Here is a 43,840-nt window from a genome sequence, read left to right as displayed (position 1 = left end):
AAATGTATGCACCTCAAATATACAACATTTTGTGCTTCGAGCACGGCAATAGACGATCAATCAAGTACGTAGGGCTTGATTTTTTATTGCACCGGCATAAAAAACGAAGATTTTTATGTAAGTTTGTTAAAAACCGTTTTTGTTATAATTAATAATCATTACCATGGAAGAATTTGCATTTCTGCAACCATTGCTGCTCACTATCGCAGGACTTGTAATAGGAGCGTTACTAAAATCTTTACTCAAACACAGCCGTTTCCCCTACACGGTAGGATTGTTCGCCATCGGACTTCTGGTAGGAATACTGAACCGTGCGGGAATATTTCATTCAATGCCCCAGATTACGGAAGCCGTAGATAGTGTGGCCAATATAAATCCCGACCTTATACTGTATCTTTTCCTCCCCATACTTATATTCGATGCGGCATACGAGCTGAATATGCATATCTTCAAAAAAACACTGGCAAACGCCACTCTGCTTGCCGCACCGGGACTTGTCATCTGCATGATACTGACCGGAGTGCTGATGGTAGGCATAGGACTGACCATCCCCGGATATGAAAACTGGACATGGGCATTCGCCCTGATGTTCGGAGCACTGATCAGTGCCACCGACCCTGTGGCTGTAGTCGCCCTGCTTCATGAGCTGAAGACCAGTAAACGGTTCTCCACACTGGTAGATGCCGAGTCACTGCTTAACGACGGTACGGGTATCGTCTGCTTCATGCTCTTCTTCGGGGTATATGCCGCTACAGGCGGATCGGACAGCTCTCCCGTTATGGAATTCATAAAGGTAATAAGCATCAGTACCATACTGGGATACTTCCTTGCACGACTTGTGATATGGTTCATCACACGTATCAACTCCGAAGAGATGATACAGAACAGCGTAATCATTGTATCAGCATACGTCACTTTCATCATATCCCAATTCTATCTTGGTGTATCGGGAGTGATTGCCCTTGTGGCATTCGGCCTTACGGTGACATACGTGGGCAAGCCTCGCCTGAAACCGCAGGTAAACAAATTCATGGAACATTTCTGGGAACTCGCCACTTATATAGCAAACACGCTTATCTTCATCATAGTAGGTATAGTGATATCCGAGAAAGTAACCTTCTCATGGAGCGCGTTCGGAGTGCTCATACTGATATACGTATTCCTAAATCTCTTCCGTTATGCCATGATTTCGATGCTCTATCCGGTGATGAAACGTATGGGCTACGGACTGACTAAACGTGAATCTGTGATACTGACATGGGGAGGATTGCGCGGCGCGCTTGCCATGACACTTGCGCTTATGGTGTCATATACCGAAACCATTCCCGAAGACATCCGAAACCAGATACTGTTCTTCACAGCAGGCATAGTAACCCTTACACTGTGTATAAATGCCACAACAATGCGCTGGCTGCTCAACAAACTGGGACTGATAAGTGTCCCTTCGGCAAGAGTAAAACTGGAATACAACATCCACAAGCATATCAGGGAGAATTCCGAGAAATATCTGGAAAGGCTGAAAGCCAGAGACCATCTGACAGGAGCAAACTGGAGAAAGGTGGAACACTATATGGCATCTTCGCCTGTGGCACCAATAGTAGAGACAAAAGACAAGGATGTAATCTCCGAAATCCGCCTGAAAGTCCTCGATCGCGAGAAAGCCACCTGCAAAGCCATATACGAAGAAGGTATCATATCGGAAACAGCTTTCCGCCGGTTAATGAACTCGCTGGACGAGCTTTACGACCACGACGGCAAATATACCCTCGACTTCAGAAACTCAATCTTCAAGTTCTGCGAACGCAGCAGCACAATCAACGCATTGAGGAAGACACCGGTCATACACGACTGGATAAGCTTCTATTTCCGCGAACGCATCACTGTAGTCTATGATTTGGGACGAGGTTTCATCATCCTTCAGAAAGAAGACCTGAAGCTGATAGACGAGCTGAAAGCGTCAAATCTTCTGGATGACGAGCAGAAAGCTGTCCTGCCGACACTGAAATCGGAAATTGAGCATAACATAGAGCGAATGGATGCCGTAATAAGCGCCATAGCCGACGAGTTCCCGAAAGCCTACGGACACGCGCTTACCCTTAAATCCATCCGTATGCTCCTCAGCAACGAGAAGCGAACCGTCCGCCAGATGATAAACAACGGAATCATAAGCGAGAAAGATGCCGAGCCTCTGTTAGAGAACATAGAGGAACGTGCGGACGAAGTAAACTCGTTCAGTCACACCATTCCGGCGTCAATGCTCCGCTGGATGTTTTTCGTAAAGAAGAGAGAGGATTGGAAGAAATGACAAAACATATAATGCCAAACATCCGGGACATTGATTGATATTGATGTTCCGGATGTTTGGCATTATAATCTTTAGATGAAATTTAAAAACAGAGATGATTAAAACTTATTTTCCGTTCTTTCTTCAATCAGAAATAGATTTATACTATAAATTACGTAAATTTTCAATTATCCGGGAAATATCGCCGACGGCAGGCAGGTTGTTGTCAGTGAAGACGCTCCTCACAACCAGCCCGCTATCGGCAATATATACTCTTGGAATTCCAGACATGGCAAACAGCTCGTAAACCTGACGCCCGTCTTGTGCTGAAAACGGTATGCTATAATTGTTTTTTTCCCAGTAACCGGAAACAGATTCGTAATCCTGTTCCCTGCTCACAGCCAATATGACTATATCTCCGGCATCCGAATACATCTCATAAAGTATCTGTATCTCCGGCATTAACTGACGGCAATCAGGACAATCCGTGTTGAAGAACACTATTACGGAAATCTTTCCGGACAAGTCCGATGTGGAAATCTGCCGGCCGTCATTTACAGAGACTTCGAATTCCGGCAGGTAATCGCCCACAGAAATCCTGTCCTCTCCCAATACAAGTTTCTCGCGAATACAAGAACTGGCAAGAGACAATATCAAGAACAGACAAGCCGTAAACCTAAGATACCGGGAAAAATACATCATAACAAACGGTCTATAAATTATCAATGAAACAACATTTCAGGCGTAATCTTCTTGAATGATTCTTCGTCAGACTTTCTGATATTGATGCTTCCGTCATTCCAGTGTGTAGGATAACCTCCGTAAGAGTTACCAAGGAACACCACCTTGAACTCGTGAAGTCCGGCAGAAAGGGCAACCGATTTGTCAGTAGGACAGAAATGCTTAACCAGTCCACCATTGTCAATAAGTTTCTTGCCGTCAATCCAGACTTCTTCCAGATCCGACGAGAAGAAATAAACACCGTCGGCAGGTATATCAACATATCCTGTTGCGATAGCAGAATATTGCTTGAAGCCTCTCATTGTTTCCTCAGAGAACTTTCTGTAAGTAGTAAGTTCGCGTGTATCCTTAATGACTTTCTTGTCTGTAACTTTCATTCCAGATTTCTCCAGTTCTGCCATATTCAGATATGTACCGTCGATAACTTCCATGTTAAGTCCCGGAGCCTTCTTTTCTACTTTGGCTGCAGGTGAAAGTTCCTGTTTCTCCACTGTTACTGTGCGAACCCGGCTCATCTTGCCCGAAGGAAGAACAGAAGCAATCTTTACAGTTGCATTTTCAGTAAAGTTGAAAGGAGCTTCATAAACAGCCGAATTTACTGTAGGTTCGGTTCCATCAAGAGTATAAACCATTTTTACAGGTCTTGTAGTCTTGAATGTCAGTGAAGCATTGTCAGTGAAAGCAACAAAGTCACTTGATCCGTTAGGCTGTTCCGGCATTGGGATATAATAGTTTATGCCATGTCCGTCCAGGCGTACGCAAGCATTGTCGATACGTCTGATAAAATCATTATAATCTTTCAGTTCTGTAGCTGTCCAACCTGTTTCTGCAATAGCTATCGCACGAGGGAAAGTACGGTATTCCCTTATATCATTTGTATAAAGATATTCACTCCATACATTACCCTGCAGACCTTTGATGAAGTTTTCCTTACCCATGGCAACAAGTGTATCAGGCACAGGATTATAGCTATATGTCTTTTCCAGTGGAGAGAAACCGCCGATTGCAACAGGACCTATTTTACAGTCTCCCTGATAATAGTCAAGATACAGGCCATTTGAGCCAGGAGTCATAATTACATCATGATTTGTCAAAGCTGCAGCAATACCACCTTCTTCGCCACGCCATGACATGACAGTTGCAGTTGGTGACAGACCTCCTTCAAGAATTTCGTCCCATCCGATAATCTTCTTTCCATATTTGGTCGCTACTTTTTCCATACGCTGTACAAAATAGCTCTGCAGACGTTCTTCTGCTGTATGGTTCTTGTCGGCAAACAGTTTTTCTTCACGTATTCTCTTCTGACACAACGGACATGTTTTCCAACTCGTCTTAGGACATTCATCACCACCGATATGAAGATATTCGCCAGGGAACAGAGGAGCGACTTCAGCGATAACATCCTCCAGGAACTGGAAAGGCAGTTCCTTTCCGGCACACATCACCACATGTTCTACTCCCCAAACTGTACGTGGAGTGATAGGCTGGCCTTTGCACGACAGTTCAGGATAAGCGGCAATAGCAGCCAATTCATGTCCCGGCAATTCTATTTCAGGAACGACAGTAATAAATCTGTCCGAAGCATATTTCACTATTTCCTTTACTTCTTCCTGAGTATAGTAGCCTCCGTATTCAGTTCCGTCAGCCTCGATTCTTTTCGAAGCCACTTCAGCCAGTTTAGGATATTTCTTTATCTCGATTCTCCAACCCTGGTCTTCTGTGAGATGCCAATGCATACGGTTCATTTTGAAGAGCGCCATTACGTCCAACTGTTTCTTTATCTCATCAACAGTCATGAAATGACGGCATGGATCAATCATCAGACCTCTGTATTCGAATTTAGGTTCGTCAGTGATATTCACTGCCTGTGCCACCCAAGGAACGTTCTTCACTACTGCAGGACTTTCAATTTCTGCCGGAAGCAGCTGCATGAACGACTGCATACCGTAGAAAAGCCCGTGGGCTGTCTTAGCCTTTACTACTACCGATTCCGGAGTAACATTAAGTGTATAACCCTCATTGTCCATAGTGGCAGAAGGATCCAACTCCAGACGGATACATCCGTTTTCCTTAACCTGAATGTCAAAACCTGTAGCACGGTTTATTTTTGAGATGAAATATTCGGCTACAGTCTTTTCCTCCTGACCTGCGGCATGAACGGACATACCGTCTTTCAGTTTGAAACTGCCATTTCCGACTTCCAGAGAAAGAGGCTTTGGTATAATATTAATACCTTCATTATAAGATTTGATTTCTGTGGCAGAATTTCCGCACGACGCCATAACACCCGCAGTAAATACAGCACAAATTACTTTCAGATAATTTTTTCTCATAAAGTATCCACTTTTTTAAGGTTTAAACAATTATTAAAATTCTCTGCTGCAAAGTTATACTATTATTTTATTCTTTCAGCATACCTCCATCTTAACACTTCTTAAAAATCACAATCATACACATTTTTCCCACTCCAGAAGCTTCTTTTTCTTTTCAATTCCCCAATAATAACCACCAATTCCACCATCAGTACGCAACACTCTATGACAAGGAACAAGTATAGCCACAGGATTTCTTCCTATGGCAGTTCCTACCGCACGCAACGCTCCTGGGTTATTTATAGCTTTTGCTATCTCACTGTAAGTAGAGGTTTTTCCAAACGGGATTTCAAGTAAGACTCTCCATACATCTATCTGAAAGTCCGTGCCATAAAGATGTAAAACTGTTTCCTCGGAAGATTGTCTTTCATTTTTACAGAAAAAGCGTAAAGCCAAGTCATGATATTCCGTATGACACATCCTTTGAAAAGATTTTGCAAATCTCTTGCAAAGCAGTTGCAAAGCTTCATCACGGTTGTCGGCCAGTTCAATACAGCAAATTCCACGTGAAGTAGATGCCACGAGAATTTCTCCTACCGGTGTGCTGTAAAATCCGTAATCAATTTTCAGATTCCGGTATTCACTTTCAGCCATTCTTTCTATTCTGAACTTCATTTCTTAACCTTGATTTATATTACATCACAAAATAAATGAAATCCGCCGCATAAAACAAACAGACTTTCAAATCTTTATTATCTTCGCAGGCAAAACAAAAACAGGAATCATGGAACCACAGGAATGGTATAACAACAATCTATCTGAAACTAAACAGAACCTGAACAAGGTAAACAGAACAATATTATATATAAGTATTATAAGAATACTGCTCTTCGTGGGCTGTATATCGACAGTCATCGCCTTATGGAGCTATAGCATGCAGACTATCATTTTCGGAGCCTGCTGCACACTCATCCCTTTCCTCATAATGATAAAGGTACACAGCCGTTTCTTCTTGCGCAGACAATGGCTGGAAGTTAAGGCTGATATCCTTGGCAAGGAACTAAAGGGGCTGAACAACGACTTTTCGGAGTTCGACGAAGGCAAGGAATTTGCAGATGCAGAACATCTTTATTCATTCGACCTCGATATTTTCGGTCGCAAATCACTATTCCAGGCTATCAACCGTACATGTACACACATAGGAAAAACTACTTTGGCAGATTGGATGAAAAACCATTTGCGCAAAAAGGAAGATATAGAGGAAAGACAGGAGTGTATTAAGGATTTGGCAGAAAGAAACGACTTCAGACTGAAATTTGCCATCACGGGACTTATAAACAGAAGTGAAAACAGCGATGACAGTGATATCCGCAAATGGGCTGAAACAGAAAGTTCTCTCACCCGATCCATCTGGGCGAAAGCCTTGATATGGCTGATTCCTTCTGTAAATATAATACTGCTCGCATGCGGACTGGCAGACATAATTTCCATGTCATGGTTCGGACTTGCTTTCTCGGTTTTCGTAATATTGAGCTTCAGTGTTATAAAGCGTGCCACAGCACTTCAGGAAGAGTATGGCAAAAAACTTAAGACTCTAAGCACATACGCCCGCCTGATAACATTGGCACAAAACGAGGAATGGAATGCCAAAGGAATAATGGATATCACAAAGAGACTTGAGATAGACGGCAAATCGCCTGCCGAAGCTCTTAACGCACTGACAAAAGAACTGGACAGGCTCGACTTGCGCAATAATCAGATTCTGTATGTAATACTTGAAGGAAGTATGTTCTTCCAGTTGCGTCAGATGATACGTATCGAAGCTTGGAAAGACCGGTACGGGAAATACCTCTCAGGATGGCTTGAGGCAGTTGGCGAACTGGACGCTATCTGTTCGCTCGGAACATTTGCCTACAATCATCCCGGCTACCGATATGCCGAAATCACAGATACTCCATTCTGCTACGAAGCAGAAGAGTTGGGACATCCGCTTATGCCTGAAGAACAATGTGTAAAGAATGATGCACTCATTCCGTCAAGACCGTATTTCCTTATTATCACAGGTGCCAACATGGCGGGAAAAAGTACATACCTGAGAACTATAGGCGTGAACTATCTGCTGGCATGTATCGGTGCACCATCGTGCTGCAAAAGGATGAAAATCTATCCGGCACAGCTGATAACAAGTCTGCGTACATCGGACTCACTGAGCGATAACGAATCGTATTTCTTTGCTGAACTCAAACGTCTGAAAAGAATAATAGACATGCTCAACAGGGGCGACGAGTTGTTCATCATCCTCGATGAAATTCTCAAAGGAACAAACTCTACAGACAAGCAGAAAGGTTCGTTCAGCCTTATACGCCAGTTTATGACTCTAAAGGCAAACGGTATTATTGCCACTCATGACTTGCTGTTGGGAGAATTAGTCAACTATTTCCCAAATCAGATCAGGAACTACTGTTTCGAAGCGGATATAAAAAACAATGAGCTATACTTCAGTTACAAGATACGTGAAGGTATAGCCCAAAATATGAATGCATGCTTCCTGATGAAGAAGATGGGGATTGTGATAGAGGATAATTAACTATTCCACAAAGAATTTGCAAAGTTGACAGATGTTTTTTATTTTTGTCTTTATATATAAATAACATGCATATGTGGAAAGAGAAGTTAGGAGCCTATCTTATAGATGTCTCAAAATATGTGTTGACAGGTATAGTAATAGCATCTTTATTTAAAGATTTGGGCGAAAGCAAACTATTAATATATGTCTTAGGTTTATTAGTAGCTTGCTCCACACTCTTAGCCGGTTTAGTATTAAGTAATAAGAAGGAGGAAAAATAATGGAAGCAGTATTTGTTTTATCAGCAATAGGACTACCATGCGTAATATTCCTGATATGGTGTCTTACACCTCCAGGAAAGAAATGGTTAAAATCAAACCATATGATTTAAATAATGTATTGCGCAATCGTTCAGATTGCGCAAGTTCCCTTACCACCATAATCACAACTTACGTCGCCCTGATATTCCGGATGACGCTGAAGCCAGATTACTGCATAAGAGCATGTGGCAACAGGTTTCAGACATTTGCAGCGCGCATAATCGTATGCCGCCTTTACAAGGGCTGATGCTATTCCGCGTCCGCCTATTTCTTCAGGCACTATGGTATGGCGGATATCCAGACCGCCGTCTTCTGTAAGCTGATAAGCTACATGAGCGGTATAACCGTCCACTTCTACCTTGAACTGTTTCTTTGCTTCGTCATGTACAATTTCCATAAGATATAAATTTTAGTGTTAAAACAATCTTCCCGGATTCTTCTCTGCCCTCCACTGCTCTATAGGCATGCTGTAGAGCCATGAGGTCTTTTCTTCCTTACGCTCGACGAAATACACATACGAGATGTCGTTCTCTACGATATGTATATTATCATTTGGAGTAACCACAAGGAGCTGTAGATGGAGCTGTTTGCATAGGTCTATCAGATAGCGTGCCTTATCCTCGTCCTGTGCCTTGAAGGCTTCGTCTATGGCTATAAAACGGAAAGAATTGTCCTGCATTCCGCTCTTTGTCAGACCGAACTGATATGCTATGGCAGAACCGAGAATAGTATATGTAAGCTGAGCTTTCTCTCCTCCTGACAAGTGCCCCATGTTTTCGTATGTATTCTCCTTGTTTCCAGTATTGCGGTTGAATTCCTCAGCCTTATAAGTGAACCATGAACGCACATCCATCACCCTGTTTCTCCAGTCCTCATTTTCCAGACGTTCCATGAATGGCTGGATATGGTCGCGGAAATGAATCTTACGCCCGTCTATCGTAGAATTGATTTTCTGCACATTAGGCATAGCCTCATCCATCAGACGGCGGAACTCTCTGACCTCTTCATTTATCCTGGTCTGCATAACCAGCTGAATGTAAGTAGCAGGTTGTTTGCGGTAATCAATGCCATGGAGTGATTCGTTCAGCATACGGATATTGTCGTCTATCGCACTCTTCCAGTTGATGAAGAACATACGGAAGTCACCCACCTTGTCTGTAAGTGTTTTCTGCAGATAGTTGTCAAACTGCTTTTCGTATTTCGGTAGGTTTTCCTTCTGCAGACGGCGCAACATTTCCTGATACTCGTCTATAAGGTCGATATGGTCTGCATCAGGCAGGGCATTAACGTCCGAACGCCAGTCCTTGAACTTCTCGGTGATATATTCCGAAGGATATTTGAAATCACGGATATGGTTCTTCGCCTTGTCTTCCGCCTCACGCTTCTTATTAAACAGTTTATTACGTTCGCGGTCATTACGGCTGATGAATGACTTGTATTCCTTATCAAGATCTTCGTATGTACAGTTCTTCAGTTCTTCGTAAGCCTGCTCAAAGTCGGAAATAAGGATAGAACGCATTGATGAAATAGCCTTCTGACATTCTTCCATCTCATGTTTCGTTTCCTTTATCTTGGATTTGATATCCGAAATCTGGCTCACCTTGTCGCGTATCTCTTCCAGCGAAATCTTACGTATGGCCTGACGTACCTGTTCCAACTGTTTCTGCAGAGCCTGGATGGTATTATTGTTCTTTTCCAATTCAGCCTTGTCGGAAAGTTTCTCCTGCAGACGTGTGGCGTATTCTTTCCAGTTTACGGCATCGAAGTCCTTAAACATATCCACCAGTTTCTTGCTCATGTCGTAGTCATACTGGAGTTTCTGTTTCTCGGAATTTATATCATTCAGCTTGGCCATCAGCTCGATGTCTTTCTCCTGAAGTTCCTTTATCTCATGTTGAAGCAGGGCTATCTTGTCCTGATTATCCCATCCGAGGATATAATTTGCCTTGCTCACTACCTGAGGACGGTCGTCCTTCTCATGTCTGTCGTGCGAGAACTTAATAAGTCCCTCACGTGTAACAGCCTTTTCCTGATAGCGTTCGAACTCTTCAAGATTTTCTACGCACGCATAATTGTATTTCTGGAATATGGTATCGCGTATCCACTCCTCATATTCAGAGTCGGGACGTATTTCAATCTTGTCTAGCAGTCTGGCATCATCGGATGTGAATGTATCCATTCCTGCAAGCGAGTTGTAAGTACGATAGCGGTAATAAGTAATCCTACCCTTCAAGTCGTTAGAGTTAAGAAACTTATTTACCTCATGATAATACTGGTCAGGCACAAGCAGATGCAGTGCAAAGTTGTGAAGGATTTTCTCTATGGCACCCTCCCACTCCATTTCCGCAGGATTTACCCTTATCAGCTCACCGATGAAAGGTATCTCATCCTTTGTGGCTCCGGTATGTTCAAGAATCATTTCGCGTATCTCCGACTCACGTCCTGAAATATTGTTCTTGTTTTTCTTCAGAGAGTCAATAGTCTTGATATACTCATCTATTCTCTGACCAATATCTTTTCTTTCGTTTTCGAAAGTTATAGTCTCTCTGATTTTCTGCTCTATACCGGCATTCATGCCCTCCAGACGTCCGGCTACTGAGTCACGCTGACTTATGAAAGTATCCTTGTCGGGGTCAGTAGTGAGCGACAACACAGATGCCACCGAGTTATATTCATCCATACGAGACACGCGCTCGTCACGGAGTTCCTCCAGGCGCTTGATCTCCTGCTCCATTTCCTTTATCTTCCTGCCAACCTCATCATTCTCTATGGCAAGGGCTATGGAACGTTCGTCCTGACGCATTCTGTCCTCGTCGTCACGGAGTTTCTTTTCCTCTTTTTCAAGACGTTCCTGCTCCTGTTCCAAAGAATCCACACGTTCTTTACCCAGTTCGATAGTCTTGCGTGCAAACCAGTAATCAATGCTTTCCCTGTCCATGGAAAGCTGTTTGATTTTCTGGGCATATTCTTTTATCTCGTCTGCATATTCTGATATAGGTGTAAGCAACTCTATCTGCTTTCCTGCCTTTTCGATATTGGTCTTTGCCTCCATCAGAGTCTTGAAACTGTCTTTGAGCATTATGTACTGCGACTCTGCGTTCTGCTCTTCAAGCATATTGGTACGGATAAAGTCATCCAGGTCATCGAGCACCTTCACACCCACAATCTGATTGAACAGTGAAAGAGCCTTGACGGAACGCATACCGAAAAGCTGTGTGATGCGGTCGGCATAGCCTACAGGACCTTCAAAGAATTCCACCATAGTTCGGTTTCCTTTATGAGAGCTTTCCAGACGCCGGCGCCACATACCCTTTCCGTCGAACGGTTGGAAGTCAGTCTTTATATCCAGTTCGCAATGAGCCAGACCGAAGGTACGTCTTAACTCTCCGCCCGAAAACCAACGTACCTGAAACACAGTAACCACACGAGTATCGGTATTGGTAAAAGTGGCAAGAAGCACAGAGTATGCAGAATGATCGCGCAATGACTGTGTGCTGGCACCGCTTTCGCCATCGCGCTGTATGTTTCCGTAATTACCCAGAACGTATGTCTCCTCTGTTCGGTTACCTTTCTTCTCCACTCCCGACGACTGGTTATAGAACCTGTCCTTCTTGGCAGGTACCATCAGAGTGAGTAGAGCATCTATTATGGTACTCTTTCCCGAAGCGTTTGCTCCCGTAAGCAGGGCATTGTTTCCCTGGGGCTCCATACGGAAAATCCTTTCGTGGAATGTACCCCAGTTATATATCTCCATGTATTTCAGACGAAATCCCGACGTATCGGAACCGGTACTAAACAGACTCAACATATTCTTGCAGTTTATCCTTAAATTCTTGTAGTTTGTCCAATGTTACTTTCTCTTTAATTATTCTGTGAATCTGGTATGTATTCACATTGTCTCGCTTTATCAGTTTCAGATATCCCAGCGACACTATACGGTTGATATATGTGTCTATCTCGCTGAGTAACTTCACTCTGTTGAAACGCTCAGGAAGGAATATCTCTATTCGCTCCTTCAACTCGTCGGCACTGACAAAACGCTCTGTAGCATACAGCTCGTCCATATTGCTGTCGAACTCCTCAAGCATCTGTCTTAAGATTATCAGAATCACCGATATTTCGAAACCAAGCTGCTGGCGAGGAATAAGTCCTGTGGTCCTGTCCTCATCATCCACTATCTGTTTGATATATGCAAAACCTTCATCGCGCTTCACTATCAGCTCTATACCTATATTCATGAGATACTTGTTTATCTCCGACTGATAATTAAGGATATCCTCCCACGCGTTAGTATCTGTAGCCTCAACGGGACCTTTAAGCAGACGCACCACAGTACGTCCGTAAGGTGCTATTATAGAATCTATATTCATTTTAAGATAATAATTTCCGGTATTACTATTGATTTCTTCAGTTCACTGTTAAACGGTATGGTCTGTGTGCGTTCTGCATTGATGGTATGCCTGAATCCGCGTATCACACTGATATATCCGAACAGTTCTGCCAGTCCTTTCTCCAGACCTCCGCTCTCCTCTACCACGTCGGACAGAGAGACCTGCTTGCGTCGCTTCAACGAATCGTGTATTCTCTGTTTCAATATAGCGCGGTCAACACCATGACTTACAAACAGCTTATCGGCATGTTCTGCCTCGGAAATATCCGCACTTGCTATTTCTATCACATTGCTGTAGTCCACATCGTCAGTCTTTTCAAGTGTGAGCTTTCTCTCTATCGGCATGGATATTTCCGGCATAGTCTCCAGTTCGAGCGAAACATCAGGCTTGATGTTCCGGCTTGCCAACTGAAGTAGTACCGACTGAATATCCTGAATGACACGCTTCGATGCTGCAGACTGAGAGTTATTATTCTCGCAGATTATACGGCTCAGCTTCTCAGCCATCTTGTCGTTGGCCTGATATACTTTCTTTCCGCTGTTATAGAGATACTGCTTCATGTTCTTCAGGAACATATCTTCCTGACGGATCTGCGACGGATCGATGGAATGATACAAATCGTCAACCATATTATCCCATGCGTCCTGCATGGATGGTGTCATAAGGAAATCCCAAAAAGCATAGAAACTTTTTCCCTGCGAACTCTGCTGAAGCTTGTCAAGTGCATCGAACGTATATCCAAGAATATCACCTTTCGAAACGTCTCCCTCGGCGTGTTTCTGATATATGGATTTTGTAATGGACTTGAAATTATCTTCCACTTCCTTGAAATCGGAAAGAAGTTCCTTTGCCGTACGGGTAATGTCTCGGAAACGTGGAAGTACCTGATAGTCTTCATAGACCATTGCCGACTCGCCTGCTCTAAGGCTCTGGATCTGATGTTCTATCTCCAACTTTTTCTGCTCAAGCATTCGGATACGTTCTTCAGGGTCCTCGTTGGTAAACTCAACAAGTTCCTTTATCTGTCCGTAAAGGTTCATAAACTTCGACTCTGTTCCCACGAACTCATCCTTCTTCAGACTGAGAAGCCAGTCTATCACCTTGCTGGAATATGACGAAAGCTCGTAGAACACCTCGCCGCTTTCTTCCTGATAATTGCGGAGAAAACCTTTGTCCGTCCATTTCTGTATATACTTGTACGCCTTCTCGTCGTATGAGTCGAACACATTTATATCGTTCTCCTCATCCTTCTCCAGATTAATGGAAGAAAGATAATCTGAAAGTCGCATTTTCAGTGAATCATATGCCACAGGCTCTCTGTGCTTATAAAATGTTTCATACAGAAACAATACAATAATCTCCCTGTTTCGCAAACGCAAAAGTTCCGCGCATGGGGAATCGTTCAATATATCGGACAATAGCTGGGTTTCGGACATATTTTTTTATTCGAAATAAGTTATCATACAAAGTTAGCTATAAAATCCGACACTGCAATGAGAGAGGTATAAATAAAGGCATTCGCAAGCCTAAAATAAGATGTACTAACATTTAAAAAAAACGTGGGCAAACCTTGATTAAAATTTGCCCACATTTTAATATGAATTTGCCCACGTTTTTTTAAAAGGTTTCCTAAATGATTTATAACTCAATCAAAGTTATTTCACAACTTCACCTTTTTCATTGAACAACACTACTGATTCTTCACCTTCGGCATTAACCAGTGTTATCTGATAAACAGAAGTTCCGTCTTCAGCTGTTTCAACTGCAGCGGCTTTAATAGTAAAGTCCTTGTAACTATTTGCCAAAACATCCTGAACTGCTTTAGGCAAGTCTTTAACTTCAACAGGTGTAAAATCGTTTACATTTGTTACTGTTGTAACTTCAGTTGATGAAAGATTTGAAGCGAATGCAACTGTTGTTCCTAATCCCATTACCAATGCTAATGCAAAAAATACTCTTTTCATAATTCAATAGTTTTAAACGTTAAACAATTAATTTTGCCTTCGTAGAATTAAATGCAAAGTGCATGCCAAAGGCTCACACAATCATATTAAAAAGCTAATATTCAATCACTTAAAGCCAAACAGGAAATTTAAAGCATTGGAAATGGATAAATATATCTGGATAATTTTACACACAATATTGTGGAATGGGATTGTTTATGGGTAAAAATTACTCACAAGAACGGATATAAAAAAAGCCGCTTCAAAAGCGGCTTTTTTTATATTAAAATTTTAATCAGAATTCAGAAGTAAAGTGGAACTTGATGTGTTTGAAATCCATCTGTGCCATCTGCAGTACATATCCACTGTCTGCCAGGAACACGTCTCTTCCCTCGCGGTCCTTAGCCATATACTGGTATTTACGTTTCTTGAATGCTTCAAGTTCTTCAGGATCGTCACTTTCTATCCAGCATGCCTTGTAAAGACTTACAGGCTCCCAACGACACTTAGCATTATATTCATTTTCCAGACGGTACTGGATTACTTCAAACTGCAACTGACCTACAGTACCGATAATCTTGCGGCCATTGAACTGGTTGACAAAAAGCTGTGCCACACCTTCGTCCATAAGCTGGTCGATACCCTTGTTGAGCTGTTTTGTCTTCATCGGGTCGGCATTCTCGATATACTTGAACATCTCAGGCGAGAAGCTTGGAAGACCTTTGAAGTGAAGGTTTTCACCTTCAGTCAGTGTGTCACCAATCTTGAATGTTCCGTTGTCCGGCAAACCGATGATATCTCCTGCCCAAGCCTCATCCACTGTAGTCTTACGCTGTGCCATGAACTGTGTAGGCGAAGAGAAACGCATTGTCTTGTTGTGACGTACATGCAGATAAGGGGTGTTACGGGTGAACTTGCCTGAACATACCTTACAGAATGCCACACAAGAACGGTGGTTAGGGTCGATATTGGCCGTTATCTTGAAAATAAATCCTGTAAACTTAGGCTCATCCGGATTTACAGTACGTTCTACAGCTGTAACAGGACGAGGACTAGGAGCAATCTCTACGAAGCAGTCGAGCAATTCCTGAACACCGAAGTTGTTGAGTGCAGAACCGAAGAACACAGGAGCTACATCACCTTTAAGATATTCTTCTACATTGAATTCAGGATATACTCCATCAATCAGTTCAAGCTCGCCACGGAGTTTGTCTGCAAGATCATGACCTATATGATTGTCCAGTTCCTCTGTATTGATATCTACCTCTACCTTTTCTGTGACAACCTGCTTAGAAGGCTGGAAAAGATTCAGTTTCTGTTCATATATATTATATACACCGCGGAAACGTGGTCCACTCTCGATAGGCCATGTAAGAGGACGTACCTGAATAACAAGTTCTTCTTCAAGCTCGTCAAGCAAATCGAACGGGTCCTTGGCTTCGCGGTCCATCTTATTGACAAAGATGATAACCGGAGTGTTACGCATACGGCACACTTCCATCAGTTTTCTTGTCTGTGTTTCCACACCTTTCGCACCATCGACAACGATGATTACACTATCCACAGCAGTAAGTGTACGGTAAGTGTCTTCGGCAAAGTCCTGGTGACCTGGAGTATCAAGGATATTGACCTTATAGTCGTTATAGTCGAACTCCATCACGGATGTGGTAACGGAAATACCACGCTGCTTTTCGATGTCCATCCAGTCGGATGTCGCTGTTTTCTTGATTTTGTTTGATTTTACCGCACCGGCCACCTGAATCTGACCTCCGAAAAGCAACAGTTTTTCTGTCAACGATGTCTTTCCGGCATCAGGATGGGCGATAATGGCAAACGTACGTCTTCTTTCTATTTCCTGATTCATATATTTTATTTTATTTTTTTATTTCATCAATATCTCCATACACTCCTTAAGGCTGTCCATCCAGTATGGTATCTCTATTCCGTAGGTCTCCTTTATCTTAGTCTTATCAAGCACTGAATAATGAGGACGAGTAGCCTTTGTAGGATAATCCTCTGTATGCAGAGGTCTCACATTGCATCCCTGAATGCCTGCAATGGCATGGATAGCTTTGGTAAAATCGTACCATGAGCATACGCCTTCGTTGCTGAAATGATATACTCCCGGAACGATTCCCTTGTTTATGGCAGCGAATATTGCCACCGCAAGGTCGCGTGCGTATGTAGGAGTTCCTATCTGATCGAATATCACGCCCAAGGTATCTCTTTCTCTTCCCAGACGCATCATTGTCTTTACGAAATTATTGCCGAAAGAGGAATACAGCCATGCCGTTCTTATCACCATTGTTTCAGGACAATACTTGAATGCTTCCAGCTCTCCTCCTAATTTTGTCACACCATATACCGAATTAGGACATGTTTCAGCATCTTCACGGTATGGGATATGTGCGGTCCCATCGAATACATAATCTGTCGATACCTGAATCAAGTATCCGTTTCTTGCTTTAGCAGCCTTCGCCAGGAAGCCAGGAGCCTGCTGGTTAAGCATCTTGCAAAGTTCAACATTATCTTCTGCCTTATCGACTGCTGTATATGCCGCACAATTTACAATGATATCTATATCGTTGGACATTACAAAATCCATGACAGCCTTTTCATTGCAGATATCAAGTTCTGCCACATCAGTAAATAAGTATCTGTACTGCGGATATGACTCCGACAAAATACGCATTTCATTACCAAGCTGACCGTTGGCTCCTGTCACGAGTATATTTTTCATAACTCCAATTCTCCTTTCTTATCTTTTATATAATAGTCGGCAAGAATGGCCAGAAGGTCGCTTATCACCTTAATGGCCTTCTGTGTTTCCTCGCTTATCTCCTTTTTCTGAAGTTTCAGCATAAGTACGCCGTACATGGCATCAAAACATGTTTCCAGCTCCGGAACATCCTTATCCGCACCTTTTGCCCTGAGTTCAACTATAAAAGGAAGAGCCTTATAATACGCGGCACTATAATACGGATATTTTGGAGAACGGAGCAGCTGCAGATGAAGATCTGTAAGCCAGACTATTATATTCTTGTTTATCTGTACATGTCCTTTCTCCATAACACCCTCGTCGTGCATCATGTTTGCAAGGTCCTTATACCATTGGAACAGTGTTGCTTTCTGTTCATCCGTAACAGGATACGGGTCAACTATATCCTTTTTTATCCTGTCCAAGTCAAAATGATACGCACGAAGCAAATCTTCTATCTGCCACATATAAAGCAGATACTCAGCAATATTCTGCTGTTTTAACTGTTGAGAAATATACATATCAATATATTGAATTTCCTAATAACGCAAGTAATAAACCAATGATTGATGCCACTATGACTATAATGCCTATGACACGGTTAAGCACCCAAATGCCACGGACATTGAAATGATTGCGAACTTTATTGACAAAATATGTGATACTGAACCACCATGTCAGGGCACCTAAAATAATGGCAAGATATCCAACCAACTGAAAACCTACAGGACTTCCCGGCATGACAAAAGAAAATCGGGCGAAAAGACCTACAAAAAGAAAGATAATCAGAGGATTGGACAGAGTGACAAAAAATGCCGTAATGAAATTATGAAGGTATGAACCGCGTTTGCCGGACACCGGACGCAACGCTTTAACCGGATTACTACGGAATGTATATATACCGAAAGCCAGAAGCATTATACTACCTACTATCTGAAGAAAAGTCTGGTGTTTGATGATAAGCTCATCCATAAAGCTCATACCGTAACCGGTAATGAGTGAATATATTATATCGCTCAAAGCAGCTCCAAGACCGGTTACAAAACCGAACCAACGTCCCTTATTCAGTGTCCGCTGAATACAAAGCACGCCAACGGGTCCAAGCGGCGCAGAAACCACTATTCCGATGATAAAACCCTTAACTAATAAATCCAGTATAGTAACTTGCTCTAACCAATTCATAATGCAAAGATGATACTTTTTTGCGAAAGTACCTATAATTCATATAGATTTTCTTTCGTAAAAACGGGGTTTTATGTACCTTTGCAACATATTATATAATTACTTAATAAGTTTTTATTTGTTTTTAAAAGAAGGATATAACATATAAACATGTTATTCAAAACAATAGAACTTAAACACTCAAAAACAATATAATGTTATGATTCTATTTTTCAGAACACCAGGCAAAAGCGTGATTGCAACCGCATGCAGTCAGGAATTGAATGCTGAAGACATCAAGAAATTATGCTGGCTATACAGTGACGCCACTGTTGAATCAGAAGAAAATCTGAAAGGATGTTTCGTCGGTCCTCGTAGGGAGATGATTACTCCATGGAGTACCAATGCTGTAGAAATCACACAGAATATGGGTTTAAGCGGCATAAGACGTATTGAAGAGTATTTCCCTGTTAAAGATGAAAATGCTGAATACGACCCTATGCTGCAGCGTATGTATAAAGGTTTGAACCAGCAAATCTTTGATGTAAATATCAAGCCACAACCTATTATATATATTGAGAACCTGGAAGAATATAACGAGCAGGAAGGTCTGGCTCTTTCACGCGAAGAGATGGATTACCTCTTGAAAGTTGAAAAAGACCTGGGACGCAAGCTTACCGACTCAGAGGTGTTCGGTTTCGCACAGATTAACTCTGAACACTGCCGTCACAAAATATTCGGTGGAACTTTCATTATTGACGGACAGGAAATGGAATCATCATTGTTCCAGATGATAAAGAAAACTACAAACGAAAATCCTAACAAAATCATTTCAGCATACAAGGATAATGTAGCGTTTGCTGAAGGTCCTGTTGTAGAACAGTTCGCTCCGAAAGATCACTCTACTTCTGACTATTTCGTAATCAAAGATATAAAGACTGTTATCTCGCTTAAGGCTGAAACTCATAACTTCCCTACTACGGTAGAACCGTTCAACGGCGCATCAACCGGAACAGGTGGTGAAATCCGTGACCGTATGGGTGGTGGTAAAGGTTCATGGCCTATAGCGGGTACAGCCGTTTACATGACTTCCTATCCTCGTTCGGAAGAAGGACGTGAATGGGAAAACATTCTTCCTGTTCGTAAATGGTTGTATCAGACTCCTGAACAGATTCTTATCAAGGCTTCAAACGGTGCTTCCGACTTCGGTAACAAGTTCGGTCAGCCGCTTATCTGTGGTTCTGTTCTTACATTCGAACATCAGGAAAACAATGAGAAGTATGCCTACGACAAGGTTATAATGCTTGCCGGTGGTGTAGGTTACGGTACTCAGCGCGACTGTCTGAAAGGTAGTCCTGAAGCTGGTAACGAAGTAGTGGTTCTTGGTGGTGATAATTATCGTATCGGTCTTGGTGGTGGTTCTGTATCTTCTGTTGAAACAGGACGTTACTCTTCCGGTATCGAGCTTAACGCCGTACAGCGTGCAAACGCAGAAATGCAGAAACGCGCATACAATGTGGTTCGTTCACTTTGCGAAGAAGATGAAAACCCTATCGTTTCTATCCACGACCACGGTTCGGCAGGTCACGTAAACTGTCTTTCCGAACTTGTTGAAGAATGCGGTGGCCTTATCCACATGGACAAGCTTCCTATCGGTGACGAAACTCTTTCTGCCAAGGAAATCATCGCAAACGAATCGCAGGAACGTATGGGATTACTTATCGACGAAAAGGCAATAGAACATGTTAAAAAGATTGCAGAACGCGAACGCGCTCCTATGTATGTTGTAGGTGAAACTACAGGCGACCATCGTTTCGCATTCGAACAGGCTGACGGCGTCCGTCCATTCGACTTGGCTGTTGACCAGATGTTCGGTTCTTCACCTAAGACATATATGGTGGATAAGACAGTAGAACGTAAATATGAAAATGTAACATACGATGCGGCTAAACTGAACGAATACGTAAGAACTGTTCTTCAACTTGAAGCTGTAGCTTGTAAGGACTGGTTGACAAACAAGGTTGACCGTTCGGTAACAGGTAAGATTGCACGCCAGCAGTGTCAGGGTGAACTTCAGTTGCCTTTGAGCGACTGTGGTGTTGTCGCTCTCGACTATCGTGGAAATGCCGGTATCGCAACAGCTATCGGTCATGCTCCTCAGGCTGCTCTTGCCGATCCTGCCGCAGGTTCTGTTCTTGCAGTTTCTGAAGCTCTGACAAACCTTGTATGGGCTCCATTGGCAGACGGTATGGACAGCATTTCTCTTTCCGCTAACTGGATGTGGCCTTGCCGCTCACAGGAAGGTGAAGACGCAAGACTTTATACAGCAGTTAAGGCTTTGTCTGATTTCTGCTGCTCGCTTCAGATAAACGTTCCTACAGGTAAGGACTCTTTGTCAATGACTCAGAAATACCCTGACGGAGAAAAGATTATCAGCCCGGGAACAGTAATCGTTTCTGCCGGTGGCGAAGTAAGCGACGTGAAGAAAGTCGTTTCTCCGGTTATGGTCAACAAGGAAAAATCTACATTCTATCATATAGACTTCAGTTTCGATGAGTTGCGTCTTGGAGGTTCTGCTTTTGCTCAAAGCCTCAACAAGATTGGCAGCGACGTTCCTACTGTACAAAACCCTGAATACTTCCGCGACGCGTTCCTCGCTGTTCAGGAGCTTATCAATAAGGGTCTGATTCTTGCAGGTCACGATATTTCTGCAGGTGGTCTTATCACTACATTACTTGAAATGTGTTTCGCAAACACTGAAGGCGGTATGGAAATTGATCTTGACAAGATTAAGTCTGACGACATTGTTAAGATATTGTTTGCAGAAAACCCTGGTATCGTTATACAGGTTGCAGATAAGGACAAAGCTGAAGTCAAGAAGATTCTTGAAGATGCAGGCGTTGGCTTCGTGAAACTTGGTAAACCTTCAGAAGAACGTCATATCCTCGTTTCTAAGGATGGTGCTACTTACCAGTTCGGTATTGACTATCTGCGTGATGTATGGTATTCTACTTCATACCTGATGGACCGTCATCAGAGCATGAATGGATGTGCCAAGAAGCGTTTTGAGAACTACAAGCAGCAGCCTGTTGAATTTGCGTTCAATCCTTCATTCACAGGTAAGCTTTCTCAGTTCGGACTTAACCCTGACCGTCGTACTCCAAGCGGTATTAAGGCTGCAATCATACGTGAGAAAGGTACAAACGGCGAACGCGAAATGGCATATATGCTTTACCTGGCAGGATTCGATGTTAAGGACGTAACTATGACAGACCTCGTCAGCGGACGCGAAACATTGGAAGACATCAACATGATTGTGTTCTGCGGTGGTTTCTCTAACTCTGACGTTCTTGGTTCAGCAAAGGGATGGGCAGGAAGCTTCCTGTTCAATCCAAAAGCAAAAGCTGCTCTCGACAACTTCTATGCACGCCAGGATACATTGTCACTCGGTGTATGTAACGGTTGCCAGCTGATGATGGAACTCGGACTTATCACTCCAGAAGACAAGAAGAAAGGCAAGATGCTTCATAACGACTCACACAAGTTTGAATCCAACTTCCTCGGCGTTACAGTTCCTATGAACCGCAGCGTGATGTTCGGCTCATTGAGCGGTTCTAAGCTCGGTATCTGGGTAGCTCACGGAGAAGGCAAGTTCTCATTGCCTTACGATGAAGACCACTACAACGTAGTTCTGAAATATTCTTACGATGAATATCCCGGCAATCCTAACGGTTCGGACTACAGCGTAGCCGGTATCGCTTCACAGGACGGACGTCATCTTGCAATGATGCCACATCTTGAAAGAGCTTGCTTCCCATGGGAAAATGCTTATTATCCTGCAGAACGTCTTGGTGAAGACCAGATTACTCCGTGGATGGAGGCATTCGTAAATGCGCGCAAATGGGTTGAAGCAAACAAGAAATAACATTTAACATTTTGTTATTAATAATATCAAAAAGGTTTTTCCGGGTAAAATCGGGAAAACCTTTTTTTCGTTTTATTTTGTTTTCCAATCATTTTTAGCGACATTTGCAATGTATAACTTCATAATGCCATGCTTTATAGATTAATCCTTACATTTATCATACTTTTCTCATGTTTATCCGATTCATATTCCCAAATATACAAATATATTGATATGAAAGACGGCTTGAGCAGCCGCCGTGTACTGTCAATATGCCAGGGCAGTCAGGGATACATGTGGATTCTGACTCACAAAGGTATAGACAGATTTGACGGAAAAAATTTCAAGCACTATCAGCTTAAAAAAGATGGAAACATAGTGAATTTCTATCCGAATCTGAACATATTGTCAACAGACGGGAAAAACCGCCTTTGGGAAACCGGTAAAGACGGATATGTATTCAGGTATGACGGAATGAGGGATTCATTCAGTATGGTGTTCGATATGAAGAAGGCTTATCCGCAATACTCTGACCGGCCGGTATCAGCCGTCTGTATTGCGCACGATGAGATACTGATGGCTTGCGAAAATGACATAGTTATATATAACACGGAGAAGGATAGTGCGGCATGCATAAAACGTGTAATAGACGAAGACATTTCGTATATAACGGAGGCCGGGAATGACGGGGAATATTTTCTGGCATCGAAAAAGCAAATATATAAAATAAGTGTAGAAAACGACAGAACGACGGCGCAAAGGGCTGTGATAATTGACGGACTTGGACTGACAGACTACATATATTACCACAGAGACACAGAATATCTCGTTATAAACACCCTGACAGACGGTCTGTATGTGTACGACACCGCCGGGGAGGAACTCTTCAGTGTGGGAAAAATCCTGACTGACGTAAGCATAAACACTATCAAACCGTATGGAGGCTCGGGATGTGAGGTGCTGATAGCTACGGACGGTGACGGTGTCTACAGGCTGAACCTGAAGGACAGGACTTTCGGGAAGTTCCTGACAGAGGACTATTCTAGACTTAACAGAATGAACGGGAACATAATAAAGGACTTGTGTATTGACCATGACGGCAGAATATGGAATGTGATATATCCTACAGGTATCACTGTGTACACTGAGAAGTATCAGCCCTACGAATGGATAAGACATTCGAAGGATAACGGCAATTCGCTGGTGGACAACAGGATAAACGCTATAATAACAGACTCGGAAGGCGATGTGTGGTATGCTACAAGTAATGGTATAAGCCGGCATGACCGGTCGACCGGGAAATGGACGAACTATCTGTCTGCTTTCACTGAAGACTCTGAAAACGACAATCATATTTTCACTTCGCTGTGTGAATACAGGCCGGGGGAAATCCTGGCCGGGGGATATATGTCCGGAATTTACCGTATCAGCAAAAAAACAGGCAGAACGGAATATGCAATCAGGCTTGCAGCGGGGGACGGGGAGACTCCTGACAAATACGTGAGAAGCATAATCAGAGACTCGGACAATGTGGTGTGGGGAGGCGGGTTCCGCAGTCTGAGGGCGTACAGCGGGAAAAACAATCATACCAGGATCTATCCGTCGGCCTATCCCATAACGTGTATCAGAGAGAAGGACAGGACGTCTCTGTGGGTAGGCACGATAAACGGGCTGTACGTCTTCAACAAAAAAGATGAAAGGCTGGTGAAGTTTATGACTGAAAAAGAGACGGGCTGTATCAACTCTGTCTATACTACAGGCGACGGGAAATACACTCTGGCCGGAACCTACGGGAACGGACTGCTGATGATAGACAACGGGACGGGCAGCGTAAGACATTACACCACTACGAACTGCAGCCTGATAACGAACAACATCTACAACATAACGGAGAACAGGCATGGCGACATAATCCTGGGAACAGAGAACGGAATTTCGCTGTTCAATATGAAGGACAGCCTGTTCACGAACTGGACGGGCGAGCAGGGACTTGCGGCGTACAACTTCAATCAGGGGGCGGCGGTAAACACGGGGCGCGGGGAAATTATCCTGGGCAGCAACGAGGGTGCGATAGTGCTGGCAGACAGTATGCGCCTGCCGGGAAGGTTCTCGTCGCACATGGTACTGGACAACCTGAGCATTATGTACCGTCCGGTTTATCCCGGAGAAAAGGATTCGCCGCTGAGGAAGCATATAAACGAAACCTCTCTGCTGGAGCTGGACTACGACCAGAACACTTTCTCGATAAACGTATCATCTGTGAATTATGACAATCCGTCGAACATATACTACACGTGGAAACTGGAGGGTTTCTTCGACGAATGGAGCACACCAAGTGAGGACGGAATGATAAGATATACGAATATCTCTCCGGGCGAGTACAGACTGAGGATACGTGCCATTCTGCAGGAAAACAATCAGCTGCTGGAGGAAAGGAGCATAGGAATAGTGATTGACAGTCCGCTGTGGTCCACTCCATGGGCCATCATGCTGTATGTCGTATTCGTGGGCGGAGCGGCTTTCTCGCTCTACAGATACAAGATGATTAAAAAGGACAGACGCATTTCGCAGGAGAAGATAAACTTCTTCATACATACGGCCCACGACATACGTACTCCGCTTACGCTGATCAAGGCGCCTTTGGGGGAGATTCTTAAAAACGAGAAGCTTTCTAAAGAAGGTATGATGAACATAAACCTTGCGCTGCAGAACACGGAGAATCTGTCCGAACTGGCCGACAAACTGATGAACTTCCAGAAGGAAGAGCTCTACACCCAGCAGGCCAACGTAAGGAAATATGAACTGAACGCTTATCTGAAGGAGTATCTGGGACAGTTCGGCAACTATGCGCGGCAGCAGGGGGTAACGCTGGAGTATAAAAGCGGATTCGACTGTCTTGAGGTGTGGATAGACCGCAACAAGATGGACTCGATATTGAGGAACCTGATTTCGAACGCTCTGAAATATACTCCGAGGGGAGGAACGGTAAGCGTGAGTGCATCGCATAACCGGAAGAACTGGAACATCGACATATCGGACACGGGTATAGGCATTCCGAAGAAGGATCAGAAGAAACTGTTCAGATACATGTTCCGGGGCCGGAACGCCACCAACCAGCTTATCACAGGTTCGGGGATAGGTATGCTACTTACCTGGCGGCTGATACAAAATCATGAGGGACGCATCACATTCACCAGCGAGGAAAACACAGGAACAAGGTTTCATCTGTCGTTTCCGACGGACAGCAGGAAATATATCCATCACGACGATGACTACGTGACAGAGATTCAGGAGGTTCCCGCACAGGACGGATGGGCATATACCATAGCATCGCAGGACGAAGCCCTGAACGGCAATGTACGGGTTGCAGAAAAAAAAGCTCCTGAAAATGCTCCGCACGTGTTGATAGTGGAAGATAACGACGTATTAAGGAAATTCCTGGTACAGTCACTGGCTGATACATACCGCATATCGGAAGCCGAAAACGGAAAAGAGGCTTTGGACATTATAAGGAAGGTACAGCCTGACCTTATTATCTCAGACGTTATGATGCCTATAATGAACGGACACGAACTGTGCAGAGCAGTGAAAGGAAACATGGCAACAAGCCATATACCGTTCATCATGCTTACAGCTTTAGGAGAGAAAAAGGATATAATAGACGGATTGAAGACCAAAGCCGATCTGTATATAGTCAAACCTTTCGACATGACTCTACTGAAGGCTAACATCAGTAATGTACTTGAGAACAGAGACCTCGTAAGGAAAAGACTACAGGAACTGATAGTGTCATTACCTGTACGTAGTGAAGATATCCCGGAAAATGATAAATCTTCCGAAGATGAAGATATTCCGCAGATGGTTTCATCACTCGACGAGGAATTCATACGAAAAGTGACCGGCCTAATCAAGGATGGTCTGGGAACGGGATTGAACGTAGATACACTGTGCGCAGCTGTAAACATGAGCCGTACAAGCTTCTACAACAAGATTAAGGCACTGACCGGTGAGCCTCCTGCCGAGCTTATAAGGAACATACGTATGAAAGAGGCTGCCATACTGCTCAAGACACAGAAATACACAGTGTCCGAAGTATCGGATAAGCTAGGATTTGCCGATCCGAAATATTTTGCCGATACGTTCAAAAAGTATTATGGTGTTCCGCCACGCGACTATACGAAATCGATCAATAATTAAAAAACAAAAACATGCTATACCTTAAATATTTTATAATATTCTTCCGTATAGGATTATTCACAGTGGGAGGCGGATATGCCATGGTGCCTCTGATAGAAGCGGAGATAGTAGACAAACGAAAATGGATAAAAAAAGAAGAGTTCCTTGATCTTATGGCATTATCGCAAACCGTACCTGGCATCTTTGCCGTAAACATAGCTATCTTCATTGGCTATAAGTTGCGTAAGTTCTGGGGAGCTTTCTTCATGGCATTAGGAACAATCATGCCTTCGTTCCTGATTATTCTTGCCATCGCGCTTTTCTTCAGACAATTCCAACATCTGGAGCCAGTGGAACGTGTATTCAAGGGTATACGTCCGGGAGTAGTAGCTCTTATAGCCGCGCCAACCTTCAAAATGGCAAAAACCGCACGAATAAACAGATATAACATCTGGATTCCTGCGGTATCGGCATTGCTGATATGGCTTTTGGGATTTTCTCCAATCTACATTATAATACTTTCCGGTTTAGGAGGATACTTTTACGGACGCTATAAAAGAAAGACAGAAAGCCGGTCTACGCGAGAATAATCAGAGTTCTTGCCTTTCGGTTCTTGACATTAAATACTTAAACAACAATTAACGACATGATATTTCTACAACTTTTCTATACATTCTTCAAGATTGGTCTCTTCGGGTTCGGAGGAGGTTATGCCATGCTGTCGATGATACAAGGTGAAGTGGTGACACGCCATGACTGGCTCAGTTCATCCGAATTTACAGATATTGTAGCCATAAGCCAGATGACTCCCGGACCTATAGGTATAAACTCTGCCACATACGTGGGTTATACAGCCGTAGTCAATGCCGGTTACTCGCATGCAATAGGTATTCTCGGTTCGATAGTGGCAACCTGCTCGGTAGTTCTGCCATCGTTCATTCTGATGATTATCATAAGCAAATTCTTCCTTAAATATCAGAAGCATCCGGTAGTAGCTTCTGTGTTCGACGGTCTTCGTCCTGGAGTAGTAGGACTTCTTGCATCGGCAGCCCTGGTGCTTATGAACAGCGAGAACTTTGGTTCCGACACCTACAGCATAATAACCAGTGTAGCGATTTTCGCCTCAGTGTTTGTGGCTTCACATAAGTACAAGGTAAATCCCATACTTCTGATTGTTCTTTGCGGCATTGCCGGATTTATATTATACTAATCGTATTATGTTTGACACATGTCAAACGAATGGACGACAGGTGTCAGACAATCGTTTGACAAGTGTCAGTCGAGCGTTTGACACGTGTCAGACGAAACACAATCCTCAATATCATTTCATAATCCTACCAACAATCTATACTGAATTTATTATATCATCAGCCAGTTCGTTCTTCCAGTAAATATTCCTTTATAATGTTTAATCTACGAAAAACAGGTAAATAATTTCCAATTATAAGTTTTTTTCATACATTTGCGAAGACGTTTTGTTCCGATACGCCTATCCACAGGCTGAGGATGAAAAGGGAACCGGGTGAGAATCCCGGACAGTCCCGCTGCTGTAATCTCCATTAAAGAGGATTGCTTGATTATTCTTCTTACCACTGTCTGCCGCCAATGCCGGGACGGGAAGGTAAAGCATTCCGGAGTAAGTCAGAAGACCTGCAAAACGCTAATCATGCCGCACATTCTCGAGGAAAGGATGCTGACGGATACATGTAATTTTTTATGACTTTTTTTGAAGGAAATGGACAAACTGAATTACATTGTCCTTAGGTTTGCTGTAACCGTAATGTGCTTGTGTCCAATAATAACATCTCTGGCACAAGAGTACGGAACAGACAGCATCACCGGCAGGATACACCAAATTCCGGACGTTACCATCAGTGCGAGAAAGACTCCGCCTGCCGTAATGGCAACGTCACCGCTTCAGATACTGAAAAAATCAGAACTGGAGCGTATGGGAGTGTATGATGTAGCCGAAGCCGTAAGACACTTCTCGGGAGTTAATGTAAAAGACTACGGAGGTATAGGAGGACTGAAAACTGTTTCCATAAGAAGTATGGGAGCACAGCATACAGGAGTTATTTACGATGGAGTAAGCATAAGCGACTGCCAGTCGGGGCAGGTAGATATCTCAAGATACTCTCTGAGCAATGTTTCCGAACTTTCCCTGACTATAGGTCAGACGGACGATATATACCAGAGCGCCAAGGCATTTGCTTCGGCAGGTATCCTTAGCATAAAGACTATAACGCCCGACATGGAAAAAGGGAAATACAGTATTAACGCTAACCTAAAGACCGGCTCATTCGGTCTGCTTAATCCATCTGTAATGTATAGCCATAAAATAAGCGATAAGACAGGTATTTCTTTTTACGGAGATTATCTGCAGGCCGACGGTAACTACAGATTCAAATTATGGAACGGGAACCAGCTGATTGACGCAAAAAGAAACAACAGCGACATACGTTCTTACAGAGCCGAAGCTAATCTGTACTCAGCCATTACTGACAGACAGGACTTACAGGTAAAAGCATATCTTTTCGATTCGGAAAGAGGACTGCCTGGAAGTGTGGTTTACGACAATCCTTACTCCGCCGAAAGACTGTATGACAAAAACTACTTCGGACAGGTGCGTTACGAGAACAGATGGAACAGACAATTGAAAATGCAGATACAGGGAAAGTTCAACTACAGTTGGAACAGAGACTATAACGACAAGTCTTCCGGAATAACCGACGACCGGTACAGACAGACAGAAACCTATCTGTCGGCCACTGTAATGGGCAGTCCGGTAAAGAATCTTTCTTTCTCATTTGCACAGGATTTTGCATATAATTATCTGCACACCAACCTGAGAGACTGCCAGTTTCCCGAAAGATTTACTGTACTCAGTGCTTTAGCTGCCAGATATGAACGGACTAATTTCTCTGCTTCGGCATCACTGCTCAACACATACATAACAGAGAATGTAAAGATAGGAAAAGCTGCAGACGACAGAAAGCGTCTGTCTCCTGCCGTCAGTGTATCGTGGAAACCTTTGCGCCTGCACGGACTGAGGCTTAGAGCCTCTTATAAGGATATATTCAGAACCCCTACATTCAACGACCTGTATTATCTCCTTATAGGGAATACCAATCTGCGTCCAGAAACAACACGCCAGGGAAACTTCGGAGTGACATACAGTAAATCGGACTCTCACAAGCGGCTCAGATTCCTTAGTCTTTCAGCTGATGTATATTATAATAAAGTGGACGACAAGATTGTTGCTGTTCCAACCATGTTTGTGTGGAAAATGATGAATGTAGGTAAAGTCGAGACCATAGGAACAGACATAAACATATCGTCGGAATACAGTCTGACTGACAAAATAAACCTTTATCTCACAGCTAACTATAACTTTATCCAGGCAGAGGATATAACCGACCCTGAATCAAAGACATGGAGAAACCAGATAGTATATACCCCAAAACATTCAGGAGGAGGAAGTCTCACAATAGAGAACCCATGGGTAAATATTACATATAATGTAACTTTTGCTTCTGAGAGGTATACCCTGGCACAAAACCTCCCTTCGTACCGTATCGAGCCATATTCCGATCATAGCTTATCGGCATACAGAATTTTTTCCTGGAAAAAGCACAAATTCAAGATACAGCTGGACGCACTGAACCTGAGTGGAAAAAACTATGAGGTCATAAGATTTTATCCGATGCCGGGAAGAAACTATAAAGTATCACTGAGTTATATTCTCTAACAGATAGAACTACATGAATATGAATATTGATATGAATATGGATATGGATATAAACATTTAAGGCTACACAAACATATTAATCATTAAATAATAACAAATAAAAACAGAACATTATGAAATTGAAATTCATTTATCTTACAGCTGCCATGCCTCTTATTGCAGCAATGACATCATGTAACAACGATGAGCCGAAAATTGATGATGAAACAGAAAAGCCTGTCATCACAACAGGAGCATATATCATTAACACAGGCAACTGGGGTGCCAATGACGGTTCAATTCAGTGGTACGATATAAATAAAGGTACAGCATCATCTGATATTTATGCTGCAAGTAACGGCAAAGGAATAGGCGACCTTCAGGACTTGTGTGTCTACGGTTCGAAACTGTATGCAGTAAGCTCTACTTCCTCAAAGATAGAGATACTGGACAAGGAAGGAAAAATAATAAAAAGCATGCCACTGACAACGTCCGACAATAAACCGCTGCAACCAAGATATGCCACAGCAGGCGACGGATATGTATTCTTTACTGCATACGACGGTACTGTTTCCAAACTTGATACTCTGTCGCAGGAAATAGTTTCTTCTGTAAATGTAGGTGATCACCCGGAAGGATTGTCATACACTAAAGGAAAGGTATTTGTAAATATCTCCGGATATGGTATGGGAAATACGGTTGCTGTAGTAGATGCAAAGACCATGACCAAAGTCAAGGACATTACAGTATTGCTTAATCCTTACACACAAAGCATTGTGGGCAGTGACGGATTTGTGTATATTGTATCAAATGGTAACTATGCCGGTTCAGACGGACTTGAGGAAGAGGACTATATCTACGGAACTCTGCAGCGCATAAATCCCGACACATATCAGGTAGAGGAACTCTGCAATGCTTCATACATAGCCAACAAAGGCGACAAGATGTATATTCTATACTCTGAATACTATCTGCCGGATAGAGCAAAATGCTTTGTTTACGATATCAAGACCGGAAAAGAAACTGATTTCGTAAATTTCAGCGACATACCAAACCCGGGCGGTATAGCTGTTGACCCTGAAACAGAAGATGTATACATAATCAACCAGCCATACGGAGCATTGAACGACGTATATGTATACGACAAGGACGGCAACAAGAAATCTCAGTTTGAAGCCGGCCAATACACCACAGGAATACGTTTCGTAACAGAATAACAGCAAAAAGAACAAATACCTGTAACATTATTATAATGAAGAAATCATTTTTACTATCTGCCAATATAGTAACATTAGTCCTGCTTCTCTCTGCATGCAGCGGAGGGAGCAGGACTTCCTCGCATTCTGAAACACTGGTGGATACTGTGAAATTCAGTTATGCCGAAAACATCAGGATTCTGAAATTCAAGGATTATACCAAAGTGGAACTGCGCAATCCGTGGGATACACTGAAAACGCTGCATACCTACATACTGACAGACAGAGACAATACCAACACCGGCAATATGCCTGAGGGAACTGTAGTTCGTACCCCTCTGACGAGTGCCATTGTCTACTCATCGGTCCACAACTCTCTCCTGGCCGAAACAGGAGCCATAAGTTCCATAGCCGGAGTGTGCGACATTCAGTATATCAAGCACCCACAAATAAAGGCTATGTACGAAAAAGGTTCTATAGCCGACTGCGGATCCTCCATGAGTCCCGATATAGAAAAGATTATCGACCTCAATGCCGATGCAGTCCTGCTCTCGCCTTTTGAGAACAGTGGCGGGTACGGAAGAATAGAAAGCATAGGAATCCCCATCATAGAATGTGCAGATTATATGGAGACATCTCCCCTGGGTAGAGCCGAATGGATGAAGTTCTACGGACTCCTGACAGGAAAAGAGGAGGAAGCAGACTCTCTCTTCAGAAAGATAGAACAGGAATATCTCACACTGAAACAGATGACAAAAGATGTTCCCCACCGCCCTACTGTGATTACCGAGCTTAAATACTCGTCGGCATGGTATGTTCCCGGAGGAAGAAGCACCATGGCCAGAATGATAGACGATGCCGGAGCCGACTACATCTTCAGCTACACAAAGGAAAGCGGCTCAGTGCCCATGTCGTTCGAGACAGTCCTGGACAAAGGTCAGAAAGCGGACTTCTGGCTCATCAAGTACAATCAGAAACAGGACAAGACATACTCCGAACTGAAAAACGACTACTCTCCATACACCAATTTTGACGCATGGAAAAATAAGCGTATCTTTGGGTGCAATACCTCGTACGTGAACTTTTACGAAGAGACGCCTTTTCATCCGGAGGCTCTGCTCAGAGACCTGATTATAATCTTCCATCCGGAGATTATGAAAAATGAAAAGACACGATACTTCACGGGGTTGAAGTGACAGCAGATGATTTTTATTTTCTGATGTTGATATTTATTTTTTTGTATTGATATCGATTGTCTATTTATTAAAGAATAAAATTTTGAGAAACAGGAATACTTTATACATCACACTGCTTGCCATTCTGACTGTAGTACTTGCAGCTATAAGCCTGTATTACGGCTCGGTCAGCATTCCGGCATCCGCTGTTACCGACATACTTTCAGGCGGAGAGGCAGAAAAAGCCAGCTGGGCGTACATCGTGCTGCAGTCGCGCGTACCACAGACCATTACTGCCATACTGACCGGAGCCGCGCTGGCCGTATCCGGACTGATGCTGCAGACCGTGTTCAACAATCCTCTGGCGGACTCCTCCATACTGGGAATCAGTTCCGGCTCAAGTCTCGGAGCCGCACTGGTGATACTCGGTATGGGAGGCAGCATAACTGTATCGACAGTCAGTCTTGGAGGATTTCTGTCTGTCATAGCCGGCGCCATGACGGGCGCGTTCGCCATAATGGCATTCATTCTGTTTCTGTCCACACTGATAAAAAACAATGTTATGCTCCTTATAGCCGGAATAATGACAGGATACGTCACTTCATCGGCCATATCTCTTCTGAACTTCTTCTCCACAGCCGAAGGAGTACACTCCTACGTCACATGGGGAATGGGAAACTTCGGAGGCGTATCTCTCACACAGCTTCCTGCCTTCGCCTCAATGATTATCATCGGACTGGCAATATCAGTAATGCTCATAAAGCCGATGAACGCTCTTCTGCTGGGAACGAGATATGCGGAAAACCTTGGCGTAAATATCAGCCGGACAAGAAACATGCTCCTGCTGTCCACCGGAATACTTACAGCCGTAACAACAGCCTTCTGCGGACCGGTTTCGTTTATCGGACTGGCCGTTCCTCATATCGCCCGGCTTCTGCTAGGCACATCAAACCATAACTCACTTCTCCCCGCCACAGCCCTCTGCGGAGCGGCAATGGCTCTGCTATGCTCTATAGTAAGCATACTTCCCGGCGAGAATGGCATCATACCGATAAATGCCGTAACACCGGTACTCGGAGCCCCGGTAATAATATATGTAATTATAAACCAGAAGAAAATTCAATACTTTAACTGATGGAAAACAAAGACGTGATTTCAGCTTCCAATCTGAGTATCGGCTACTATACGAAAGGCAGGAAAACAACCGTACAATCCAATCTCGACTTCAGTCTGAAAGGCGGCAACCTGACATGTCTGCTTGGTCCGAACGGTGCCGGAAAATCGACACTCCTGCGTACCGTCTCCGCATCGCAACGTATATTGGAAGGTAGTCTCAACATTATGGACAAACCGGTAGAAAGATATTCGGAAAAGGAACTGTCGCGCACCATCGGACTTGTACTGACGGAAAGGATTTTTGCCGGAGCATTGACTGTACGGCAGCTTGTTGCCCTGGGACGCCAACCTCACACTGGTTTCTTCGGACGATTGTCAGCATACGATAAAGAAATAATAGAGCATGCATTACATCTTACCGGGATAAGCCATAAAGCCGATACCTATACAGCCAATCTCTCCGATGGAGAACGCCAAAAGGCGATGATAGCCAAAGCCATAGTGCAGGAATGCCCGATTATACTCCTTGACGAACCGACCGCCTTCCTTGACGCGGTAAGCAGAATAGAAATACTCACATTGCTCCACCGCCTGGCACACGAAGAGAACAAAGCCATATTGCTCTCCACCCACGACATAGAACAGGCACTGGTTACAGCCGACTATCTATGGCTGCTTACTCCTGAAAACGGACTGCATTCCGGAGTGACGGAAGACATAATATTATCCGGACTTATGGACAGACTTTTCCCTGAAGCCGAAATAAAATTCGACCTTATGCACGGAGGATACTCTCCTACCGTGAAGGCTGACCGTTCCATCATACTATATACAGACGATCCGATACTTAAGCACTGGACACAGAATGCACTGAACCGCCAAGGATTTCTGTGTCTGGAAAAACAGGCTGCACCGGAAAACAGAAAACTGCCGGAACTGAAAGTCCTGTCATCATCAGAAATGCAATTACATATCGATGAAAAGAACTACAGTTGCGGCAGTTTCGGCGAACTTATATCTATACTAAGTTAAGATATATCAGATACATACACAGATTTCATCCATATTCTTCCTTTTCTTCTCAGGTATTTCTGTATCAGGTGTATAACCTATTGGTATAAGAGCTACAGGTTCCATATTTTCAGGCAAGGACATCATCTGATGACAGAGTGCGGCATCAAAATTGCAAACCCAGCAAGTGCCCAAACCCTGTTCTGCCGCAGCAAGACACAGATGCTCGATAGCTATTGCCAAATCAATATCCGCATGATCCTTATTATCCAAACGGCGATGCCAAGACTCATCATGTTTGGCACATGCCACTACGATACATGGAGCAGTCTGAATCCATTCACGTTTATAGGTTGACTTTATATCATTCAGTTTATCTTTATCCGTAACGATATAGAATTTCCACGGCTGAAAGTTCACTGCGGAAGGTGCCAGACGGACACACTCCATGATATACTCCATTTTTTCATTCTCAATCTGACGTTCTTCGTACGAACGTACAGAATAACGGTTATTTACCAGTTCTAGAAAATTCATAATTTAAAGTTTTATTTTAGTTGTCAGATGTCAGATGATAGTTGATAGTTGTCAGATGTCGGTTTGAGGGGAAATATTTTCCGGGCCGGTTACAGATTGATTATAAACTCCACACCGGCAATATTAGTTTTCCTGGAAATATCGTCCTGTCTGCAATAAAAGGCTGACAATGAATACATATCAGTCAGGTTTATCCTTAATCCCGGCATATAACGGATTCTTTCAGCTTTAAAAAAATCATTATTTTCCAAATCATTGAAAGTCTCGATTGAAAAATACGGAACAAGAATGGTAGAAGGAATATTATAGTCGAACATCAACCTCGAGCGAATTATCATCTCATCATCACCCAAAGCAAATGTCTGTTGAAACCTTTCTCTCCAACGAATTCTGAAATCGCCCTTTATCCAGGCTGCCTCCGAACCCAAATGATATCTGTATGCATTAAAGCTACCCTTCGAAGCACTCCTCCTGCGATGATAGGCAAGAACACCTTTCAGCTCCCAATTAGGTAAAACCTTATATCCCAATCCGGCATTTATAAAAAATCTCTCAAAAGCACCGAAATTATCCCTTGTTCTGACTTGCGCCTTTGACATAATCCTAAGAGACTTATTGAATTTATGATTCACAGTAACTGAAGTCCAGGAACTCCAATCCGCAGCTTCCTGCGCCATTAAAGGAAAATGTTCCAATGCAATAAACCCACAAAATACCAACAATAATATACCCAGCCTATGTGTTCTCATGTTTTCAGATAATTTATTAGACAAAAATACTATAAATAAACGATTTTCCGTAAGTTTGCGGTAACTAAGAACTAAAAAACAAAACAACTAAAAAACATGAAACTTGTAATATTCGATTTAGACGGCACATTACTGGACACCATAGCCGATTTGGCTGCTGCCACCAATCATGCACTTGAGAAATATGGACTTCCAACACATAATGAAGAAGAATATAAGTTTTTCGTAGGAAACGGAATAAACAAACTGTTCGAACGTGCACTGCCGGAAGATAAAAGGAATGATGAATATGTTATGAAAATTCGTTCTGAATTTGTGCCTTATTACGATGCACACAATTCAGACTTAAGCAAACCATATCCCGGAATGAACAGCCTTCTGGCAGATTTGCAAAAAAATAGCATACAAGTGGCGGTAGCCTCAAACAAATATCAGGCTGCAGCCGTAAAACTGGTAAAACAATATTTCCCGGATATAAACTTCTGCGAAATACTCGGACAGCGTGAAGGAGTCCCATCCAAGCCGGACCCAACAATAGTAAATGAGATATCAGAGTATGCAGGTATATGTAAAGATGAAATCGTGTACGTAGGCGATTCATGCGTTGACATGGAGACGGGAAAAAACGCAGGAGTAAAAACTGTAGGAGTAAGCTGGGGATTCCGTCCCAGAACAGAGCTCGAAGCATACAAACCGGATTTCATTGCCGATGATGCAGAGGAATTGGGAAGGTATTTATTGAGGAGAAGTTAAAGAAGGTAGAGGAGGTAAAGAAGGTAGAGGAGGTAAAGAAGGTAGAGGAGGTAAAGAAGGTAGAGGAGGTAAAGAAGGTAGAGGAGGTAAAGAAGGTAGAGGAGGTAAAGAAGGTAGAGCCGATACGCCATCACGGAGTACCGGCTCTTTTTTTAATTAAACAACCAATAAATAGAGAATCGTATATGTTATCGTATAAACAATAACTCACGATACTTAGGTAAAGTCCACATCTGATCGTCAACAATCAGTTCCAACTTATCTATATGGTAACGGATAAGTTCAAGCATTGGAGCTATATTATCATGATAGGCAATAGCTTTGGCACGTTCTTCAGTAATCTTGTTCGCTACTTTTCTTGCCTCAACCATAGCATCTACATGCTCCTTAATATAAGCTGTACGTTCTGATATTTCCTTTATTATAGCTACGTTTCCTGCAGAAAGTTTCTCGGCCTCATCGGCAGGGAACAAACTCTTCATCTTGAATACGTTATCGATGAGTTTAGTCTGATAGCTGATAGCGACAGGCACTATATGGTTCATTACCAAATCACCCAATACTCGGGCTTCAATCTGGATTTTCTTAGTATAAGTTTCCCATTTCACCTCGTTACGTGCTTCAAGTTCCTTGCGTGTCATTACGCCGGTAGCCTCGAACATCGCCACGCTTTCAGGTTTCAGATAGTTGTCGAAGATAACCGGACAGCTTGTCTCGCAGTCCAATCCGCGTTTGAGAGCTTCTTCTTTCCATTCGTCGCTGTAACCGTTGCCGTCGAAACGGATTGGTTTGCTTTCCTTGATATATTTACGCAACACCTGAAGAAGAGCAGAAACCTTAGGTTCACCCTTTTCGATAAGAGCGTCAACTTCATTCTTGAAGATAACAAGCTGTTCTGCCACAGCTGTGTTCAGAGCAATCATAGCACTTGCACAGTTAGCTTCAGAACCAACAGCACGGAACTCGAATCTGTTTCCTGTAAATGCGAACGGCGAAGTACGGTTACGGTCTGTATTGTCGATAAGCAATTCCGGAATCTGAGGGATATCAAGCTTCATGCCCTGTTTTCCACCGAGAGAGACCAAGTCTTCGTTTGCATTTTCTTCGATATGATCGAGCACTTTGCTCAGCTGCGAGCCAAGGAATGAAGAGATGATTGCAGGAGGTGCTTCGTTGGCGCCCAGACGATGAGCGTTTGTTGCGCTCATGATAGAAGCTTTCAGCAATCCGTTGTGTCTGTAAACAGCCATCAGCGTATTTACCACGAATGTCACGAAACGAAGGTTCTCTTCTGTAGTTTTTCCGGGAGCCATTAGCAATACACCTGTATCCGTACCGAGCGACCAGTTGTTATGTTTTCCTGATCCGTTTACACCCTTGAACGGTTTTTCATGCAGAAGGACGCGGAATCCGTGAGCACGTGCCACTTTACGCATAAGCGACATCACCAACATATTATGGTCAACAGCCAGGTTACATTCTTCATAGATAGGAGCAAGCTCAAACTGGTTTGGAGCAACCTCATTATGACGGGTCTTCACAGGAATACCAAGTTCAAGTGCCTGAATCTCCAAATCCTTCATAAAAGCTGCGACTCTGGTAGGAATCGCTCCGAAGTAATGGTCTTCAAGCTGCTGGTTCTTAGAAGCTTCGTGTCCCATCAGTGTACGTCCTGTAAGCAACAGGTCCGGACGAGCTGCATACAAACCTTCGTCAACAAGGAAATATTCCTGTTCCCATCCCAAGAAAGCTGTAACCTTCTTTACGTTAGTGTCAAAATAATGACATACAGCCACAGCTGCTTTGTCTACAGCGCTAAGAGCCTTAAGCAATGGAGCCTTATAGTCAAGCGACTCGCCTGTATATGCTATAAATACTGTAGGAATACACAATGTATCGTCTACAACGAATACCGGTGATGAAGGATCCCATGCGCTATATCCACGAGCTTCGAAAGTGTTACGGATACCACCGTTAGGGAAAGACGAAGCGTCAGGTTCCTGCTGTACAAGAAGTTTTCCAGAGAATTCTTCCATCATTCCCCCTTTGCCATCGTGTTCCACGAAAGCATCATGTTTCTCTGCTGTTCCTTCAGTCAGAGGCTGAAACCAGTGTGTATAGTGTGTAGCGCCAAGTTCGCTTGCCCAACGTTTCATGCCTGCCGCAACTTCATCTGCAGTAGCTCTGTCAAGAGCTGCTCCGTGATCCATTGCATCAACCAGCTTTGCATAAACTGTGCTAGGAAGATACTTGAACATCTTTTCTCTGTTAAACACATATTTTCCGAAATACTCACTCGGACGGCAGCCTGGTACGCTTACCTCCATTGGCTTTGTCTGGAAAGCCTTTTCCACTACATTAAAACGAATCATATTTATTTAGTTGTTAGGTTATTCAATGAATAATTAATAATTAAAAACGAGTTGATGTCTTCATTATTCACTATTAATTATTCATTGTTCATTATCAATTATTAATTGTTAATTATTAATTATCTGTTGTATGCCGATTCACCGTGTTCATAGATATCGAGACCTTCTTCTTCCACACGCTTGTCAACACGCAAGCCAACAGTCGCGTCAGCAATCTTGAACAGGATAAAAGTAACTACCGCACTATATACAATAGAAACTACCGTAGCCAGAATCTGTATCCACAACTGATGCCAGTCTCCATACAAGGCACCCTGCACACCATCCTCTCCGGTAATAAAACGCGTAGCAAACACACCTGTCAGGACAGAACCAATTATACCACCCATTCCATGCACTCCAAAAGCGTCGAGGGCATCATCGTATTTAAACTTAGGCTTTACAGCGGCAACCATGAAAAAGCATACCACGGAAGTAATGACGCCGATACACAATGCGCCAAGCAAATCAACTGTGCCGGCTGCGGGAGTGATAGCCACAAGTCCGGCCACAGCTCCTGTACACGAGCCGATAATGGTAGGCTTCTTATTGCAAAACCAATCTATCACCATCCATGTTATGGCAGCGGCGGCTGTGGCAATATGCGTCACCATAAAAGCGTTCGCCGCCAGTCCGTCGGCCGCCAGCCCACTTCCGGCATTGAATCCGAACCAGCCTAACCACAAGAAAGAAGTTCCCATAAAAACGAAAGTCACGTTGTGTGGCGTAATGGGGTGTCCTACCCTATAATCCATTCGCTTGCCAAGCATGATAGCCATAACCAATGCGGAAATTCCGGCGTTAATATGCACTACCGTACCTCCGGCAAAGTCGATAGCACCCATTTCCTGCAGGAATCCTCCACCCCACACCCAATGGGCCATAGGGAAATAAGCTACAATCACCCACAAAGTAATAAACAATACATATCCGGAAAACTTTATACGCTCGGCAAAAGCACCGAGTATCAATGCCGGCGTAATAATTGCGAACATGCATTGAAACATCGCAAAAAGCAGTTCGGGAATATCGCCTGCTGTAAGGGTGCCTATGCCGATGCCGTGAAGGAAAGCCTTGTCGAAGCCCCCTATTACGCACGCCAGCGGATTGCCTGTTTCGGCAAAACTGGTATCGAACGCCCAACTATAGCCGAACGCCACCCACAAAATACTGACTACACCAACAATAAACAGCGTCTGCATGATGACACTCAACACATTTTTCCGTCGAACCAGACCGCCATAAAATAAAGCGATACCGGGAATACTCATAAACAACACCAATATTGAGGCAACCAACAGCCAAGCCGTATTGCCGGAATTCAAAACCGGCCCGGTTACAACAGTTTCTTCACTCGCACACACATCAGGCACCCAACAAAACATAATCAGAAGCATTACGGCATACCGCAACATACGCATGCCGCCTTTTATATATTTGTCCATAATTTATCTCGTTTATTTAGTTATTATATTTATATATTAAAGAATGACGAACAAGGTTATTTCTCCTGTTCCGCATTATAGAGTGCGATGTCTCCACGTTCTCCGGTACGAATGCGGACAGCATCTTCCACCGGGATAACGAAAATACGCCCGTCGCCTATCTCGCCTGTATGCGCAGCCTTCATCACGGCTTCAACAGTTTTCTCCACATTCTTGTTTCTCACAACAATAGAAATCAGAATACGCTCTATCGAACTAGTATCGTAAACTACTCCACGATATATACGTCCTTCTCGTGTTTTTCCAACACCCCTTACATCATAATAGGAAAACCATTCGATATCGGCTTCCAAAAGCGCTTCTTTTACATCGTCGAATTTTGTCCGGCGAATGATAGCTTCAATCTTTTTCATAATTTCATCTATTTATTGTATTTGTATTTTGTATGTATTGTATTTTGTATATGTGGCCTACATCAGAAACTTATACCTGCTACGAAATATGCTCCCTTGGTAGTCGGATTCCAAATTGCCTGTGCCCAAAGCGGAAGAGAAAAACTGTCTGTTATCTTTATCTCTTTTGATGCCTGAAGACTTATAGCCGAAACTTTAAAACCATCTGAATAACCATTATAGAAACTGTTAGCCCAAGGAGTAGCTCCTATTTCAGCACTCCAATCAATACCACCTAATTTAAAAGGAGCAGAAATTGATATATAAGAAGCATAGACATCTTTACCTTCTTCATTAGTTCCTACTGATCCAGCAAAGTTTGTAAACCAATTTACCGCCAACGGCCCAAAGTCATACCCAACTCCTACTTCAAATGTGTGTGCATTTTTATAGTCCGAATAACATGCAGGAGAATCAGCACTAGTAAACCAATAGTCAGTAACAGAAATACCGAATCCACCATACTCATACCCCAATGTCAAATCGAATTCTTTAGTATCTGTACCTTCAAATCCGACAGAACCCCATGCAGACAATGAGAAACCTTTGTACGAAATTCCCGCTGCAGGCTGGATGCTTGCACCACCTAAATCCTGTCCACGCCAGATGTAACCACTAACCAGGTCAGCACCTACCGATGCTTCCACCTTGTCCTGAGCTTTAACGCCCGATGTTGATGCCAATACAATAACAGCAAAAAGCAACATCATTTTTCTACCTTTAATCATTTTCATATCTCTTTACCTTTTTAAAATGAACTTTTGTTTTATTTAAACCAACATCCATGGATTATTACTATCTATTAGAAAGCCCTAAAGCTATATTTATATCTTTATGTCTTTCTTTACTGCAAAAGTACAGCTTTTTGAAAGAAAAAATTCATTTTACCTATACTTTATGCTTATCAAATTACACAAATAACAAACTTAAAGAAAATAAGATATTTTTAATTACAGTTTTAAATCATATTCCATAATATAGTTACTAATTAACACACCGATAAATTACAATAGAAAAAATTAGGCCATATTTATGTCATACAACATATAAATAAGTCTTCCTTTTGACAACATATAATACTAAAGTTTGTAACTTTGCAATATAATGATTTTAAAAACGTATTTTACTATGATTCACGAAATGCCACAGCTTCCTTACAGCATGGAAGCACTAGCTCCCAAAATGAGCAAAGAAACTTTTGATTACCACTATGGCAAGCATCTGCAAACCTACGTAAACAATCTGAACAAGCTTATAGCTGGTACACAATTTGAGAATATGAGTCTGGAAGATATTATCCGCAACGCTCAAGGTCCTACATTCAACAATGCTGCACAGACATGGAACCACACCTTCTTCTTTATGTCTCTAACACCTGAACAAGGAGAGATTCCATCGACACTATCAGATAAGATAAACTCAGCATTCGGCTCCGTAGAAAAATTCAAAGAAGAATTTACCAAATCCGCATTAGGTGTATTCGGTTCAGGATGGACTTGGCTCGTAAAAGACAAAGATAATAATCTTAAAATAATGAATACAGCCAATGCAGGCAATCCTATTACCGAAGGTTTTACACCACTTATGGTTATAGACGTTTGGGAACACGCATACTATATTGACTACAGAAATAACCGTGCAGCTTTCATTGAAAATTTCTGGTCACTTGTCAACTGGAATAAAGTTGCAGAAGGATTGTAAATAAGCTTTCAACAACTCAGAAAATGCCCTTTCATTCGATCTTAAATGACAGTTCATTTCAAGTCGAATGAAAGGGCATTTTTTTATTTCTCCTCAATCACAGTCTCGGCTATCTTCTTTTTAAGAAACTGGATTTTCAAATTAGCCTCTTTCTGTTCTTTTCTAATCTCCTCCATAGATGCCAATACCTGTGCCAATTTGCTAACCTCAACTATTGCCTTAATATCAGGAGAATACATTACAGTCCTGTAAGTTCTATCCCCTATAAACTCAAGTTTCAATGACTTGGCATCTTTATTTGCGATTATAAATCCAACAACTCCACCGTCTGAACCAACCTTATAATCTGCTTTTTCTATCTTACGTCCCAAGTCCGAAGTTACATACATATCCGGCGATGCAGGTGTTTGAGCAAACGCATCTGCAGAACTAACTTTTACAGACGTATGATTCAGTGTTCCTCCGGCACAATAAATCGATGTAAGGGACATTTCTCCCTTTTCGCTTACGCAAGCCCTGAGAAACGTACGACCTATATTCTTTTCAACTATCTGGGAAGGATAAAAATAGTTTCCTACCTCCTGATACGCAGTATCTTTTTCCAATACAAATCCAACTTTCATCGAATCAAGAACAGATTGCTTAACATTCAACATACTGTCAAGATATGCCAATGAAACATTCTGTTCTTCCAGTTCGACCTGCTGCATTAGCTTTATCGCTTTCTTACGCACATCAAACACTTTCGGATATAAATTTCTAATACTGTCTATCTGCAACTTAGCTTCACTATAATTTGCCGAACGAAATGAAGCTTCTGCTCTGCTCAATAATTCTGAAGCTTTTTTTTCTTCTTGCCCACATGAAACAAGAAATAAAATCATAAACGGTACAATAAATTTTCTGACTTTCATATATACATTATTATATATTATTATGGCAAAAATACATAATATTACATCAAACAAACACATTATTTGATAAAAAAATAATCACATACTTATACTATCT

33 protein-coding genes and 1 riboswitch are annotated in these 43,840 nt (G+C 42.9%); of the genes, 14 read left to right on the top strand and 19 right to left on the bottom strand.

Annotated elements, in window-relative coordinates:
* Positions 1–163: 163 nt before the first annotated feature.
* Positions 164–2,305: a cation:proton antiporter gene (locus I6E24_RS04160; RefSeq protein WP_235326490.1), complete on the top strand. Its 2,142-nt coding sequence runs from the start codon at positions 164–166 to the stop codon at positions 2,303–2,305.
* A gap of 144 nt (positions 2,306–2,449) precedes the next feature.
* Here the strand turns inward: I6E24_RS04160 and I6E24_RS04155 are convergent, their stop codons facing one another.
* From I6E24_RS04155 to I6E24_RS04145, 3 genes are all read right to left on the bottom strand, one after another.
* Entirely contained in the window at positions 2,450–2,986 is a 537-nt protein-coding gene (locus tag I6E24_RS04155; RefSeq protein ID WP_235326488.1) for a TlpA family protein disulfide reductase, read from the bottom strand.
* 20 nt (positions 2,987–3,006) lie between these two features.
* The gene (locus I6E24_RS04150) at positions 3,007–5,358 is read right to left on the bottom strand and encodes a family 20 glycosylhydrolase (protein ID WP_235326486.1); all 2,352 of its coding nucleotides are present in this window, start codon (positions 5,356–5,358) and stop codon (positions 3,007–3,009) included.
* Positions 5,359–5,472: 114 nt separating this feature from the next.
* Positions 5,473–6,012, bottom strand: coding sequence for a methylated-DNA--[protein]-cysteine S-methyltransferase (locus tag I6E24_RS04145; protein ID WP_235326484.1), 540 nt, complete (start codon positions 6,010–6,012; stop codon positions 5,473–5,475).
* 109 nt (positions 6,013–6,121) lie between these two features.
* Between I6E24_RS04145 and I6E24_RS04140 the strand changes: the two genes are divergently transcribed.
* Together I6E24_RS04140 and I6E24_RS04135 are read left to right on the top strand one after the other, a co-directional pair.
* The gene (locus tag I6E24_RS04140) at positions 6,122–7,924 is read left to right on the top strand and encodes a MutS family DNA mismatch repair protein (RefSeq protein WP_235326482.1); all 1,803 of its coding nucleotides are present in this window, start codon (positions 6,122–6,124) and stop codon (positions 7,922–7,924) included.
* 71 nt (positions 7,925–7,995) lie between these two features.
* Positions 7,996–8,184 carry a DUF6722 family protein gene (locus I6E24_RS04135; RefSeq protein WP_154043270.1) on the top strand — a complete coding sequence of 63 codons (189 nt, stop codon included), beginning with the start codon at positions 7,996–7,998 and terminating at the stop codon, positions 8,182–8,184.
* Positions 8,185–8,314: 130 nt separating this feature from the next.
* Here the strand turns inward: I6E24_RS04135 and I6E24_RS04130 are convergent, their stop codons facing one another.
* The 9 genes from I6E24_RS04130 to I6E24_RS04090 all read right to left on the bottom strand — a co-directional run bounded on the left by I6E24_RS04130 (position 8,315) and on the right by I6E24_RS04090 (position 18,497).
* Complete coding sequence (locus I6E24_RS04130; RefSeq protein ID WP_235326480.1) at positions 8,315–8,620, bottom strand: GNAT family N-acetyltransferase; 306 nt, start codon at positions 8,618–8,620, stop codon at positions 8,315–8,317.
* A gap of 18 nt (positions 8,621–8,638) precedes the next feature.
* On the bottom strand, positions 8,639–12,031 hold the full coding sequence (locus I6E24_RS04125) for an ATP-binding protein (RefSeq protein ID WP_235326478.1): 3,393 nt from the start codon (positions 12,029–12,031) through the stop codon (positions 8,639–8,641).
* Positions 12,015–12,593, bottom strand: a complete 579-nt coding sequence (locus tag I6E24_RS04120) for a DUF4194 domain-containing protein (protein WP_235326476.1) — start codon at positions 12,591–12,593, stop codon at positions 12,015–12,017. Before I6E24_RS04120 ends, I6E24_RS04125 begins: the two co-directional genes overlap by 17 nt.
* A complete protein-coding gene (locus tag I6E24_RS04115; RefSeq protein WP_235326474.1) occupies positions 12,590–14,050 on the bottom strand; it encodes a DUF3375 domain-containing protein in 1,461 nt (486 codons plus the stop codon). The genes I6E24_RS04120 and I6E24_RS04115 overlap by 4 nt, the downstream gene beginning before the upstream one ends.
* 219 nt (positions 14,051–14,269) lie before the next feature.
* Positions 14,270–14,578 carry a hypothetical protein gene (locus tag I6E24_RS04110; protein WP_235326472.1) on the bottom strand — a complete coding sequence of 103 codons (309 nt, stop codon included), beginning with the start codon at positions 14,576–14,578 and terminating at the stop codon, positions 14,270–14,272.
* Positions 14,579–14,852: 274 nt separating this feature from the next.
* Positions 14,853–16,421, bottom strand: coding sequence for a peptide chain release factor 3 (locus I6E24_RS04105; RefSeq protein ID WP_235326470.1), 1,569 nt, complete (start codon positions 16,419–16,421; stop codon positions 14,853–14,855).
* An 18-nt stretch (positions 16,422–16,439) separates the two neighbouring features.
* A complete protein-coding gene (rfbD, locus tag I6E24_RS04100; RefSeq protein ID WP_235326468.1) occupies positions 16,440–17,297 on the bottom strand; it encodes a dTDP-4-dehydrorhamnose reductase in 858 nt (285 codons plus the stop codon).
* Entirely contained in the window at positions 17,294–17,836 is a 543-nt protein-coding gene (locus I6E24_RS04095; RefSeq protein WP_235326466.1) for a DUF4924 family protein, read from the bottom strand. Before I6E24_RS04095 ends, rfbD begins: the two co-directional genes overlap by 4 nt.
* 1 nt (position 17,837) lies before the next feature.
* The gene (locus I6E24_RS04090; protein ID WP_235326464.1) at positions 17,838–18,497 is read right to left on the bottom strand and encodes a LysE family translocator; all 660 of its coding nucleotides are present in this window, start codon (positions 18,495–18,497) and stop codon (positions 17,838–17,840) included.
* A gap of 199 nt (positions 18,498–18,696) precedes the next feature.
* On the opposite strand from I6E24_RS04090, the gene purL reads away from it, so the two are divergent.
* The 9 genes from purL (at position 18,697) to I6E24_RS04045 (ending at position 34,802) form a co-directional block, all read left to right on the top strand.
* A complete protein-coding gene (gene purL / locus I6E24_RS04085; protein ID WP_235326462.1) occupies positions 18,697–22,401 on the top strand; it encodes a phosphoribosylformylglycinamidine synthase in 3,705 nt (1,234 codons plus the stop codon).
* A gap of 129 nt (positions 22,402–22,530) precedes the next feature.
* Positions 22,531–26,577: a hybrid sensor histidine kinase/response regulator transcription factor gene (locus I6E24_RS04080; protein ID WP_394800355.1), complete on the top strand. Its 4,047-nt coding sequence runs from the start codon at positions 22,531–22,533 to the stop codon at positions 26,575–26,577.
* An 11-nt stretch (positions 26,578–26,588) separates the two neighbouring features.
* Positions 26,589–27,146 carry a chromate transporter gene (locus I6E24_RS04075; RefSeq protein WP_235326458.1) on the top strand — a complete coding sequence of 186 codons (558 nt, stop codon included), beginning with the start codon at positions 26,589–26,591 and terminating at the stop codon, positions 27,144–27,146.
* A gap of 56 nt (positions 27,147–27,202) precedes the next feature.
* Positions 27,203–27,766, top strand: a complete 564-nt coding sequence (locus I6E24_RS04070; protein ID WP_235326456.1) for a chromate transporter — start codon at positions 27,203–27,205, stop codon at positions 27,764–27,766.
* A 248-nt stretch (positions 27,767–28,014) separates the two neighbouring features.
* A riboswitch (cobalamin riboswitch) is annotated at positions 28,015–28,228 on the top strand.
* A 63-nt stretch (positions 28,229–28,291) separates the two neighbouring features.
* Positions 28,292–30,304, top strand: a complete 2,013-nt coding sequence (locus tag I6E24_RS04065; RefSeq protein WP_235326454.1) for a TonB-dependent receptor plug domain-containing protein — start codon at positions 28,292–28,294, stop codon at positions 30,302–30,304.
* A 113-nt stretch (positions 30,305–30,417) separates the two neighbouring features.
* Positions 30,418–31,500 (top strand): YncE family protein, encoded by a 1,083-nt coding sequence (locus I6E24_RS04060; RefSeq protein WP_235326452.1) that lies wholly within the window; start codon positions 30,418–30,420, stop codon positions 31,498–31,500.
* A gap of 35 nt (positions 31,501–31,535) precedes the next feature.
* Entirely contained in the window at positions 31,536–32,675 is a 1,140-nt protein-coding gene (locus tag I6E24_RS04055) for an ABC transporter substrate-binding protein (RefSeq protein ID WP_235326450.1), read from the top strand.
* A gap of 106 nt (positions 32,676–32,781) precedes the next feature.
* On the top strand, positions 32,782–33,789 hold the full coding sequence (locus I6E24_RS04050; RefSeq protein WP_394800356.1) for an iron chelate uptake ABC transporter family permease subunit: 1,008 nt from the start codon (positions 32,782–32,784) through the stop codon (positions 33,787–33,789).
* Positions 33,789–34,802: an ABC transporter ATP-binding protein gene (locus tag I6E24_RS04045; protein ID WP_235326446.1), complete on the top strand. Its 1,014-nt coding sequence runs from the start codon at positions 33,789–33,791 to the stop codon at positions 34,800–34,802. The genes I6E24_RS04050 and I6E24_RS04045 overlap by 1 nt, the downstream gene beginning before the upstream one ends.
* A gap of 6 nt (positions 34,803–34,808) precedes the next feature.
* On the opposite strand, the gene I6E24_RS04040 is transcribed toward I6E24_RS04045, so the two are convergent.
* Together I6E24_RS04040 and I6E24_RS04035 are read right to left on the bottom strand one after the other, a co-directional pair.
* The gene (locus I6E24_RS04040) at positions 34,809–35,318 is read right to left on the bottom strand and encodes a nitroreductase family protein (RefSeq protein WP_235326444.1); all 510 of its coding nucleotides are present in this window, start codon (positions 35,316–35,318) and stop codon (positions 34,809–34,811) included.
* An 89-nt stretch (positions 35,319–35,407) separates the two neighbouring features.
* On the bottom strand, positions 35,408–36,067 hold the full coding sequence (locus I6E24_RS04035; protein ID WP_235326443.1) for a DUF2490 domain-containing protein: 660 nt from the start codon (positions 36,065–36,067) through the stop codon (positions 35,408–35,410).
* 96 nt (positions 36,068–36,163) lie between these two features.
* On the opposite strand from I6E24_RS04035, the gene I6E24_RS04030 reads away from it, so the two are divergent.
* Complete coding sequence (locus I6E24_RS04030; protein ID WP_235326441.1) at positions 36,164–36,820, top strand: HAD family hydrolase; 657 nt, start codon at positions 36,164–36,166, stop codon at positions 36,818–36,820.
* A 188-nt stretch (positions 36,821–37,008) separates the two neighbouring features.
* Here the strand turns inward: I6E24_RS04030 and I6E24_RS04025 are convergent, their stop codons facing one another.
* From I6E24_RS04025 to I6E24_RS04010, 4 genes are all read right to left on the bottom strand, one after another.
* Entirely contained in the window at positions 37,009–39,192 is a 2,184-nt protein-coding gene (locus I6E24_RS04025; RefSeq protein ID WP_262911882.1) for a glutamine synthetase III family protein, read from the bottom strand.
* 119 nt (positions 39,193–39,311) lie between these two features.
* Complete coding sequence (locus I6E24_RS04020) at positions 39,312–40,616, bottom strand: ammonium transporter (protein ID WP_235326496.1); 1,305 nt, start codon at positions 40,614–40,616, stop codon at positions 39,312–39,314.
* A 116-nt stretch (positions 40,617–40,732) separates the two neighbouring features.
* The gene (locus tag I6E24_RS04015) at positions 40,733–41,089 is read right to left on the bottom strand and encodes a P-II family nitrogen regulator (RefSeq protein WP_235326439.1); all 357 of its coding nucleotides are present in this window, start codon (positions 41,087–41,089) and stop codon (positions 40,733–40,735) included.
* 62 nt (positions 41,090–41,151) lie between these two features.
* Positions 41,152–41,838 (bottom strand): hypothetical protein, encoded by a 687-nt coding sequence (locus I6E24_RS04010; protein WP_235326494.1) that lies wholly within the window; start codon positions 41,836–41,838, stop codon positions 41,152–41,154.
* 418 nt (positions 41,839–42,256) lie between these two features.
* Between I6E24_RS04010 and I6E24_RS04005 the strand changes: the two genes are divergently transcribed.
* Entirely contained in the window at positions 42,257–42,829 is a 573-nt protein-coding gene (locus I6E24_RS04005; RefSeq protein ID WP_235326437.1) for a superoxide dismutase, read from the top strand.
* Positions 42,830–42,912: 83 nt separating this feature from the next.
* Here the strand turns inward: I6E24_RS04005 and I6E24_RS04000 are convergent, their stop codons facing one another.
* Entirely contained in the window at positions 42,913–43,743 is an 831-nt protein-coding gene (locus I6E24_RS04000; protein ID WP_394800354.1) for a hypothetical protein, read from the bottom strand.
* Positions 43,744–43,840: the final 97 nt, after the last annotated feature.

It is taken from the genome of Bacteroides caecigallinarum, from assembly GCF_021530995.1.
Taxonomy (GTDB): Bacteria; Bacteroidota; Bacteroidia; order Bacteroidales; family Bacteroidaceae; genus Phocaeicola; species Phocaeicola faecigallinarum.
The sequence above is the reverse complement of the archived record's forward strand: the minus strand, read 5'-3'. Positions and strand labels throughout refer to the sequence as shown.

Coding starts and splice junctions, on each gene's coding strand:
- I6E24_RS04160 (WP_235326490.1), top strand. CDS start 164: ATGGAAGAATTTGCATTTCTGCAACCATTGCTGCTCACTATCGCAGGA.
- I6E24_RS04155 (WP_235326488.1), bottom strand. CDS start 2,986: ATGATGTATTTTTCCCGGTATCTTAGGTTTACGGCTTGTCTGTTCTTG.
- I6E24_RS04150 (WP_235326486.1), bottom strand. CDS start 5,358: ATGAGAAAAAATTATCTGAAAGTAATTTGTGCTGTATTTACTGCGGGT.
- I6E24_RS04145 (WP_235326484.1), bottom strand. CDS start 6,012: ATGAAGTTCAGAATAGAAAGAATGGCTGAAAGTGAATACCGGAATCTG.
- I6E24_RS04140 (WP_235326482.1), top strand. CDS start 6,122: ATGGAACCACAGGAATGGTATAACAACAATCTATCTGAAACTAAACAG.
- I6E24_RS04135 (WP_154043270.1), top strand. CDS start 7,996: ATGTGGAAAGAGAAGTTAGGAGCCTATCTTATAGATGTCTCAAAATAT.
- I6E24_RS04130 (WP_235326480.1), bottom strand. CDS start 8,620: ATGGAAATTGTACATGACGAAGCAAAGAAACAGTTCAAGGTAGAAGTG.
- I6E24_RS04125 (WP_235326478.1), bottom strand. CDS start 12,031: ATGTTGAGTCTGTTTAGTACCGGTTCCGATACGTCGGGATTTCGTCTG.
- I6E24_RS04120 (WP_235326476.1), bottom strand. CDS start 12,593: ATGAATATAGATTCTATAATAGCACCTTACGGACGTACTGTGGTGCGT.
- I6E24_RS04115 (WP_235326474.1), bottom strand. CDS start 14,050: ATGTCCGAAACCCAGCTATTGTCCGATATATTGAACGATTCCCCATGC.
- I6E24_RS04110 (WP_235326472.1), bottom strand. CDS start 14,578: ATGAAAAGAGTATTTTTTGCATTAGCATTGGTAATGGGATTAGGAACA.
- I6E24_RS04105 (WP_235326470.1), bottom strand. CDS start 16,421: ATGAATCAGGAAATAGAAAGAAGACGTACGTTTGCCATTATCGCCCAT.
- rfbD (WP_235326468.1), bottom strand. CDS start 17,297: ATGAAAAATATACTCGTGACAGGAGCCAACGGTCAGCTTGGTAATGAA.
- I6E24_RS04095 (WP_235326466.1), bottom strand. CDS start 17,836: ATGTATATTTCTCAACAGTTAAAACAGCAGAATATTGCTGAGTATCTG.
- I6E24_RS04090 (WP_235326464.1), bottom strand. CDS start 18,497: ATGAATTGGTTAGAGCAAGTTACTATACTGGATTTATTAGTTAAGGGT.
- purL (WP_235326462.1), top strand. CDS start 18,697: ATGATTCTATTTTTCAGAACACCAGGCAAAAGCGTGATTGCAACCGCA.
- I6E24_RS04080 (WP_394800355.1), top strand. CDS start 22,531: ATGCTTTATAGATTAATCCTTACATTTATCATACTTTTCTCATGTTTA.
- I6E24_RS04075 (WP_235326458.1), top strand. CDS start 26,589: ATGCTATACCTTAAATATTTTATAATATTCTTCCGTATAGGATTATTC.
- I6E24_RS04070 (WP_235326456.1), top strand. CDS start 27,203: ATGATATTTCTACAACTTTTCTATACATTCTTCAAGATTGGTCTCTTC.
- I6E24_RS04065 (WP_235326454.1), top strand. CDS start 28,292: ATGGACAAACTGAATTACATTGTCCTTAGGTTTGCTGTAACCGTAATG.
- I6E24_RS04060 (WP_235326452.1), top strand. CDS start 30,418: ATGAAATTGAAATTCATTTATCTTACAGCTGCCATGCCTCTTATTGCA.
- I6E24_RS04055 (WP_235326450.1), top strand. CDS start 31,536: ATGAAGAAATCATTTTTACTATCTGCCAATATAGTAACATTAGTCCTG.
- I6E24_RS04045 (WP_235326446.1), top strand. CDS start 33,789: ATGGAAAACAAAGACGTGATTTCAGCTTCCAATCTGAGTATCGGCTAC.
- I6E24_RS04040 (WP_235326444.1), bottom strand. CDS start 35,318: ATGAATTTTCTAGAACTGGTAAATAACCGTTATTCTGTACGTTCGTAC.
- I6E24_RS04035 (WP_235326443.1), bottom strand. CDS start 36,067: ATGAGAACACATAGGCTGGGTATATTATTGTTGGTATTTTGTGGGTTT.
- I6E24_RS04030 (WP_235326441.1), top strand. CDS start 36,164: ATGAAACTTGTAATATTCGATTTAGACGGCACATTACTGGACACCATA.
- I6E24_RS04025 (WP_262911882.1), bottom strand. CDS start 39,192: ATGATTCGTTTTAATGTAGTGGAAAAGGCTTTCCAGACAAAGCCAATG.
- I6E24_RS04020 (WP_235326496.1), bottom strand. CDS start 40,616: ATGTTTTGTTGGGTGCCTGATGTGTGTGCGAGTGAAGAAACTGTTGTA.
- I6E24_RS04015 (WP_235326439.1), bottom strand. CDS start 41,089: ATGAAAAAGATTGAAGCTATCATTCGCCGGACAAAATTCGACGATGTA.
- I6E24_RS04010 (WP_235326494.1), bottom strand. CDS start 41,838: ATGATGTTGCTTTTTGCTGTTATTGTATTGGCATCAACATCGGGCGTT.
- I6E24_RS04005 (WP_235326437.1), top strand. CDS start 42,257: ATGATTCACGAAATGCCACAGCTTCCTTACAGCATGGAAGCACTAGCT.
- I6E24_RS04000 (WP_394800354.1), bottom strand. CDS start 43,743: ATGAAAGTCAGAAAATTTATTGTACCGTTTATGATTTTATTTCTTGTT.